The sequence below is a fragment of the Variovorax sp. V35 genome (assembly GCF_041154465.1).
In the GTDB taxonomy this organism is placed as follows: Bacteria; Pseudomonadota; Gammaproteobacteria; order Burkholderiales; family Burkholderiaceae_C; genus Variovorax; species Variovorax boronicumulans.
The window spans coordinates 5744250-5798024 of record NZ_AP028666.1; the positions used below are offsets into that span (position 1 = coordinate 5744250).

Annotated in this window: 54 protein-coding genes and 2 pseudogenes (2 of these 56 running past the window's edge); 19 read left to right on the forward strand and 37 right to left on the reverse strand. The window is 70.0% G+C overall.

The genetic code is table 11. From position 1 onward, the window contains the following. Both ACAM42_RS26390 and ACAM42_RS26395 read left to right on the forward strand, forming a co-directional pair. Positions 1 to 75, forward strand: partial view of an ATP-binding protein gene (locus tag ACAM42_RS26390; protein ID WP_369629903.1) — the 3' portion only. The gene continues 1509 nt to the left of window position 1, outside the view; 75 of the gene's 1584 nt are visible here — the last part of the coding sequence; its start codon lies off the left edge, out of view; its stop codon occupies positions 73 to 75. Continuing rightward, entirely contained in the window at positions 72 to 770 is a 699-nt protein-coding gene (locus ACAM42_RS26395; protein ID WP_095948738.1) for a response regulator, read from the forward strand. The genes ACAM42_RS26390 and ACAM42_RS26395 overlap by 4 nt, the downstream gene beginning before the upstream one ends. A 9-nt stretch (positions 771 to 779) precedes the next feature. On the opposite strand, the gene ACAM42_RS26400 is transcribed toward ACAM42_RS26395, so the two are convergent. Beyond that, positions 780 to 1610, reverse strand: coding sequence for a helix-turn-helix domain-containing protein (locus tag ACAM42_RS26400; protein ID WP_185993656.1), 831 nt, complete (start codon positions 1608 to 1610; stop codon positions 780 to 782). Between the two features lie 102 nt (positions 1611 to 1712). Here ACAM42_RS26400 and ACAM42_RS26405 point away from each other — a divergent pair, with 102 nt between their 5' ends. Further along, a complete protein-coding gene (locus tag ACAM42_RS26405) occupies positions 1713 to 2699 on the forward strand; it encodes a Bug family tripartite tricarboxylate transporter substrate binding protein (protein WP_369629904.1) in 987 nt (328 codons plus the stop codon). Between the two features lie 2 nt (positions 2700 to 2701). Continuing rightward, complete coding sequence (locus tag ACAM42_RS26410) at positions 2702 to 4027, forward strand: PhzF family phenazine biosynthesis isomerase (RefSeq protein WP_369629905.1); 1326 nt, start codon at positions 2702 to 2704, stop codon at positions 4025 to 4027. Here the strand turns inward: ACAM42_RS26410 and ACAM42_RS26415 are convergent. Then, complete coding sequence (locus ACAM42_RS26415; protein WP_139702566.1) at positions 4024 to 4761, reverse strand: TetR family transcriptional regulator C-terminal domain-containing protein; 738 nt, start codon at positions 4759 to 4761, stop codon at positions 4024 to 4026. The genes ACAM42_RS26410 and ACAM42_RS26415 overlap by 4 nt on opposite strands. Continuing rightward, positions 4758 to 6209 carry a PLP-dependent aminotransferase family protein gene (locus ACAM42_RS26420; RefSeq protein ID WP_369629906.1) on the reverse strand — a complete coding sequence of 484 codons (1452 nt, stop codon included), beginning with the start codon at positions 6207 to 6209 and terminating at the stop codon, positions 4758 to 4760. The genes ACAM42_RS26415 and ACAM42_RS26420 overlap by 4 nt, the downstream gene beginning before the upstream one ends. Before the next feature lie 265 nt (positions 6210 to 6474). On the opposite strand from ACAM42_RS26420, the gene ACAM42_RS26425 reads away from it, so the two are divergent. The 5 genes from ACAM42_RS26425 to ACAM42_RS26445 all read left to right on the forward strand — a co-directional run bounded on the left by ACAM42_RS26425 (position 6475) and on the right by ACAM42_RS26445 (position 13589). Further along, positions 6475 to 7833 carry an NAD(P)-dependent oxidoreductase gene (locus ACAM42_RS26425; RefSeq protein WP_369632804.1) on the forward strand — a complete coding sequence of 453 codons (1359 nt, stop codon included), beginning with the start codon at positions 6475 to 6477 and terminating at the stop codon, positions 7831 to 7833. Between the two features lie 70 nt (positions 7834 to 7903). Further along, positions 7904 to 9214, forward strand: coding sequence for an NAD-dependent dihydropyrimidine dehydrogenase subunit PreA (gene preA, locus ACAM42_RS26430; RefSeq protein WP_369629907.1), 1311 nt, complete (start codon positions 7904 to 7906; stop codon positions 9212 to 9214). Between the two features lie 128 nt (positions 9215 to 9342). Further along, positions 9343 to 10848, forward strand: a complete 1506-nt coding sequence (locus ACAM42_RS26435) for an NCS1 family nucleobase:cation symporter-1 (RefSeq protein WP_369629908.1) — start codon at positions 9343 to 9345, stop codon at positions 10846 to 10848. A 26-nt stretch (positions 10849 to 10874) separates the two neighbouring features. After that, complete coding sequence (hydA, locus tag ACAM42_RS26440; RefSeq protein ID WP_369629909.1) at positions 10875 to 12314, forward strand: dihydropyrimidinase; 1440 nt, start codon at positions 10875 to 10877, stop codon at positions 12312 to 12314. Positions 12315 to 12332: 18 nt separating this feature from the next. Beyond that, the gene (locus tag ACAM42_RS26445) at positions 12333 to 13589 is read left to right on the forward strand and encodes a Zn-dependent hydrolase (RefSeq protein WP_369629910.1); all 1257 of its coding nucleotides are present in this window, start codon (positions 12333 to 12335) and stop codon (positions 13587 to 13589) included. Positions 13590 to 13623: 34 nt separating this feature from the next. Here ACAM42_RS26445 and ACAM42_RS26450 read toward each other — a convergent pair whose 3' ends face one another. The 4 genes and pseudogenes from ACAM42_RS26450 to ycaC form a co-directional block, all read right to left on the reverse strand. Beyond that, positions 13624 to 14841 carry an acyl-CoA dehydrogenase family protein gene (locus ACAM42_RS26450; RefSeq protein ID WP_070062107.1) on the reverse strand — a complete coding sequence of 406 codons (1218 nt, stop codon included), beginning with the start codon at positions 14839 to 14841 and terminating at the stop codon, positions 13624 to 13626. Positions 14842 to 15109: 268 nt separating this feature from the next. Then, positions 15110 to 15535 (reverse strand): annotated as a pseudogene (locus ACAM42_RS26455) (NADPH-dependent FMN reductase); the annotation flags it as partial. Positions 15536 to 15630: 95 nt separating this feature from the next. Continuing rightward, complete coding sequence (locus ACAM42_RS26460; RefSeq protein WP_369629911.1) at positions 15631 to 16320, reverse strand: isochorismatase family protein; 690 nt, start codon at positions 16318 to 16320, stop codon at positions 15631 to 15633. A 7-nt stretch (positions 16321 to 16327) separates the two neighbouring features. Continuing rightward, the gene (gene ycaC / locus ACAM42_RS26465) at positions 16328 to 16954 is read right to left on the reverse strand and encodes an isochorismate family cysteine hydrolase YcaC (protein ID WP_062479957.1); all 627 of its coding nucleotides are present in this window, start codon (positions 16952 to 16954) and stop codon (positions 16328 to 16330) included. Positions 16955 to 17198: 244 nt separating this feature from the next. On the opposite strand from ycaC, the gene ACAM42_RS26470 reads away from it, so the two are divergent. The 4 genes from ACAM42_RS26470 (at position 17199) to ACAM42_RS26485 (ending at position 19545) form a co-directional block, all read left to right on the forward strand. Next, positions 17199 to 17534: a hypothetical protein gene (locus ACAM42_RS26470; protein WP_062479977.1), complete on the forward strand. Its 336-nt coding sequence runs from the start codon at positions 17199 to 17201 to the stop codon at positions 17532 to 17534. A gap of 181 nt (positions 17535 to 17715) precedes the next feature. Next, the gene (locus tag ACAM42_RS26475) at positions 17716 to 18414 is read left to right on the forward strand and encodes a Bax inhibitor-1/YccA family protein (protein WP_062479959.1); all 699 of its coding nucleotides are present in this window, start codon (positions 17716 to 17718) and stop codon (positions 18412 to 18414) included. Positions 18415 to 18449: 35 nt separating this feature from the next. Continuing rightward, complete coding sequence (locus tag ACAM42_RS26480; protein ID WP_062479961.1) at positions 18450 to 18995, forward strand: Rrf2 family transcriptional regulator; 546 nt, start codon at positions 18450 to 18452, stop codon at positions 18993 to 18995. 103 nt (positions 18996 to 19098) lie between these two features. Continuing rightward, entirely contained in the window at positions 19099 to 19545 is a 447-nt protein-coding gene (locus tag ACAM42_RS26485) for a universal stress protein (RefSeq protein ID WP_062479963.1), read from the forward strand. 38 nt (positions 19546 to 19583) lie between these two features. Here the strand turns inward: ACAM42_RS26485 and ACAM42_RS26490 are convergent, their stop codons facing one another. From ACAM42_RS26490 to ACAM42_RS26505, 4 genes and pseudogenes are all read right to left on the reverse strand, one after another. Continuing rightward, the gene (locus tag ACAM42_RS26490; RefSeq protein ID WP_062479965.1) at positions 19584 to 20012 is read right to left on the reverse strand and encodes a hypothetical protein; all 429 of its coding nucleotides are present in this window, start codon (positions 20010 to 20012) and stop codon (positions 19584 to 19586) included. 42 nt (positions 20013 to 20054) lie between these two features. Beyond that, on the reverse strand, positions 20055 to 20552 hold the full coding sequence (locus tag ACAM42_RS26495) for a GNAT family N-acetyltransferase (protein ID WP_369632805.1): 498 nt from the start codon (positions 20550 to 20552) through the stop codon (positions 20055 to 20057). A 24-nt stretch (positions 20553 to 20576) separates the two neighbouring features. After that, positions 20577 to 21140: pseudogene (locus ACAM42_RS26500) on the reverse strand (HD family hydrolase); the annotation flags it as partial. 64 nt (positions 21141 to 21204) lie between these two features. Beyond that, complete coding sequence (locus ACAM42_RS26505; protein ID WP_369629912.1) at positions 21205 to 21792, reverse strand: hemerythrin domain-containing protein; 588 nt, start codon at positions 21790 to 21792, stop codon at positions 21205 to 21207. 146 nt (positions 21793 to 21938) lie between these two features. Here ACAM42_RS26505 and ACAM42_RS26510 point away from each other — a divergent pair, with 146 nt between their 5' ends. Continuing rightward, the gene (locus ACAM42_RS26510; protein WP_307587113.1) at positions 21939 to 22451 is read left to right on the forward strand and encodes a universal stress protein; all 513 of its coding nucleotides are present in this window, start codon (positions 21939 to 21941) and stop codon (positions 22449 to 22451) included. A gap of 119 nt (positions 22452 to 22570) precedes the next feature. Continuing rightward, on the forward strand, positions 22571 to 23095 hold the full coding sequence (locus ACAM42_RS26515; RefSeq protein ID WP_369629913.1) for an OsmC family protein: 525 nt from the start codon (positions 22571 to 22573) through the stop codon (positions 23093 to 23095). Positions 23096 to 23116: 21 nt separating this feature from the next. Here ACAM42_RS26515 and ACAM42_RS26520 read toward each other — a convergent pair whose 3' ends face one another. After that, positions 23117 to 24301, reverse strand: coding sequence for a fatty acid desaturase (locus tag ACAM42_RS26520; RefSeq protein WP_369629914.1), 1185 nt, complete (start codon positions 24299 to 24301; stop codon positions 23117 to 23119). A gap of 181 nt (positions 24302 to 24482) precedes the next feature. On the opposite strand from ACAM42_RS26520, the gene ACAM42_RS26525 reads away from it, so the two are divergent. Together ACAM42_RS26525 and ACAM42_RS26530 are read left to right on the forward strand one after the other, a co-directional pair. Further along, complete coding sequence (locus ACAM42_RS26525) at positions 24483 to 25208, forward strand: winged helix-turn-helix domain-containing protein (RefSeq protein WP_070062099.1); 726 nt, start codon at positions 24483 to 24485, stop codon at positions 25206 to 25208. Further along, the gene (locus ACAM42_RS26530) at positions 25201 to 27315 is read left to right on the forward strand and encodes a PAS domain S-box protein (RefSeq protein ID WP_369629915.1); all 2115 of its coding nucleotides are present in this window, start codon (positions 25201 to 25203) and stop codon (positions 27313 to 27315) included. Before ACAM42_RS26525 ends, ACAM42_RS26530 begins: the two co-directional genes overlap by 8 nt. Here the strand turns inward: ACAM42_RS26530 and ACAM42_RS26535 are convergent. After that, positions 27309 to 28070, reverse strand: a complete 762-nt coding sequence (locus tag ACAM42_RS26535) for a Crp/Fnr family transcriptional regulator (protein WP_369629916.1) — start codon at positions 28068 to 28070, stop codon at positions 27309 to 27311. The two genes, ACAM42_RS26530 and ACAM42_RS26535, sit on opposite strands and share 7 nt — an antisense overlap. Before the next feature lie 226 nt (positions 28071 to 28296). Here ACAM42_RS26535 and ACAM42_RS26540 point away from each other — a divergent pair, with 226 nt between their 5' ends. After that, positions 28297 to 28779 (forward strand): ornithine carbamoyltransferase, encoded by a 483-nt coding sequence (locus ACAM42_RS26540; RefSeq protein WP_369629917.1) that lies wholly within the window; start codon positions 28297 to 28299, stop codon positions 28777 to 28779. 12 nt (positions 28780 to 28791) lie between these two features. Here ACAM42_RS26540 and ACAM42_RS26545 read toward each other — a convergent pair whose 3' ends face one another. The 13 genes from ACAM42_RS26545 to ACAM42_RS26605 form a co-directional block, all read right to left on the reverse strand. Continuing rightward, positions 28792 to 29493, reverse strand: coding sequence for a sulfite exporter TauE/SafE family protein (locus ACAM42_RS26545; RefSeq protein WP_369629918.1), 702 nt, complete (start codon positions 29491 to 29493; stop codon positions 28792 to 28794). Positions 29494 to 29497: 4 nt separating this feature from the next. Next, positions 29498 to 30904, reverse strand: coding sequence for an oxygen-independent coproporphyrinogen III oxidase (hemN, locus tag ACAM42_RS26550; RefSeq protein ID WP_369629919.1), 1407 nt, complete (start codon positions 30902 to 30904; stop codon positions 29498 to 29500). Then, positions 30901 to 31143, reverse strand: coding sequence for a hypothetical protein (locus ACAM42_RS26555; RefSeq protein WP_062481687.1), 243 nt, complete (start codon positions 31141 to 31143; stop codon positions 30901 to 30903). The genes hemN and ACAM42_RS26555 overlap by 4 nt, the downstream gene beginning before the upstream one ends. Then, positions 31140 to 31430 (reverse strand): FixH family protein, encoded by a 291-nt coding sequence (locus ACAM42_RS26560; RefSeq protein ID WP_159273073.1) that lies wholly within the window; start codon positions 31428 to 31430, stop codon positions 31140 to 31142. Before ACAM42_RS26560 ends, ACAM42_RS26555 begins: the two co-directional genes overlap by 4 nt. An 11-nt stretch (positions 31431 to 31441) precedes the next feature. After that, positions 31442 to 32869: a cytochrome c oxidase accessory protein CcoG gene (gene ccoG / locus ACAM42_RS26565; RefSeq protein ID WP_369629920.1), complete on the reverse strand. Its 1428-nt coding sequence runs from the start codon at positions 32867 to 32869 to the stop codon at positions 31442 to 31444. Then, a complete protein-coding gene (gene ccoP / locus ACAM42_RS26570) occupies positions 32866 to 33780 on the reverse strand; it encodes a cytochrome-c oxidase, cbb3-type subunit III (RefSeq protein WP_369629921.1) in 915 nt (304 codons plus the stop codon). The genes ccoG and ccoP overlap by 4 nt, the downstream gene beginning before the upstream one ends. 14 nt (positions 33781 to 33794) lie before the next feature. Next, positions 33795 to 33935 carry a cbb3-type cytochrome c oxidase subunit 3 gene (locus tag ACAM42_RS26575; protein WP_062481697.1) on the reverse strand — a complete coding sequence of 47 codons (141 nt, stop codon included), beginning with the start codon at positions 33933 to 33935 and terminating at the stop codon, positions 33795 to 33797. 23 nt (positions 33936 to 33958) lie between these two features. After that, positions 33959 to 34603 carry a cytochrome-c oxidase, cbb3-type subunit II gene (gene ccoO, locus ACAM42_RS26580; protein ID WP_070062091.1) on the reverse strand — a complete coding sequence of 215 codons (645 nt, stop codon included), beginning with the start codon at positions 34601 to 34603 and terminating at the stop codon, positions 33959 to 33961. A gap of 18 nt (positions 34604 to 34621) precedes the next feature. Then, entirely contained in the window at positions 34622 to 36064 is a 1443-nt protein-coding gene (gene ccoN, locus ACAM42_RS26585; RefSeq protein ID WP_095746592.1) for a cytochrome-c oxidase, cbb3-type subunit I, read from the reverse strand. A gap of 87 nt (positions 36065 to 36151) precedes the next feature. Beyond that, a complete protein-coding gene (gene ccoS / locus ACAM42_RS26590) occupies positions 36152 to 36289 on the reverse strand; it encodes a cbb3-type cytochrome oxidase assembly protein CcoS (protein ID WP_062481719.1) in 138 nt (45 codons plus the stop codon). Further along, positions 36289 to 38619 (reverse strand): heavy metal translocating P-type ATPase, encoded by a 2331-nt coding sequence (locus tag ACAM42_RS26595; RefSeq protein WP_369629922.1) that lies wholly within the window; start codon positions 38617 to 38619, stop codon positions 36289 to 36291. The genes ccoS and ACAM42_RS26595 overlap by 1 nt, the downstream gene beginning before the upstream one ends. An 88-nt stretch (positions 38620 to 38707) precedes the next feature. Beyond that, positions 38708 to 38929 carry a DUF1059 domain-containing protein gene (locus tag ACAM42_RS26600; protein ID WP_369629923.1) on the reverse strand — a complete coding sequence of 74 codons (222 nt, stop codon included), beginning with the start codon at positions 38927 to 38929 and terminating at the stop codon, positions 38708 to 38710. Positions 38930 to 38945: 16 nt separating this feature from the next. Beyond that, positions 38946 to 40007: a class I SAM-dependent methyltransferase gene (locus tag ACAM42_RS26605; protein ID WP_369629924.1), complete on the reverse strand. Its 1062-nt coding sequence runs from the start codon at positions 40005 to 40007 to the stop codon at positions 38946 to 38948. A gap of 144 nt (positions 40008 to 40151) precedes the next feature. On the opposite strand from ACAM42_RS26605, the gene ACAM42_RS26610 reads away from it, so the two are divergent. Continuing rightward, the gene (locus tag ACAM42_RS26610) at positions 40152 to 40619 is read left to right on the forward strand and encodes a response regulator transcription factor (RefSeq protein ID WP_369629925.1); all 468 of its coding nucleotides are present in this window, start codon (positions 40152 to 40154) and stop codon (positions 40617 to 40619) included. 24 nt (positions 40620 to 40643) lie between these two features. Here the strand turns inward: ACAM42_RS26610 and ACAM42_RS26615 are convergent, their stop codons facing one another. From ACAM42_RS26615 to ACAM42_RS26665, 11 genes are all read right to left on the reverse strand, one after another. After that, positions 40644 to 41300, reverse strand: coding sequence for an energy transducer TonB (locus ACAM42_RS26615; RefSeq protein ID WP_369629926.1), 657 nt, complete (start codon positions 41298 to 41300; stop codon positions 40644 to 40646). Then, positions 41297 to 41734 (reverse strand): biopolymer transporter ExbD, encoded by a 438-nt coding sequence (locus ACAM42_RS26620; protein ID WP_070062085.1) that lies wholly within the window; start codon positions 41732 to 41734, stop codon positions 41297 to 41299. Before ACAM42_RS26620 ends, ACAM42_RS26615 begins: the two co-directional genes overlap by 4 nt. 28 nt (positions 41735 to 41762) lie before the next feature. After that, a complete protein-coding gene (locus tag ACAM42_RS26625; RefSeq protein WP_139702541.1) occupies positions 41763 to 42191 on the reverse strand; it encodes a biopolymer transporter ExbD in 429 nt (142 codons plus the stop codon). 22 nt (positions 42192 to 42213) lie between these two features. Beyond that, on the reverse strand, positions 42214 to 43080 hold the full coding sequence (locus tag ACAM42_RS26630) for a MotA/TolQ/ExbB proton channel family protein (RefSeq protein ID WP_369629927.1): 867 nt from the start codon (positions 43078 to 43080) through the stop codon (positions 42214 to 42216). 30 nt (positions 43081 to 43110) lie between these two features. Continuing rightward, a complete protein-coding gene (locus tag ACAM42_RS26635; RefSeq protein ID WP_369629928.1) occupies positions 43111 to 44274 on the reverse strand; it encodes an alanine racemase in 1164 nt (387 codons plus the stop codon). After that, positions 44271 to 46637, reverse strand: coding sequence for an alpha/beta fold hydrolase (locus ACAM42_RS26640; protein WP_369629929.1), 2367 nt, complete (start codon positions 46635 to 46637; stop codon positions 44271 to 44273). The genes ACAM42_RS26635 and ACAM42_RS26640 overlap by 4 nt, the downstream gene beginning before the upstream one ends. Next, positions 46634 to 48307 carry a serine hydrolase domain-containing protein gene (locus ACAM42_RS26645; RefSeq protein WP_369629930.1) on the reverse strand — a complete coding sequence of 558 codons (1674 nt, stop codon included), beginning with the start codon at positions 48305 to 48307 and terminating at the stop codon, positions 46634 to 46636. Before ACAM42_RS26645 ends, ACAM42_RS26640 begins: the two co-directional genes overlap by 4 nt. Before the next feature lie 51 nt (positions 48308 to 48358). Continuing rightward, positions 48359 to 49750, reverse strand: coding sequence for an MFS transporter (locus ACAM42_RS26650; protein WP_369629931.1), 1392 nt, complete (start codon positions 49748 to 49750; stop codon positions 48359 to 48361). A gap of 1 nt (position 49751) precedes the next feature. Continuing rightward, a complete protein-coding gene (locus ACAM42_RS26655) occupies positions 49752 to 52250 on the reverse strand; it encodes a TonB-dependent receptor (RefSeq protein WP_369629932.1) in 2499 nt (832 codons plus the stop codon). Between the two features lie 71 nt (positions 52251 to 52321). Then, on the reverse strand, positions 52322 to 53326 hold the full coding sequence (locus ACAM42_RS26660; protein WP_095746602.1) for a FecR domain-containing protein: 1005 nt from the start codon (positions 53324 to 53326) through the stop codon (positions 52322 to 52324). After that, positions 53323 to 53775: the 3' portion of an RNA polymerase sigma factor gene (locus ACAM42_RS26665; RefSeq protein ID WP_223301388.1), read on the reverse strand. The gene runs 120 nt beyond the window's last position; 453 of the gene's 573 nt are visible here — the last part of the coding sequence; its start codon lies off the right edge, out of view — the gene reads right to left on this strand; it ends in the stop codon at positions 53323 to 53325. Before ACAM42_RS26665 ends, ACAM42_RS26660 begins: the two co-directional genes overlap by 4 nt.

The window sequence follows — 53775 nt, forward strand, 5'->3', positions numbered from 1 at the left end:
AGCATCGAGGCGGCGCCCTCGCCGCTGGGCGGCCTGCGCATGACGATCACCCTTCCCCTGGCGGCCTCCGCATGACACGCATCGTGATCGTCGAGGACGAACTCGACATCGCCTCCGTGGTGCAGGACTACCTGCGCCACGCCGGCTACGACACCGAGCACTTCGCCGATGGGCAGAGCGCGCTCGAACGCATCGTCGCTGCGCCGCCCGACCTCACGCTGCTCGACATCATGCTGCCGCGCCTCGATGGCATCGAGGTGCTGCGCCGCGCGCGGGAGCACACCGCCCATCCGATCATCATGCTCACCGCGCGCATCGAGGAGGTCGACCGCCTGCTCGGACTGGAGCTGGGCGCCGACGACTACGTGTGCAAGCCCTTCTCGCCGCGCGAGCTGGTGGCGCGCGTGCGCGCCGTGCTGCGCCGCACCGCGCCGGCACCGGCCGTGGCCGCGCAGGGCGCGCCTGGCGATGCACCGGGGCTCGTGCTCGACGACGTGCACTGGCGCGCCTCGCTCGACGGCACGCCGCTGAACCTCACGCGCCGCGAGTTCGGGCTGCTGCAGGTGCTGTCGCGGCACCCGGGCCGCATCTTCTCGCGCGCCCGGCTGCTGGAGCTGGCCTACGACGACACGGTGGACGTGACCGAGCGCGCCATCGACAGCCACGTGAAGAACCTGCGCCGCAAGCTCGGCGCGGTGACGCCCGCGCACGACTGGATTCGGTCGGTGTATGGCGTGGGCTTCGCGTGGGAAGCGCCGCCGCCGGCCTGAACGGCCAGGCTAGTTCTGTCGAGGGGCTGCCGCGCGAATTTGCGTCGCCGTCTTCGCCCAGGTCTTCTCCAGCATCCGCGAAAGATAGGACGCCGACTCCCAGCCGACCTGCAGCGCGATGGACAGCACCGAGTCCCGCGTGGTCTGCAGCAGGTACACGGCCCGCTCGATGCGCTGGCGCTGCAGGAACTCCAGCGGCGAGATGCCGTGCTTCGCGCGAAAGATCCGCTCCACCTGCCGGCGCGACAGCCGGTGCTGCTGGGCAAAGGCGTCGAGCGACAGGGGTTGCGCCAGATCGCGCAGCATCGTTTCGGCCAGCAGCTCGGCCACCCACAACGCCGGCGAGGCGTCGCCCTCCGACAACAGGTTGGCGCTCAGGCGCGCGGCCTCCATCACGAGCGCGCCGCACAGCACGTAGTTCTCGCTGTCGCCGGCACGGGTCGATTCGAACATCCGCTGCGACAAGGCGCCCAGCGCGGCGCTGCCCGCGCGCATGCCTTGCGGGGGCCGCACGACGCCCTGCGCCTGCAAGGCCGTGGCCCACAGCGCCGGATCGACGTAGACCGCGACATGGCTCTGGCCGGCGGTGAGCGTGGTCGTCGAATGCGCGCTGCCCGCCGCGAACCAGACGAAGTGGCCGGGCCCGAGGCGCTGCGCCTCGCCCTGCGCATCGCCCACGCTGAAGCGGCCTGCGATGGGCACGAACAGCATGTCGCAATCGTGCACGTGCGCGTCGGTGGCGTAGTGGTCGCGGGTGTTGGCGACCATCGTCGCCTGGTGAGACAGCCGTTCGACGAACAGCGATTGGCGGGGCGGCGGATGGCTGGAAGTCAGTGGCATGGCCGTTCCTTGTCGCATTCGAAGCCGCGCATGTCGCAATCGGGCGCACGCGTTGGCGCGCGCTCCACAGAATCGGAAGGACCACTCCTGCAAGAAGACCCCATGACTACTCAACCTCTGCGCCGCGCGCTCCTGGGCCTGGCCGCCGCCGGTGCCCTGTACGGGCCGACCGCCTCGTGGCCGGCCTCCGATCCGGCCTACCCGGTGAAGCCGATCACCATCATCGTACCCTTCCCCGCCGGCGGCGGAACGGACGTGATCTTCCGTTCGGTGCAGCTGCGGCTGCAGGCTGCGCTCGGTGTGTCGGTCATCATCGACAACCGCTCGGGCGCGGGCGGCACCGTGGGCACCGGCTTCGGCGCGAAGGCGAACCCCGACGGCTACACGCTGGTGGCCAGCACCACGACCACCATCGCCTCGGCCGATGCGGTGTACCCCAAGCTCCCGTACGACCCCCTCAAGGACCTGGTGCCGATCGGCACCATCGGCACCACGCCTTTCGTGCTGGTGGTCACGCCCGCGCTGGCGGCGCGCACGGTGAAGGACTTCGTCGGCTACGCCAAGGCCAACCCGCAGGCGCTCAACTACGGCAGCATCGGCAACGGCAGCCTGAGCCACCTGGCGGGCGAACTGTTCAAGCAGCGCACCGGCATCGAGATGACGCACGTGCCCTACCGCGGTGCCGCGCCCGCGCAGGCCGACCTGATGGCAGGCCAGATCCAGGCGCTGTTCGACAACCCGCCCGCGCTGCTCGCGCAGGTGCGCGGCGGCCGCATGCGGGCGCTGGCCATCAGTGAACCGTCGGCGGGTTTCGCCGACCTACCGACTTTCGAGGCAGCCGGCATCAAGGACTTCAAGCCGCAGCTCTGGTACGGCCTGATGGCACCGGCCGCCACGCCGCAGCCGGTGGTGCAGCGCCTGCGCGCCGCACTCGACACCGCGATGAAAGACCCGGCCCTGCGCGCCGACATGCTGGCCAAGGGCGTGACGCCGTGGAACGTGCGGCCCGAGGTGTTCGAGGAGCACATCCGCGGCGACATCAAGCTCTGGGGCGGTATTGCGCGCTCGGTCAACGCGAGGGCTGATTGACGATGACTGCGATTTTTTCTGCGCCCGGTTGCCGGAACATCCGCGTGTTCGTCGGCCCCGATCCATCCGTCGGCGGCAACCCCGCGCCCGTCTGGCTCGATGCCGACGCGCTCTCCACCGCACAGATGCAGGAGCACACCCGGCTCAGCGGCCATGAGTCCGTCTTCGTGCTGAAGCCGACCACACCGGCGCACCGGCTGCGCATGCGCTACTTCGTGCCCAAGCACGAGATGGAAATGTGCGGCCACGCCACGGTCGGCGCGCTGTGGCTGCTGCACCGGCGCGGCGAATGGGACGGTGCGCCCGTCGCGATCGAAACGCTCAGCGGCACCGTCACGGGCCGGCGCGTCGATGGCACGGTGCAGGTCAGCCAGCCGCGCGCCACGGTGGAAGAGGTGACGCAACAGCGGCTGGTCGAAGACATCGCGCAGTGCCTGGGCATCGAGGTCGGGCAGATCGTGGGGCCGGTGCTCAACGCCGCCACCAGCCGGGTCAAGACGCTGGTTCGCCTGGCCGACACCGCGCAGCTGCACGCCTTGCGCGTCGACTTCGCACGCGTCGAATCGCTGTGCGAACGTCTCGGGTCCACCGGGCTGTATCCCTATGCCATGTCACGGGACGAAACCGACACGGTCAGCGCACGGCAATTTCCGAAATCTTCCGGCTACCCGGAAGACGCCGCCACGGGCATCGCCGCCGCCGCGCTGGCCTGGGGCCTGCGCCACCTCGGGCTGGTCGGCCACGAGGCGCTGTCGGTGACCGTGCGGCAGGGAGAAGCAATGGGTTCACCTTCCGCGATCCACGTGGGATTGCCATGGGATGCGAACACGCAGGAAGGTTGCTGGGTCGGCGGCGAGGCCTGCGATGCGCAACCCGAAGATTTCTTGCTCGACCGGCTGTGCCCACCTGAAGTGGCGCGGGCCAAGCCATCGGGTACTTACGCCACATTCGCGAGGGCCGGCAGTCTGCTGCACACGAGCGGCGTGGTGGCGCGCGAGAACGGCCAGGTGATCACAGGCCGGCTCGAAGGCCCCGACGATGTGGCACGCGGCCAGCGGGCCGCAGTGGCGGCTGTCGGCGCCCTGCTGCGCGCGGCACAAGACGAGCTCGGCAGCCTCTCGCGCGTCGTTCGCGTCGTGGCACTGAACGGCTACCTCCAGACTTGCGGCGACTTCAAGGACCACGCCCAGGTGATGGACGCGGCCTCGGCGGCCCTGCAACAGATCTTCCCCGATGCCGCCCTACCGGTTCGCACCACGGTGGGCATCGCCTCGCTGCCTCGCGGCGGCGTGGTCGAGGTGTCGATGGTGCTCGAGACGCGCGACTAGGCCCGCTCCTTCCCGGCTTTTTCCACGGGAGGCAGCGCAGCGTGCCCGCTCGTCACCACCGCCGAGGTGGCGGGCCGCTTCAGCCCCAGCGCGCCTTCGAGCATCCGCAGAATGGTCTCGCGGGCCAGGTCGAAATCCGCCGGCTCCAGCGCCTGCTTGCCGAGCAGCATGCGCATCTGCCAGGCGAAGTCGGCGTAGGTCTGCGTCATGGCCCACAGCGTGAACAGCAGGTGCGGCACGGGCAGCGGCGCCACGTCGCCATTGGCCATCCAGCGGTTCAGCACGGCCGCTTCGGCGCGGAAGGCCGGCACCAGCTTGGCCTCGATGTCGTCGGCGCATTGCGGCGCCTGCGAAATGATTTCCTGCGCGAACAGCCGCGAGCCCGAAGGGTGGTCGTACGAGAACTGCAGCTTCTGCGTGACGTAGCGCTCCAGCGCGGCATGCGGGTCGAGGTCGGCGTCGGCCAGGCTGTTGAGGTTCGACAGCCACGAGTCGAGCACGTCGTTGAACACGCGGCTGTACAGCGCCTTCTTCGAGGGGAAGTAGTACAGCAGGCTCTGCTTGGAGATGCCCGCGTCGGCCGCGATGTCGTCGACCGACACGCCGCCGTAGCCGTGCAGCGCGAATCGCTCCTGCGCCACCGCGAGGATGGCGCTCTCGAGGTTCTGGCGGCGGGCCTGGCGCTTCACGGCGGGAGGACGCGCCGCAGTTCGCAGGGGTGGCGCAGCGCTCATGGGTTCTTCATCCGCGCCAGGAAGCGCACCAGTCGCTCGTCGCCGCAGTGCGCGACGTTGAAGCGGTACCAGGCAAAGGGCTGCGGCATGTCGCCGAAATCGGTCGCGGCCGCGAGCGGCAAGCCCTGCTTGCGCGCCTCCTGCAGCACCGCATCGCTCGATGGACGAGGCTCACAGCCGGGCGGCCAACCCGCGCAGAGAAAGGGGCCGCCGTCGGGCACGCACAGCGCCTGCAGGCCCGCGCCGGTCAGCAGCGACAGCGTGCGCTCACCGGCGATCTTCAGCGCGGTGTTGAGCTTCTGCAGGAAGCGCGGATAGCCGGCATCGGCCAGCACCTCGCAGGCCACGCGCTCCTCGAACTCGCTCGGGCCGAGCGTGGTGTGCAGGCAGCGCAAGGCCGCATCCTCGACCCAATGCTGCGGCAGCAGCACATGTGCAAGCCGCAGCTTGGCCGAGAGCGTGGTCGACACGCCACCGACCTGCGCCACGCGCTGCAGCCCGTCCATCGCGGCAAGGCTGGGTGCCTGCAGCGGCGACAGCCCGCGCCAGGTGTCGAGCTCGATCACGCGCAGGTCGTGCCGCTCGGCCGCCTGCAGCGCCTGGTGCGCGCCCTGCGGGCTCATGCACACGCCCAGCGGATTGGAAACTGCCGTCGACAGGAACAGCAGGCGCTGGCGGCTTGCCGCAGGCAACATCGCGGCATGGCTGTCGAGCGCGGCGATGTCGAGGCAGCCGCCGCGCCGTGGCACTTCGAGCATGCGACGGCCCAGCGTGCGGATCAGGCTGCGCAGCTGGCGCGGTGCGGGCGACTCGACCAGCACCGCGTCGCCGGGTTCGGTCCAGGCCTGCAGCAAACACATCGTGGCGCCCAGGCTGCCCGCTGCCGTCATGACCTGCTGCGGGCCCAGCGCGGGCAATTCGGCGCGATGGCGCGCGGCGATCAGTTCGCGCAGGCGCGGCAGGCCGAAACCATGTCGCGTGCCGCTGTCCCATTCGGGGGCCGAGCGGGCCACGCGGCGCATGGCTTCGCGCACCAGGTCATCGCCCCGGTATTCGGCGGGTGGCGGGCGGTCGTGGGCCGTGGCGGTGTCGGTCATGCGCGGCACCGCATCGGCGTCGTCGGATGCAATGCGAGAAGGCCGGTGCAGCACGTAGTAACCGCTGCCCGGCCGCGAGGCCAGCACCGAGCGCGCGCGCAACGCGCTGTACGACTCGGTGACGGTGAAGGTGCTGATGCCCAGCTTGCCGGCCAGCGCGCGCACCGAAGGCATCTTGGTGCCTGGCGCCAGGCGCCCGTCGATGACGCGCAGCTCAACACCCACCACGAGGCGCTGCGCCAGCCCGAGGCCGGGCGCGGCCTCGTCCATGTCGCCCATCAGGCCCTGCATCCAACCGGCACCGGCGGGCGCCGGCTGGCGCAGCGCCGACGCGTTGCTTGAACTCTGCATCACCGGGTCTCCTTGAGAAACGCATGCGGCCTGTCTGGACAGGGTTTGCCCTGGGCAACTGTGCTGGGGAGTGCACCAAACAGCATGGTCGACAGCGGCAAACACTTTCTCGTGCGCCGCGCCAACTGTGTATGGGCGGCACCCCTCGTTTGCTGAATCATCGCGACATTCGACCACTTGGTCAAACTTCATGAGGGCTCGATCTCTCATGTCGCACACGGTTACCCCACCACGACCTGGAGCTTGAAAGCCCATGAGCAGCACGATGAATCCCGTCGCGCCCAGCGCGCACATTGCCTCCGATGTGCGCGCCGGCCGTCTCGACCCCGCGCAGTACGCCAAGAACTTCTGCGACGCCCACCCGCCGCTGAACGTGGTGCAGGCCAACATCGAGGCCGAGCGCTGCTACTACTGCTTCGACGCGCCCTGCCAGACGGCCTGCCCCACGGGCATCGACATCCCGACCTTCATCCGCCGCATCGCCGACGGCAACCTGCGCGGCGCGGCACGCACCATCCTCGAAGAGAACCCGCTGGGCGGCATGTGCGCCCGCGTCTGCCCGACCGAGGTGCTGTGCGAGCAGGCCTGCGTGCGCAACAGCAACGAGAGCAAGCCGGTCGAAATCGGACTGCTGCAGCGCCACGCCACCGATGCCTTCTTCGACGCGCCCGGCGCGCCGCTGTTCGTGCGCGCGGCCGACACGGGCAAGCGCATTGCCGTCGTCGGCGCGGGCCCGGCCGGCCTGGCCTGCGCCCACCGCCTCGCGGTGCTGGGCCATCAGGTGACGCTGTTCGACGCGCGCCCCAAGCTCGGCGGCCTGAACGAATACGGCCTGGCCAGCTACAAGACGGTGAACGACTTCGCCCAACGCGAGATCGAGTGGCTGCTGTCGGTCGGCGGCATCGAGGTACGCAACAACCAGGCACTGGGCCGCGACCTGCACCTGAATGCACTCGCCGCCGACTACGACGCGGTGTTCCTGGGCCTGGGCCTGGCGGGCGTGAACACGCTGGGCCTGGGCGAGCAGACCGGTGTGCGCGATGCGGTGGACTTCATCGCCGAACTGCGCCAGGCGGCCTCACCGGCCGACGTGGCCATCGGCCGCCATGTGGTGGTGATCGGCGGCGGCATGACGGCCGTGGATGCGGCCGTGCAGTCGCGCAAGCTCGGCGCGGAAGACGTGAGCATCGTCTACCGGCGCGGCGCGGAAGCCATGGGCGCTTCGGTCGACGAACAGAGCTGGGCCAAGGAGAACGGCGTGCGCATCATCCACTGGGCCGCGCCCAAGGCCCTGCGCGCCAAGGGCGGCGTGCTGCGCGGCATCGACTTCGCGCGCACCGCGCTGGTCGACGGCAAGCTGGTCGAAACGGGTGAAGCCCTCGCGCTGCAGGCCGACATGGTGCTGTGCGCCATCGGCCAGAGCTTTGTCGCGACCGCGCTGGAAGACAGCGGCGTGCAGCTGCAGGGCGGGCGCATCAGCACCGATGCGGAATGCCGCAGCTCGCTCCCGAAGGTCTGGGCCGGCGGCGACGCGCGCTTCGGCGGGCGCGACCTCACGGTCGAGGCGGTGGAAGACGGCAAGCAGGCCGCACTGTCCATCGACCGCCACCTGCGCGCCGCCTGACGCGACAGCGCCCGCTCTTCCTTTCTCACCTCTCATCCGAGCGCGCCGTGGCGCGACAGGAGCAATTCACATGGCAGACCTGAGCATCGACTTCGTGGGCATCCGCAGCCCCAACCCCTTCTGGCTGGCCTCGGCGCCACCGACCGACAAGGAGATCAACGTGGTCCGCGCCTTCGAGGCCGGCTGGGGCGGCGTGGTCTGGAAGACCGTGGGCGAAGACCCGAACGTCGTCAACGTGCACGGCCCGCGCTACGCCGTGTCGTATGCGGCCGACCGCCGCGTGACGGGCTTCAACAACATCGAGCTGATTTCCGACCGGCCGCTACGCACCAATCTCGAAGAGATGACGCGCGTCAAGCGCAACTGGCCCGACCGCGCGCTGGTGGCGTCGATCATGGTGCCGTGCACCGAAGAGGCGTGGAAGAACATCCTGCCGATGGTCGAAGACACCGGCTGCGACGGCATCGAGCTGAACTTCGGCTGCCCGCACGGCATGAGCGAACGCGGCATGGGCGCGGCCGTAGGCCAGGTGCCCGAGTACATCCAGATGGTGGCCGAATGGTGCAAGCACTATTCCAAGCTGCCGGTGATCGTGAAGCTCACGCCCAACGTGGCCGACATCCGGCCCGCCGCGCGCGCCGCGAAGAAAGGCGGCGCCGACGCGGTGAGCCTCATCAACACCATCAACTCGATCATGGGCGTCGACCTGGACGCGATGGCGATGTTTCCGCACACCGACGGCAAGGGCTCGCACGGCGGCTACTGCGGCCCCGGCGCCAAGCCCATCGCGCTGCACATGGTGGCCGAGATCGCGCGCGACCCGCAGACCGCCGGCCTGCCGATCTCGGGCATCGGCGGCGTCTCGACCTGGCGCGATGCGGCCGAGTTCATCGCGCTGGGCAGCGGCTCGGTGCAGGTGTGCACTGCTGCCATGGTCTACGGCTTCAAGATCGTGCAGGACCTGTGCGACGGCCTCTCCAACTTCATGGACCAGAAGGGCTACGCCAACCTCGAGCAGATGCGCGGCCGTGCGGTCGGCAGCATCACCGACTGGCAGCAGCTCAACCTGAACCACGTCGACAAGGCCGTGATTCACCAGGACCTGTGCATCCAGTGTGGGCGCTGCCACGTGGTGTGCGAAGACACCTCGCACCAGGCCATCAGCGCCACGAAGGACGGCATGCGCTTCTTCGAAGTGAAGGAAGAAGAGTGCGTGGGCTGCAACCTGTGCGTGTCGATCTGCCCGGTGCCCGGCGCGCTGTCGATGCGCACGCTGAAGGCCGGCGAGACGGACGCGCGCACCGGCCACCCGGTGGTCGGCCACTACGCCAACTGGACCACGCACCCCAACAACCCGATGCGCACCGGCAGCCCCGCCTGAACGGGATATCGAACAAGCGAGTGAGTGAGTGAGCAAGTGAATGACCAAGCCCGGCGCAGACCGGGCGGCGGCGGGAGGGGAACGACCACACGGCCAGAAGCACGACACACGTGCAGGAGAAAACCCACATGACGACCCCACAGCACGGCGGCGCACCCGCCGCAAACCTCTGGAACGAGGACCTGGCGCCCACCACGCTGGCGCAGCGAACGTGGCGCTGGTACCACTTCGCCGCGCTCTGGGTGGGCATGGTGATGTGCATCCCCGCCTACATGCTGGCGGCCAGCCTCATCGAAGGCGGCATGTCGTGGGGGCAGGCGGTGCTGACCGTGTTCCTCGGCAACGCCATCGTGCTGGTGCCGATGCTGCTCATCGGCCACGCCGGCGCGAAGTACGGCATTCCGTATGCGGTGATGGCGCGCGCCTCGTTCGGCACGCGCGGGGCGCGGCTGCCTGCCCTGCTGCGCGCCATCGTGGCCTGCGGCTGGTACGGCATCCAGACCTGGTTCGGCGGCCAGATGATCTACACGCTGGTCGGCGTACTCATGGGCCAGCCGCTGGGCGGCGACAAGCTGCCGATGCTCGGCATCAACGGCGCGCAGCTCGTGTGCTTCCTGATCTTCTGGGCCATTCAGCTGTACTTCGTGGTGCACGGCATCGAGTCGATCCGCCGGCTCGAGACCTACACCGCGCCGCTGAAGATCATCGTGTGCGTCGCGCTGCTCTACTGGGCCGTGCAACGTGCCGGCGGCCTGGGCCCGATCTTCGACCAGCCTTCGCAGTTCGAGGCCGGCGGCAAGAAGGCCGGCATGTTCTGGGCCGTGTTCTGGCCGTCGCTCACGGCCATGGTCGGCTTCTGGGCCACGCTGGCGCTGAACATCCCCGACTTCACACGCTTCTCGCGCTCGCAGCGCGACCAGGTGGTGGGCCAGGTGATCGGCCTGCCCGCGCCCATGGGCCTGCTCGCGATGATGGCCGTGATGGTCACCTCGGCCACCGTGGTCATCTACGGCAAGGCACTGTGGGACCCGGTCGACCTGGCCAGCCGCATGACCGGCGCCGCGGTGCTGCTCGCGCTCATCATCCTGCTGATCGACACGGTGAGCGTGAACCTGGCGGCCAACCTCGTGGGCCCGGCCTACGACTTCTCTGCCCTCAACCCGAAGAAGATCTCGTACCGCACGGGCGGCTACATCACGGCCGGCATCGCCATCGTGATGATGCCGTGGAAGGTGTTGGAGACCACGCAGGGCTACATCTTCACCTGGCTCATCGGCTACTCGGCGCTGCTGGGGCCGGTGGCCGGCATCCTGATTGCCGACTACTACCTCATCCGCCGCAAGGAGCTGGACGTCGATGCGCTCTACCGCGAGAACGGCGCGTACAGCTACGGCAACGGCTGGAACATGGCGGCCATCGTCGCTTTCATCGTCGGCGTGCTGCCGAACATCCCCGGCTTCCTCAACGCCGCCTTTCCGTCGGCCGTGCCGTCGATGCCCGAGTTCTTCAAGACGATCTACACCTACGCCTGGTTCGTCGGCGTGGTGCTGTCGGCCGTGGTCTACATGGGGCTGATGAAGGCGCGCGCACCGCAGCTTCAGGGCCTGGTCCCGCCCCTCAAGAACCCCAGCTGACGCAAGAAAGAAAAGGAACCCACGCCATGACCGTTCTCATTCGCGGTGGCACGGTGGTCAACGCCGATGCCGAGCACCGTGCCGACGTGCTCTGCCAGGGGGACAAGATCCTCCAGGTCGGCACCGACCTGCAGGTGCCGGCGGGCGCCGAAGTCGTCGACGCCGGCGGCGCCTACGTGATGCCCGGCGGCATCGACCCGCACACCCACATGCAGTTGCCCTTCATGGGCACGGTGGCGGCCGACGACTTCTTCAGCGGCACGGCGGCCGGCCTGGCCGGCGGCACCACCAGCATCATCGACTTCGTGATTCCCGACCCGCAGCAGTCGCTGATGGACGCCTTCCGCATGTGGCGGGGCTGGGCCGAAAAATCCGCCGGCGACTACAGCTTTCACGTGGCCGTGACCTGGTGGAACGACAGCGTGCACAAGGACATGGGCACGCTGGTGCATGAGCATGGCGTGAACAGCTTCAAGCACTTCATGGCCTACAAGAACGCGATCATGGCCGACGACGAGATCCTGGTGAAGAGCTTCCAGCGTTCGCTGGAACTCGGCGCCATGCCCACGGTGCATGCGGAAAACGGCGAGCTGGTCGCGATGCTTCAACAGCAGTTGCTGGCGCAGGGCATTCGCGGGCCTGAAGGCCATCCGCTGTCGCGCCCGCCGATGGTCGAGGCCGAGGCGGCCAACCGCGCCATCGCCATCGCCGACGTGCTGGGCGTGCCGATCTACGTGGTGCACGTCTCGTGCGGCGAAGCGCTCGACGCCATCACCCGCGCCCGCGCGCGCGGCCAGCGCGTGTACGGCGAAGTGCTGGCCGGCCACCTCGTGGTCGACGAGAGCGCCTACCGCGACCCCGACTTCGCGCGCGCCGCCGCCCACGTGATGAGCCCGCCCTTCCGCTCGCGCGAGAACCAGGCCATGCTGTGGCGCGGTCTGCAGGGCGGCAACCTGCACACCACGGCGACCGACCACTGCACCTTCTGCGCCGAGCAGAAGGCCGCCGGCCGCGACGACTTCACGAAGATTCCCAACGGCTGCGGCGGCGTCGAAGAACGCATGGCCGTGCTGTGGGACGCGGGCGTCAACGCCGGCCGGCTCACGCCCTCGGAGTTCGTGCGTGTCACCTCGACCAACGCGGCTCAGCTGTTCAACCTGTACCCGCGCAAGGGCGTGATCCAGCCCGGTGCCGACGCCGACATCGTGGTCTGGGACCCGAAGGCCACCAAGACGCTGTCGGTGAAGACGCAGCACTCGAAGAGCGACTTCAACATCTTCGAAGGCCGCCAGGTGACGGGCGTGCCCAGGCACACGGTCAGCGCCGGCCGCTGGGTCTGGCGCGACGGCGACCTGCGCGCCGAGCCGGGCACCGGCCGCTACCTCAAGCGCCCGCCCTTCGCGCCGATGTTCACCGCGCTCGAACGTTTCAAGCAGCAGCACGCGCCCACGGCCGTGGCGCGCTGAACCCCCAAGGAGTCATACATGAATGCAGCAGTGGACACGCAGGTGCTGACGATCAACGGCGAGCGCCTGTGGAACTCGCTGATGGAACTGGCACGCATCGGCGCCACCCCCAAGGGCGGCGTCAAGCGGCTGGCGCTGACCGACCTCGACAAGCAGGGCCGCGACCTCGTGGTGTCGTGGGGCAAGGCGGCCGGCCTGAGCATCACCGTCGACAAGATCGGCAACGTCTTCATGCGCCGCGAAGGCAGCAACCCCGCGCTACCGCCCATCGTGTCGGGCAGCCACATCGACACGCAGCCCACCGGCGGCAAGTTCGACGGCAACTACGGCGTGCTGTCGGCGCTGGAAGTGGTGCGCACGCTGAACGACCAGGGTATTCGCACCGAGGCGCCCATCGAAGTCGCGTTCTGGACGAATGAGGAAGGCTCGCGCTTCGTGCCGGTGATGATGGGCTCGGGCGTGTTCTGCGGCGCCTTCAGCCTGGAACACGCCTATGCGGCCAAGGACACCGAAGGCAAGACGGTGCAAGAGGAGCTGGCGCACATCGGCTACATCGGCGACCAGACGCCGGGCGACCACCCCATCGGCGCCTACTTCGAGGCGCACATCGAGCAGGGGCCGGTGCTGGAAGATGCGGACAAGGTCATCGGCGTGGTGCCGGCGGTGCTCGGCCTCTCCTGGTACGACTGCGTCGTCACCGGCATGGAGGCGCATGCGGGCCCCACGCCGATGCATCTGCGCCGCGATGCGCTGCAGGTGGCGACGCGGATCATGCAGGAGGTCGTGGCCATCGGGCTGCGCTACCCACCCTACGGGCGCGGCACGGTCGGCATGGTGCAGGTGCACCCGAACAGCCGCAACGTGATTCCGGGCGAGGTGAAGTTCTCGGTCGACCTGCGCAACGTGAGCGGCGAACTGCTCGACCGCATGCACGGCGAGATCCTCGCCTTCGTCGAGCGCACGGGGCGCGAGACCGGGTTGGGCGTGACGATCGAGCGCGTGTCGTACTTTCCGCCCTGCCCGTTTCATCCCGATTGCGTGGACGCGGTGCGCCGCGCGACTGAAAGGCTCGGCTACTCGACCATGGACGTGGTGTCGGGCGCGGGCCACGACGCGATCTATGCGGCGCGGCTGGCACCGGCCGGCATGATCTTCGTGCCCTGCAAGGACGGCATCAGCCACAACGAGATCGAGGACGCGCAGCCCGACCACCTGACGGCCGGCTGCAACGTCCTGCTGCACGCGATGCTCGAACGCGCGAAGCGCGTGGACTGACGCCCATACGCTCGCGGTGGCGGCGGCGCTGCCGTTACTGGTACGCCGCCAGCTCCTGCTTCGCGATCGCGTTGCGGTGCACCTCGTCGGGGCCGTCGGCCACGCGCAGGTGGCGTTCGTAGGCGTAGAAGTGCGTGAGCAGCGTGTCCTGGCTCAGGCCCATCGCGCCGAAGGCCTGCATGGCCCAGTCGATCACCTTCACGCAGTTGTTGGGCGTGAGCACCTTGATCATCGCGATCTCTTTCGCGGCGACCTTGTTGCCCACGGTGTCCATGCGGTAGGCGGCGTTCAGCACCATCCAGCGCGACTGCTCGATGAGCATGCGCGACTCGGCAATGCGCTCGCGCCACACGCCCTGCTCCGACAGCGGCTTGTGGAAGGCCACGCGCGACACGAGGCGCTGGCACATCATCTCCAGCGCGGCTTCGGCCATGCCGATGGCGCGCATGCAGTGGTGGATGCGGCCGGGGCCGAGGCGGCCCTGCGCGATCTCGAAGCCGCGACCCTCGCCCAGCAGGATGTTCTCGACCGGCACGCGCACGTTGTCGAACACGATCTCGGGATGGCCGAAGGGCGGGTCGTACATGCCCAGCAGCTGCATGTCGCGCACGATGGTGATGCCGGGCGTGTTCTTGGGCACGAGCACCATCGACTGCTGCTTGTGGCGGTCGGCGTTGTCGGGGTCGGTCTTGCCCATCAGCACGAAGATCTCGCAGCGCTCGTTCATGGCGCCGGTGATGTACCACTTGCGCCCGTTGATGACGTACTCGTCGCCCTCGCGGCGGATGCTGCAGCGGATGTTGGTGGCGTCGCTCGAAGCCACCTCGGGCTCGGTCATGGCGAACGACGAGCGGATCTCGCCGGCCAGCAGCGGCGTGAGCCAGCGTTCCTGCTGTGCCTTCGTGCCGTAGCGCGCCAGCACTTCCATGTTGCCGGTGTCGGGTGCGGAGCAGTTGAAGATTTCCGCGCACCAGTAGCGCCGACCCATGATCTCGCACAGCGGCGCGTACTCGACATTGCTCAGGCCCGGGCCGTGTTCCGACTCGGGCAGGAACAGGTTCCACAGGCCGCGCTCGCGCGCCTTGGCCTTGAGGCCGGCCATCATCGGCAGCTCGGCGTAGGGCCGGCCGGCACGGGCGTTGGCGGCCAGCTCTTCCTCGCGGCGCTTCTCGTTCGGGTAGACGTGCTCGTCCATGAACTTGAGCAGCTCGGCGCGCAGCGCGAGCACCCGGGGCGTGAATTCGAATTGCATGTCGTCTCGTCCTTCTTCCAATGTGCGGTCGAAGATACGTCGCGATGCGGATCGGGACGGTCGTTCGCGCGACAGCACGAACGCCGCCCTGCGCGGGCCAGCGTGGCGTGGGCAACGCCGTCGCGAGCGCGGCCAGCGCCGCCACCACCTTCTGCACCGACTGCGCAGCGCGCGCGTCCTTCAACGCGCCGTCGGCATCGAAGGCCTCGTTCGCGCGCCCGAGCGCGAACTGCTGCGGCGCCACCAGCATGGCGAAGGCCATCTGCAGGTACTGGCGCAGGAAGTTCATCGAGCGCAGTGCGCCCAGCGGCCCGGGCGAGGCCGACAACAGCGCGGCCGGCTTGTTGGCCGTGGCGGCCAGGCCGCCCGCGTGGCCCTCGCCGGGCGGAATGCGCGAGAGCCAGCTGAAGGCGTTGATGACCAACGGCGTGGGAAAGCCGTTGTACTCGGGCGTGACGATCAGCACACCGTCGCTCGCCGAGATGGCGCTGCGCAGTTCGTGCGCGCCGGCCGGCACGCCCGAGGCGGCCTCGAGGTCGCCGTCGTACACGGGCAGCGCCAGCGCGCGCAGGTCCATCTCCGTCACCTGCAGGCCCGCCGCGCGCGCGGTGGCCGCGGCCACGGCCGCCAGCCGGCGGTTGAGCGAGCCGTCGCGGGCGCTGCCGGGAATGATCAGGATGCGGGGACTGTCCATGCGGGGCTCCTTGCCGTGCGTTGAAAGAAGAAGGAAAGCCGCGCCGCACGCGAAGGGCGTGCGGCGCGGCGGTCGTCAGTGTCGCATCGAGAGGGTCAGGCGCGCTGCGAATCCAGCTGCTCGCTGTTCGTCACGACGTCCTGCGCCTTCATGTAGCTCTCGATCAGCAGCTGGTAGGGCGGGAACACGGCGCTGTAGGCCTCGGCCCATTGCGCGGCGTCGTCGCGGTGCCAGGTCTTCTGCACTTCGGAGCACACGCCCGCGGTGTCGATCGGCACCACGCCGGCCTGCACCACGCGCGCCAGCGTGATCTCCTGCGCCATCTTCGAGTAGGTGCCCGAGGCGTCGATCACCGCGAACACGCGGTAGCCCTCGTGCACCGCCGCGATGCTCGGGAAGGCCATGCACACGCTGGTGATGGTGCCCGCGATGATCAGCGTGCCGCGCCCGGTGGCCTTCACGGCGGCCACGAACTCGGGGTTGTCCCAGGCGTTGATCTCGCCCTTGCGCGCCACGTACTGCGCATGCGGCGCGTACTTGTGCACTTCGGGAATCAGCGGCCCGTTCGGCCCCTGCGGCACCGAGGCGGTGGTGATGACGGGAATCTTCGCCAGCGTCGCGACCTTGGCCAGCGTGGTGACGTTGGAACGCAGCTCGGTCATCGGCATGTCCTTCACGGTCTGGAACAGCCCGCTCTGGTGGTCGATGAGCAGCATCACGGCGTCGTCGGGGTCGATGACGGGCTTGGCGCCGTTGAAGTTGGCGACGGTGTTCGGTGTGGTCATGGGGTGCTCACTTTCCTTGGGTCAGCTGGGTGTAGCTGGTGATGAGGTTGCGGTAGTCGGGGATGTGGTTGGAGAACAGCGTGCCCAGCCCCTCGATGTCGTTGCGCCAGTCGCGGTGCAGCTCGCAGGCCACGCCGAACCACGACATCAGCTGCGCGCCGGCGGCCGACATGCGGTCCCATGCGGCCTGGCGCGTCACGTCGTTGAAGGTGCCCGACGCATCGGTGACGACGAACACGTCGAAGCCCTCGGCCAGCGCCGACAGCGCCGGAAAGGCCACGCAGACCTCGGTGACCACGCCGGCGATCAGGAGCTGCTTCTTGCCCGTGGCCTTCACGGCCTTGACGAAGTCCTCGTTGTCCCAGGCGTTGATCTGGCCGGGGCGCGGAATGTAGGGCGCGTCGGGAAACTGGGCCTTCAGCTCGGGCACCAGCGGGCCGTTGGGGCCGTTCTCGAAGCTGGTGGTCAGCACCGTGGGCAGCTTGAAGTAGCTGGCGATGTCGGCCAGGGCCAGCACGTTGTTCTTGAACTTGTCGGGGTCGATGTCGCGCACCAGCGAGAGCAGGCCGGTCTGGTGGTCGACCAGCAGCACGGCGACATCGTTCTTGTCGAGACGGGTGTAAGGCTTGGACATGAGAGGCTTCCTTTGCGAGGTTGAATGCCGGGGAAAAATGGCCCCCGATGCATGTCCGTCAGCGTAAAAGCGCACCCGAAAGTCCGGTAGTCGGCGAAATTTGCCTGCAGCGTTCCACCCGATGGACGATGGCAACACCCGTGCGCCGTGGTCGGATGAATTCGCGCCTGCCGGAGCCGATCCGTGGCGGCGGGTAAAATACCCCTACATGTCCCGCTGGTTTGCCGCTACCGTCCTCGCTTTCATGCTGTCCTGCTACGGCTTCGCCGTGCTCGCGCACGGGCTGGTCGGCGGCCACCATGTGACGTCGTCGTCCGGCGAACGCCAGACCGTCGCGACGCTCGCCGCCTCGCTGGCCGATGGCGGTGACAAGGACATCGGCAAGACGTCGTCCGAAGACCCGTCCGCCATGGACGAAGCCGGCTCCGAGCACGCCGAACTGGTCGACGCCCGTCCCCACGCGCGCAACCTGCTGGTGCTCTCCGCGCAACCGCCGCGGCTGGGCTCCACCTCGGTGCTCTCGCCGCTGCTCGACCGGCCCAAGCGGCCACCCCGGCCCCACGCCCTCCTCGCCGCCTGAGGCCGCGCGGCGGCGAGCGAACGCCTGAGGACTGTTGCAGTCCGGGCGTTTGCGCTCATCCGATCCGGCCCGTCGCCCTTTTCGCGCGACGCCCCTGCCCCTTCTTTTTCAGCCGTCTGACGGCCCCGCCGCACGTGTCATGCGACCCGTCCGGCCCTCTCTCTTTTTTCAGGATTTTTCGATGAACTCCAGCCAATCGGCCTACCCCTCCAGCTTCGGCGCACCGTTGGCCTCGGTCCAGGAACGCAACCGCGTTCTGCGCAACACCTACTGGCTGCTCGCGCTGTCGATGGTGCCCACCGTGCTGGGTGCCTGGCTCGGCGTGGCCACCGGCCTCACGCGTGCCATGTCGCCGGGCATCGGCATCATGGTGTTCCTCGGCGGCGCCTTCGGCTTCATGTACGCCATCGAGAAGACCAAGAACTCCGCCGCCGGCGTGCCCGTGCTGCTGGCCTTCACCTTCTTCATGGGTCTGATGCTGTCACGCCTGGTCGGCAGCGTGCTCGGCCTGTCCAACGGCGCCAGCCTGGTCATGACCGCCTTCGCCGGCACCGGCGGCATCTTCCTGGGCATGGCCATGCTCTCGACGGTCATCAAGCGCGACATCTCGGCCATGGGCAAATGGCTCTTCGTGGGCGCCATCGGCCTGCTGGTGGTGGGCATTGCCAACGTCTTCATCCAGTCGAGCGCGCTGATGATGACGCTGTCGGTCGCCGCCATCGGCATCTTCTCGGCCTTCATCCTGCACGACCTGAAGCGCGTGAAGGACGGCCTCGAGACCAACTACATCTCGGCCACGCTGGGCGTGTACCTGAGCCTCTACAACGTGTTCCAGTCGCTGCTGGCCCTGCTGGGCATCGCCGGCGGCCGCGACGAGTAAGCGCACACAGAACGACAAGCAAGGAAGGAAGCACCATGCGCCTCACCACCAAGGGCCGCTTCGCGGTCACCGCGATGATCGACATCGCCCTGCACGGCCGCTCGGGCCCCGTCACGCTGGCCTCGATCAGCCTGCGCCAGCAGGTCTCGCTCTCGTACCTGGAACTGCTGTTCGCCAAGCTGCGCCGCAACGGGCTGGTCGAATCCACCCGCGGCCCCGGCGGCGGCTACTCGCTCAGCCGCAAGGCCGCGGAGATCACGGTGGCCGACATCGTGCTCACCATCGAAGACCTGGGCGCCAGCAAGATCCGCCCGCGCGCCGCCGGCTCGGCCGACGAACCCGGCCGCTGCGAGATCGACGACCTGTGGGCCTCCGTGAACCTGCGCGCCGTCGAGTTCCTGCGCTCGATCTCGCTGCAGAGCCTGGTCGACGAACAGAAGGCCAAGGGCGTGCAGCCCGCCACCAGCGCGGCCGCCCGCCGCACCACGGCCGTCGTTGGCTCGCCGGTGCGCAAGCCCTTCGTGGTCGACGCGCCGAACTCGGTGTTCGCACTGGGACGGCGCCACAGCACGAGCAGCTGACGGCGATCGGCGCGGCCGCTGCGCCGCGCCTTGAAAGACCGGGCCGCGCGACCTAGACTGGGCAGTGAGGGCACCCGCGGTGCCGGGGGCCAAGGAGCCTGCCATGTACAAGCGTGTTCTCGTCGCAACCGACGGCTCTTCGCTGTCGGACAAGGCGGTGGCCGCGGCCATCGATCTCGCGTTGCTGACCGGCGCCGAGCTGGTGAGCGTCAACGTCGCGCACATCCAGCCCTATGGCTATTTCGAAGGCTCGATGCTGCTGAACCAGACGGACTTCGAAGCCAACCAGAAACACGTCGAGCAGGCGGCCCAGCGCGTGGCCGATGCGGTGCGCGACACCGCCCTGGCCAAGGGCGTGCGCCGCGCCGACGCGGTGGTCATGAAGTCGAACCAGGTGGCCGAAGCCATCATCCACGCTGCCAAGAACCAGGACTGCGACCTGATCGTGATGGCCTCGCACGGGCGCCGCAGCCTGGCCCGGCTGCTGCTCGGCAGCGAGACGCTGCACGTGCTGACGCACTCGCACATTCCGGTGCTGGTGCTGCGCTGAACTGAACGAATGAGGCACCGCGCACGCGGTGCGCGGGGTTATCTCGTCGCTGCGGACTCGACGGTCTCGACGACCGTGCGACCGGCCGGCGGGCACGACGGCCCGGCATCGCGGCCGAAGCAGCGCGCGGCCTGCGTGCGCGCCTGGGCTTCCTGCGCGTGGCGCGCCTGCGCGGCATCGACCTGGTAGTCGAGCAGCCACTTCATGAGCAACAGCATCGCGATCACCAGCCCGAGCGCCACACCCAGCAGGGTCGTGCGCCAGTTGCGCGGTCGCGCCGCAGACGGCGCGCGGGCCGGTGCGCTGCTCTCCATCGCGGTGAAGCCCGCAAGGCTGCGGGACGCACCACCGTCATGGATGCGGCGGCGGGGTGGTTCGGGGGTCGCGGAACGCGCGGACACCGAGGTCTGCGCGCGCTTCACGCGCGGCGCATGGGCAGTGTCCGAAGGCAGGTGGCGGGCAGGCATGACGGGGGCGATTATGAACGCCTTGCGCCCCCGGTCCGTGCGTCAGGCACCGACGCCGAACGCTGCGTGGTACTGCACCTCGCCAACCGGCCACGCGCCGTGGAACGACACGGCCTGAAAGTATTCCGGCGGCACGCCCGGCAGCACCAGCCCGGGCCGCACGACGAAGCCGAAGCGGCCATAGAAGGCCGGGTCGCCCAGCAGCACGCAGCCCTGCGCGCCGGCGTCGCGCAGGCCCGCCAGCGCCGCGTCCATCAGCAGCCGGCCGATGCCCTGCCCCTGGCGCGCAGGCGCCACCGAGATCGGCCCCAGGCCATGCCAGCCGGCCGTGCCGTCGGAAACTGCCACCGGCGACACCGCGACGTGGCCGACGATCTCGCCACCGTCTTCGACCACGAGCGACAGCGTGAGCTGGCCGGCCGCGCGCAGGGCGTCGACGATGAGGTGCTCGGTCCCGTCGGCATGCGCCGCGCCGGCAAAGGCCGCCACCGTCAGTTGCCGGATCGCGGCCTCGTCGCCCGGTTGCTCGGGGCGAACCACCGGCCCCGACTCCGCCCGTCGCGCAGCCTCCACCTTCTTCTGCGTGTCGGCATCCACCAACGCCCGCATGGCGCGGAACAGCGGCCGGCTGCCGGTGTGCTTCTGGCCGTAGCCGAGATTGAATTCGTAGTCGAAGTCCGGCGGGTTCGCGCCCTGGTTGTGCTGCAGCAGCGTCTCGAGCTTGTCGAGCGCCTTGACCGCCTGCGCTTCGGGCGTCTCGGCTTTCTCGTACTCGTCCCACAGTGCCAGGATGCCCGCGCGCAGCGGCGCGTCGAGCGTGCGCGTGAGCAGCTGCAGGTCTTCGCGCTCCTGCGCGCTCTTGTCGGGGTGCGCGGCCTGTTCGATGGCGGGAATGTCGCCATGGATCGCCTCGCCCAGGTCGTGCACCACGCACATCTTCAGCACCTTGAGCAGGTCGAGGTCGGCCAGCTCGTCCTCGAAGGCCATGGCCATGAGGCACAGGCGCCAGCTGTGCTCGGCCGTGCTCTCGGTGCGGCCCGAAGCGGTGTGCGCGCTGCGCAGCACGCTCTTGAGGCGCTCGGCCTCGCGAAGGAAGTCCAGCCTTCCCTTGATCTGATCGATGTCCATCTCGCGGTCTCGTTCGTCCTGAATGTGTCAGGCCGAGCCTAAGCGATCCGCAGGCACACCGTTGTTACAGCGCTGGCCCCAGCCCGATCGGTGCGGGCACCACGTTGACGATGCGCGTGAAGAGCGACGCATACACCTCGTCGGGCGCGGGGTGGCTGGAGAACAGGTCGCGGTTCTCGCCGAAGGCCGCGTCGAGCTCGCGCCAGTCGTCGGCGCTGAGCACGCGCTCGGCCAGCGGCAGGATCTCGCGCTCCTCGTGCGCCATGTGGTCCAGGTAGAAGCTCACGTACTCGTTCATCGCCTGCTCGAAGGCCAGGCGGCGCGGCTCGCCGAGCATCTCGAAGGCGAGCAGCGCGTGCTCGACGTGGCGGATCTTGCGCTCGCCCCAGGCATGGTCGTTGTCGAGCTTGTCCATCAGGTCGCGCGAGATCGGCGTGCAGGCGCGCAGCCGGGGAAAGAGCAGCTCGGTCTCCTTCGGGTGGTGGCGCTTCTCGGGAAACTCGTCCACGTAGAACAGCATCGCGCGCAGCGTCGCGAAGTCGGGCATCGTGCCCTTGCGGCGGTGCTGGTCGAGCAGCATCACGATGGAACGCAGCATGGCCGCCAGCGCGGCGTGCTCCTGGCGAATGATCCGGACGGCGGCATGGGTCATGAGGGTCTCCTTCTTTCGAAGGCCCCAAGGGTCGCAAGTCCGACGCGGCCCAGGCTTGTTCCAGATCAAGGCCCGTGCATGCAGCCAGGCACAGACTGGCACGGCATCTCCTCTTTCTCATCACCGCACCCTGGAGGTTCCACACCATGTACCAACGCATCCTGGTTCCCGTCGACGGCAGTTCCACCTCCGCCGAAGGCCTGGCCGAAGCCATCCGCCTGGCAAAGCTCACCGGTGGCCGCCTGCGCATCGTCCACATCCTCGATGAGCTCTCGTTCGCGCTCGGCATGGACGTCTACGTCGGCCATTCGGGCGACTGGCTCGGGGCGCTGCGCGCCAACGCCGTGACGCTGCTCGAGAAGGCCCGCGCCCAGGCGCAGGAAGCGGGCGTCGAGGCCGAGGTCGTGCTGCGCGACGGCTTCAAGGCCGGCGCGGTCCACGACCAGGTGGTGACCGAAGCCGTCGATTCGAAGGCCGACCTGATCGTGCTCGGCACGCACGGGCGGCGCGGCCTGAGCCGCTGGGCCATGGGCAGCAGCGCGGAACACATCCTGCGGGTGGCGCCCGTGCCGGTGCTGCTGATCCGCGCGCCCGAAGCCGCGGCGAAGGTGGAGTCCGAGCGCTTCAGCCTGCCGGACGGGCAGGTCGCGAACCAGTAGGCCGGCCACCCGTCGCCGGTTTGACGGGGCCCGGCACCGCGCCCAGAATGGCCTGCTCCGCTCGCGGCTTCTTTCGCGCAAGAGCCGCCCGCCCGTTCCCCGTTTCAAGGAGCAGCGCCATGAGCTCACCCCAGCACATCCGGCAGTCCATGGACACCCTCGCGAGCCACTTCGCGGCGCATCCCCAGGACGCCCTGACCCAGGACAAGCCGGCCACGGCCACGCTGGTGTCGGGCCTGCACTTTCGCGTGACCGGGCCCACCGGGGAATCCATCGCGACCGACATGCCGAAGGCCATCGGAGGCAAGGCTGAAGCGCCATCGCCCGGCTGGTTCATGCGCGCCGCCCTGGCCAGTTGCGAGACGACTGTGATCGCCATGCGGGCCGCGCAGCTCGGCATCGCATTGACGACCCTCGAAGTGGTCGTCGGCAGCCAGTCGGACAGCCGCGGCCTGCTCGGCGAGCCGGCCTCCGTGCCCGCCGGCCCCAGCCGCATGCACGTCGCGGTGCGGATCGCCGCGGAGGGCGTGCCGGAACAGGCGTTGCGCGACCTGGTGCACTGGGCCGAGGCCCACTCCCCGGTGGGCAGCGCGCTGCGCCGGGCCGTGCCGCTCGAGGTGACGGTGCAGGTCGGTCCGGCCTGACGGCACCGCCGAAGACCGTCCTCAGGCGTAGGAACGCAGCCGCACCGCAAAGGCCGCCAGCGGCGCGATGCCACTGGCTTCGGCGCGCTCGCACCAGTCCTGCAGCCGCTTCACGAGCTGTTCGCCCGTGGCGCCCGAGCGGCTCCACAGCGCCGTCAGTTCGCGCCGCATCGCGTACATCGTTTCCAGTGCCTGCGAAGCCACCAGCGCTTGCGTGAGCTGCGCATGGCGCGTGGCGTCGAGTGCCTTCTCTTCCTTGCCGAGCCAGGGCCGCGCGGCGCGCAAGGCACGGGCCTTGTTCGGCGCGAGCGCATGCACCCGCGCCAGCTCCTCGGTGCAGGCCTGCTTCAGCGAGCGCGAGTAGTTCGACAGCACGTCGTAGTGGTGCCGGATCACCGCCTGCACCGTGAGCAGGTCGACGGTGGCGCGCGGCGTGGTGAGGCGCGGCTTCGGCGCCAGGTGCTTCACCTTCGCCAGCCCCAGCGCCTGCAACGCGCGGATGTAGACCCAGCCGATGTCGAACTCGAACCACTTGTTCGACAGCTTGGCCGAGGTCGGGAACGCGTGGTGGTTGTTGTGCAGCTCCTCGCCGCCGATCAGCAGGCCGATGGGAAAGATGTTCGTGCTCGCGTCCGCCGCGGGCCAGTTGCGGTAGCCCCAGAAGTGGCCGATGCCGTTGACCACGCCGGCGGCCCAGAACGGAATCCACGCGATCTGCACGAGCAGCACCAGCGCGCCCGGCAGCACGCCGAACAACGCCATGTCGATCAGGCCCATGCAGGTGATGCCCAGCGTCTGGTAGCGCGTGTACAGCCGGCGCTCGAGCCAGTCGTCGGGCGTGCCGTGGCCGTAGCGGCTGAGCGTCTCGGGGTTGCGCGCCTCGGCCACGTACAGCAGCACGCCGCCCCAGAGCACGCGCTTCAGGCCCACCACCTGCGGGCTGTGCGGGTCGTCGGGCGTGTCGCACTTGGCGTGGTGCTTGCGGTGCACCGCGGCCCACTGCTTGGTGACCATGCCCGTGGTCATCCAGAGCCAGAAGCGGAAGAAGTGGCTGGCAATGGGATGCAGGTCGAGCGCGCGGTGCGCCTGGTGGCGATGCAGGAAGATGGTGACCGAGGCGATGGTGACGTGCGTCAGCGCCAGTGCGGCCAGCAGCACGCCCCACCATGGGAGGTCGAGCGCGCCCGAGAAAAAAAAAGATGCCATTCGTTCGTACCTTCTGGACCCTGTGGACAACGGGCGCGATTCTCGGAAGCGCTCCGCCCGCGGGCCTTGCGCCAGATCAACGGCGGGCGCTGCGGCTGCCAGCGCCGCGCCTTGCGTGCTACGCTTCCCGGCTCCCAGCGCCCTTCCCCGTGGCGCCGGCGTTTTTTCTCCCAGCCCCCGCATGACTTCTGCCCCCCACATCGCGGTGCTCGACGACGAGGTCGACATCACGCTGCTGCTGGCCAACTACCTCCAGGGCCACGGCTATCGCGTCACCCAGATCCACGACGGCGCGGCGCTGCGCTCGCTCATGGCCGCCGACCCGGCCGACCTCGTGCTGCTGGACCTGGGCCTGCCCGGCGAAGACGGCTTTTCCATCGCCCGCCACATGCGCGAGAACTGGCGCTGCGGCCTCGTGATCGTCACCGGCCGCGGCGACCCGGTGGACAAGGTGGTGGGCCTCGAAGTGGGCGCCGACGACTACGTGACCAAGCCCTTCGACCTGCGCGAGCTGGCGGCGCGCGTCAAGGCCGTGCTGCGGCGCCTGACGCCCGACGCGTCGGCGGCCGCCGCCGCGCCCACGCCGCCCGAGCGCCTGCGCTTCGCCGGCTGGCGCCTGGACACCGCCGCGCGCAGCCTCAGCAACGCGCAGGGCGAGGCCGTGGCGCTGACCACCGGCGAGTTCGACCTGCTGTGCGCCTTCGCGCGGCACCCGGGCCGCGTGCTCTCGCGCGACTTCCTGCTCGAGCAGACGCGCGGTCGCGAAGCCGCGCCCTTCGACCGCACGATCGACGTGCAGGTCGGCCGGCTGCGCAAGAAGATCGAGGCCAACGCCGACGATCCGCAGCTCATCAAGTCGGTGCGCGGCGCGGGCTACATCCTGGTGCCGCCGGTCACCCATGGCTGACGGCAACGCACCCTCGATTCCCGGCCTGCCCTCGGGCGTCGAGGAAGGCAGCGTGTTCCGCTCGCTGTTCGCCGCGTATCCCGATTCGCTGCTGGTGGTCGACCAGTCCGGCCGCATCGTGCTGGCCAACCCCTCGGCCGCCGCCATGCTCGGCTACGCGGCCGACGAGCTCGTGGGCCTGAGCGTGGAAGCGCTGGTGCCCGACAGCATCCGCCCGCGCCACGCGGCGTTCCGCGAAGCCTACGGCCGCGCGCCGCGCCCGCGCCCGATGGGCACCGACATGGAGCTCGTCGCCAAGCGCAAGGACGGCAGCGAGGTGATGGTCGAGATCGCGCTGAGCCCGCTGCAGAACCAGGGCCTGCCCTTCGTGGTGGCCGCGATCCGCGACATCGGCGCCTACCCGCGCGTGAAGCAGGCGCTGCAGCGCGCGCGCTACAGCGAGCACCTGGCCCAACTGGGCCGGCTGGCCGTCGACACGCGCGACCTGCAGGTGGTGCTGGCGCAGGTGCCCGAGATCGTTGCGACCGCACTGCAGGTCGATGTGGCGATGGTGTGGCTGCTCGACGGCAGCCAGCGCGAGTTCCGCCTGGCCAGCGGCGTGGGCTTGGTCGCCGACGAGAGCGTGGGCCTGCGCATCGCCAACCGGCCCGACACGCAGCCCGGCTACGTGCTCTCGCAGGGCTGCCCGGTCGTGGTCACCGACTACCGCGAAGAGCGCCGCTTCACCGTGCCGCCCGCCTACCTCGAGGCCGGGCTGGTCAGCGCGCTGGCCGTGCCGCTGTCCGACCGGGGCCGCGTGACCGGCATGCTGTCGGTGCGCGCCACGGCCGCACGGCGCTTCGGCGACGAGGAGATCCGCTTTCTCGAATCGGTGGCCAGCCTGCTGGCCACCAGCCTGCAGCGCGTGCAGACCGAAGAGGCGCTGAACCACGCGCAGCGCCTGGAGAGCGTGGGCCAGCTCACCGGCGGCATCGCGCACGACTTCAACAACCTGCTCACCATCATCCAGGGCAACCTGCAGGTGCTCGAGGAGCTGCCGCAGCTCGCGGCCGACGGCTACGCGCAGCAGCTCGTGGCCGCCGCCGCGCGCGCCAGCCGGCGCGGCGCCGAACTCACGGGCAAGCTGCTGGCCTTCTCGCGGCGCCAGATGCTGCAGCCCGACGCGGTCGACGTGCGGCAGATGCTGCACTCGCTCACCGACATGCTGCGCCGCACGCTCGACCAGCGCATCCAGATCGAGATCGACGCCGACGACCCCTGCCCCGCCGTGCGCGCCGACCCGGGCCAGCTCGAATCAGCGCTGCTGAACATCGCCATCAACGCGCGCGACGCCATGCCCGAGGGCGGGCGCCTGCACTTTCGCGCCGAGGCCTGCGACGCCCTGCCCGCCACCGTGCGCCAGGAACTGAGCGACGCCGACGCCGGCCGCCGCTTCGTCGCGCTGTCCATCGCCGACAGCGGCACCGGCATGACCGACGCGGTCATGGAACACCTCTTCGAGCCCTTCTTCACCACCAAGGAGGCCGGTCGCGGCACCGGCCTGGGCCTGAGCACGGTGTACGGTTTCGTGAAGCAGTCGCGCGGCGCCATCGCCATCGACAGCAAGCTCAACGCCGGCACCACCGTCACGCTCTACCTGCCGCAGGTCGAGGCCGACGCGGCGAGCACTGCGGCACCTGCCGACGAAGAGCCCATGGAGATCGAAGCCGAAGCCACGCTGGCCCCGGGCCTGCGCGTGATGCTGGTCGAAGACGACGCCGAGGTGCGCCAGGTGGTCCACACCTTCCTGACCACGCTGGGCTGCGAGGTCGCGACCGCCGCCAATGCCGAACAAGCGTTGCCCGCCATGGCGGCCGAGGCCACGCCCTTCGACCTGCTGCTGAGCGACATCGCGCTCGGCCCCGGCATGCGCGGCACGCGGCTGGCCGCCGAGGCGGTGCAACGCCAACCGCGGCTGGCGGTGCTGCTGATGTCGGGGTTCTCGGCCGAGCTGCTCGACGCCGACCGCGAAGCGCCCCCGGGCTGGGAGCTGCTGCGCAAGCCCTATTCACGCAGCGAACTCGCGCGGGCGATGGCGCGGGCGCTGCTCAACGTCGCTTCTTACTGAAGCATCGCAGGCGCCGGCGCCAGACAGCGCTGCACGAAGGCCGAGAGCGCGCCCACGTCGGGAATCTGCACCTCGCGCCGGCCCTTGGTGGCAAAGCCGATGACCTTGTCGCGCGCCAGCCGCGAGAGTGCGCGGCTCACGCTTTCGAGCGTCATGCCCAGGTAGTTGCCGATCTCGGCGCGCGTCATGCGCAGCGTGATCTCGTCGGTGCGCATGCCGCGGTCGGCCAACGACTCGGCCCAGTAGCGCAGGAAGTCGGCCACGCGCGCGTCGGCCGGCAAGGTGCACACCGACATCAGCGAATCGCGGTCGTGCGCGATCTCGCGGCTCATCGCGGCATGCAGCATCTGCAGCAGCGCGGGGTGCGTGGCGCAGGCGGCCAGCAGCGATTCGTAGGGCACGACCCAGACCTCGCCGGTGTCCATCGCCACCGCGTCGCACACGTAGCGCTGGCCCGCGATGCCGTCGAAGCCCAGCCAGTCGCCGCGGAACTTCAGGCCCACCACCTGCTCGCGGCCATCGGCCGAGAGGTTCACGATCTTGAAGAAGCCCGAGTTCAGGATGTAGAGGTTGCCGAAGCGTTCACCGGCCTGGTAGATCACGTCGCCCGTGTGCACCATGCGGCGCTGCGGTTGCAGCTGCTCGGCCAGCAGGCGCAGGCGCTCGGCCGTGCGGCGACCCGCGTCTTCCTTGTGCACCGCTGCCGGCAGCGGCCGAAGCGGGAGGATGGGGTTGGGGCGGGCACTCGTGAGCATGGGGATTCCTCGGCGTTCTGTCTGTCTTGTGTGGCGTTGCCTGCGATCAGGCGATATCTCGATGCTAGGAAGCGCGAGGCCCCGCAGTGACAACGGCCCGCATCGGTGCGTAACGTCGGGTGAACGCTCTGTGTCCGGCGTGTAACAGCGGGGCGCTCCTTGATGTGCGTCAAGGCCGGCGCGGCCTGGGTGGCTAGCCTCCGCGAGACACATGTCGAACCTTGCCATGCACCCTTCCACCGCCGCGCTGTCGCCCCAGAGAGAGGCCAGCCTGCTGGGCCGCGCCCGGCTGCTCCAGCGCGCCGCGCTCGACGGCACCGCTCCGCCGCGGCTGCTGCGCGGCAAGAACCTCGGCCTGCTCAGCGAGACCAGCGACAGCGCCGCGCTCGCCCTGTTGCGCCAGGCCGCCGAGGAACTGGGCGCGCAGGTCGCGACCATGCGCTCCAGCCTGTCGACCGACACGCCGGTGCAGGAGCTGCAGCACACGGCGCGCATGCTCGGGCGGCTCTACGACGCCGTGGCCTGCGAGGGCATCGACGCCGCGCTGGTGCGCCAGATCGGCCAGCACGCGGGCATTCCGGTGCACGACGGTGCGGCGGCCGACAGCCACCCCACGGCCGCGCTCGCGGGCCTGCTCGGCGAGCGCACGGCGGCGGCGGACAACCGGCGCTTCGTGCTGCAGGCGTTGCTGATCGAGAGCATCGCCTGACGAGATAGCGCGTCAGCCGCACCAGTCGGCGATGCGGTGGCTCAGGTCCATCCACAGCGCCTGCAGTGCCACCGCTGCCAGCAACACCCCCGCCAGCCGCGCGCCCCAGGCCTGGCGCGTACTGCTGTCGCCCCACCCGCGCAAGCGCTGCCACAGCCACGGCGCGGCGAGCAGCGAGACGCTGCTGCCCAGCGCGAACAGCGCCATCGTCGATGCGCCCCGCAGCGGCCCGTTGCCCAGCGCGGCCAGCATGAGCGCCGAATAGAGCAGGCCGCAGGGCATCGCGACCCAGAGCGTGCCCGTGGCGAGCACGCCCAGCAGCGAGCCGCCGGCCATCGGCCGCAGGCGTGCCTCGAGGGCGCGCCCGGCGCGCTGCGCCCACAGCGGCTGGCGGCCCGCGACGGCGAGCACCACGCCCCAGGCGAGCACGAACACATGCAGCATCACCCACAGCGGACGCCAGGCCGCGACCTGCGCGCTGGCTGCGCCCAGGCCGTGCAGGCTCGCGGCGGCGATGGCGCCGGCGGCGGCGTAGCTCGCCATGCGGCCGAGATGGAAGGCGACCGGTGCGACGGGATGCACCGCCTGCGCGGGCCCGCCCACCGGCACGATGCGGATCACCGCAGACGACACCGCGCCGCACATCGCCACACAATGCGGCCCGCCCGCGAGCCCCATCAACAGTGCGGCGCCGGCGAGTGCGGGGGACTCCATCGAATCAAACCACGCGCGAGAAGCGCGTGCGCGTCGCGGCGCAGTAGCGGTCGAACACCATCGCCACCGCACGCACGAGGAACCAGCCGGCCTCGGTGACCTCGATGGCGCGTGGCGACAGGCGCACCAACCCCTGCTCAGCCATCGGTGCCAACGCGGCGCGCTCGGGGGCGAAGTAGTCCGCAAAGGCGATGCCGTGCGCGGCCTCGACGGCGTCGAAGTCCACGCGGCCCCGGCACATCAGCGCCATGATGACCTCGCGGCGCAGCACATCGTCGTCCGACAGCGCGAGCCCCTTGACCACGGGCAGGCGACCCTGGTCGAGCAACGCGTAGTAGTCCTCCAGCGTCTTCGCGTTCTGGCTGTAGGTCGCGCCCACGCGGCCGATCGCCGACACGCCGAGCGCGACGAGGTCGCCGTCGGGTTGCGTGCTGTAGCCCTGGAAGTCGCGGTGCAACCGCCCCTCTCGCTTGGCCACGGCCAGCGGATCGTCGGGCAGCGCGAAGTGGTCCATGCCGATGTAGACGTAGCCGGCCTCGGTGAGCGCCGCAATCGCGCGCCCGAGCATGCGCACCCGCGTGGGCGCGTCGGGCAGTTCGTCGGCCGCGATACGCCGCTGCGGCTTGAAGCGCTCCGGCAGGTGGGCGTAGGCATACAGCGCGATGCGGTCGGGCCGCAGTTCGCGGATCTGCGCGAGCGTGCGCTCGAACGAGGCGTCGTTCTGGCGCGGCAGGCCGTAGATCAAATCGACGTTGATCGATTTGAAACCCAGCGCGCGCGCCGTGTCCATCAGCGCGAAGACCTGCGCCGCCGGCTGGATGCGGTGCACGGCCTGCTGCACGGCGGGGTCGAAGTCCTGCACGCCGAAGCTCAGGCGGTTGAAGCCGAGCGCAGCCAGCGCCGCGAGGCGCCGTGCATCGACGGTGCGCGGATCGATCTCGATCGACTGCTCGCCGCCCGGCACGAAGGCGAACGCGCGGCGCAGCAGGGCCACCAGCTCGCCCAGTTCTTCGTCGTCCAGAAAGGTCGGCGTGCCGCCGCCCAGGTGCAGCTGGCCGACGGGCGCACCGGGCCCGAGCTGCGCGACCTGCAGCGCCACTTCGCGTGCCAGGTAGTCGAGGTACTGCCGCCCGCGCTCGCGGTGCTTCGTCACGACCTTGTTGCAGGCGCAGTAGTAGCACAGCGATTCGCAGAACGGGATGTGCACGTACAACGACAACGGCTCGCCGGCCGTGTCCGCATCGCGCCGCAGGTGCAGCGCCTGCGTGTAGTCGTCGGCGCCGAAGGTCTCGACGAAGCGGTCGGCCGTGGGGTACGAGGTGTAGCGCGGGCCGGGCACGTCGAAGCGGCGCAGCAGCTCGACGGGCAGCACGGACGGGGTCTCGGGAACGCAGGCCAGGGGCAGGCTCATGACGCAGTCTCTTTCTCGGACGGCAACGCCAGCAGCGTGGTGCACGCGCTCGAGGCCGCCGCCATCAGCCAGAACACGAAGAAGGACACGGTGTAGATGCCCTGGCGCGACATGCGCAGCGCATCGGCGCCGCAGTACGAATGGATCGGGTCGATCATCGCGAACACCAGCACTTCCATGCCGCAGGCCACGAGGAACGACGGCCACAGGATGCCGGCGATGCGGCGCATGGCACTCATGGGGCCGCCCTCTTGGGTACCGGCACATCGTCCTCGGGCGTCGCCGCATGGTTGCGCCCGGCCTGCGCCGGCATGCGCTTCTTGTCGGCCAGCGTGCGGTTGATCTCGATGCCTTCGCGGTAGTAGTCCTCGGACACCAGCACCTCGGGCGTGCGCAACGCCAGCCACACGGTCGCGATGCTCGCGAGCACCACGGCGGCGGGCCCGGCGATCACCAGCCAGACCAGCGGGTAACGCCACCAGGGGCCGGAGGTCGCGGGCGCGTTCATCGGCAGGGCATCGTTCATGGGAAGACCTTTCAGCGCGGCACCAGGAAGACCGCTTTTTCGGAAACCTGCGCCGCGCCATCCGCCTGCCGGATGTCGAAGTGCACCGTGTGCGAACCGGTCGGTGCGGCGCCGTAGGGCACCTGCAGCCGCACCGCCACCCAGCGCGCCTGCGCGGGCTCGACCTCGATGGCCTCGTCGGGCGAGGCCACGCTCAACCCCTCGATGCCGCGCGCGGCGATGCGGTAGTGCTGCGTGCGCTCGGTCGCGTTCATGATCTGCAGCCGGTAGACGTTCTCCAGCCGACCGCCCTCGACGATGCGCGCCAGCGAGGCACGGTCGCGCACCACGTCGACCTTCAGCGGCGTGCGCACGACCAGGCTGGCGAGCAGGCCCGCCACCAGCAGCGCGAGCAATGCGGTGTAGACCAGCACGCGCGGGCGCAGCACACGGCGCCACAGCTGGCGGCGCGACCAACCGGCCTCCATGCCGTTCTGCGTGTCGTAGCGGATGAGGCGCGGCGCGTAGCCCATCTTGTCCATCACGCTGTCGCAGGCGTCCACGCACAGGCCGCAGCCGATGCACTCGTACTGCAGGCCCTGGCGGATGTCGATGCCGGTGGGGCACACCTGCACGCACAGGCTGCAGTCGATGCAGTCGCCCAAGGCGGCGCTGCGCGGATCGACGTTCTTGCGGCGCGGCGCGCGCGGCTCGCCGCGCCGCGGGTCGTAGCTGACGATGAGCGTGTCGCGGTCGAACATCGCGCTCTGGAAGCGCGCGTAGGGGCACATGTACTTGCACACCTGCTCGCGCATGAAGCCGGCGTTGCCGTACGTGGCAAAGCCGTAGAAGAACACCCAGAACACCTCCCACGAGCCCATCTGCGTCTGCAGGAAGGCCATGCCCAGCTCGCGGATGGGCGTGAAGTAGCCCACGAAGGTGAAGCCGGTCCACAGCGCGATGCCGATCCAGACGACGTGCTTGAAGGCCTTCTTCACCAGCTTCTCGAGCGAGAACGCGCCGGCGTCGAGGCGGATGCGCGCGCTGCGGTTGCCTTCGATGCGCTGCTCCACCCACAGGAACATCTCGGTGTAGACGGTCTGCGGGCAGGCATACCCGCACCACAGGCGCCCGGCCACGGCCGTGAAGAGAAAGAGGGAGAGCGCGCTGATCACCAGCAGCCCCGACAGGTAGATCAGGTCCTGCGGGTACAGCACCAGCCCGAAGATGTAGAAGCGCCGCGCGGCCAGGTCGAACAGCACCATCTGCCGCTCGCCCCATTCCACCCAGGGCATGCCGTAGAACACCAGCTGGGTGAGAAAGACCATGGCCCAGCGCCAGCGCGCGAACAGGCCCTGCACGCTGCGCGGGTAGATCTTCTTCGTCGCCTCGTACAGGCCGACCTCCGGCGCGGCGGCGGGCGGCGCGCTCGCGATCGGGATGACGGTCTTTCGCGTCATGGCGTCCCGGTCGCAGGGTTGGACATGCCCCACACGTAGGAGGCCAGCAGCTTGATCTGCGCCTCGGTCAGGCGGCCTTCCTGCGCGGGCATGGCGCTGTGCTTGCCCTCGTTGATGATCTGCACGATGGCGGCCTCGCCGTAGCCGTGCAGCCAGATGCGGTCGTTCAGGCGCGGGGCGCCCAGCGCCGGGTTGCCCACGCCGCCGATGCCGTGGCAGGCCGCGCAGGCGGCGAACTTGGGCTTGCCCAGGCCGGCGCGCAGAGAGTCGTGCGGCTCGCCCGACAGGCTCAGCACGTAATTGGCGACGTTCTTCACGTCGTCGGGCGTGCCGACCATCGCGGCGGCCGGCGGCATGGTGCCGATGCGGCCCTTGGTGATCGACTCGACGATCTTGTCGGGCGTGCCGCCGTGCAGCCAGTCGGCATCGGTGAGGTTGGGAAAGCCCTTGCTGCCGCGTGCGTCGGAGCCGTGGCACTGCGCGCAGTTGTTCATGAAAAGGCGCTCGCCGATGGCGCGGGCCTGCGGGTCGCGGGCGACCTCTTCCAGGGGCATGGGCGCGTAGCGCGCGTACACCGGTTCCAGCGCCTGCGTGGCCTTGGCCACGTCCTGCTGGTACTCGGCGCGCGAGCTCCAGTCGTTCGTGCCGCGAAAGCTGCCCAGGCCCGGGAACACGGCCAGGTAGCCCAGCGAGAAGACGATGGTCAGCACGAACAGGCCCACCCACCACAGCGGCAGCGGGTTGTTGGCTTCGCGCAGGTCTTCGTCCCACACGTGGCCGGTGGTGTTGTCGGCGTCGGAGGGCACGCGCTTGCGCGCCGTGAGCCACAGGAGCAGCACGCAGCCCAGGATGCTCAGCAGCGAGGCCACGGCCACGTAGCTGGACCAGAAGTTACTAATGAAGTCGCTCATCGGGGGGCTCCGCGTCAGTCTTGCTCGAAGGGCAGGCGCGCCGCTTCGGCGAAGCGCTGCGTGTTGCGGCGCGAACAGGCCCAGGCCACGATGCCGATGAAGACGACGAAGCAGGCGATGGTGGCGGCGATGCGCAGGGTGGTGATGTCGGTCATGGGGCGTTGCCTGTTCTTTCTTCTTACTTGAGCGCCAGGCCCAGCGACTGCAGGTAGGCCACGGTGGCGTCCATGTCGGTCTTGCCGGCGACCTCGTCGGCGGCCTTGGCAATCTCTTCGTCGGTGTAGGGCACGCCCACCGTGCGCAGCGCGCGCATGCGGGTGGCGATGCTGCCGGCGTCGACCAGCCCCTTCTCCAGCCACGGGTAGGCCGGCATGTTCGACTCGGGCACGAGGTCGCGCGGGTTGTTCAGGTGGATGCGGTGCCACTCGTCGCTGTACTTGCCGCCCACGCGGTGCAGGTCGGGGCCGGTGCGCTTGCTGCCCCACTGGAAGGGGTGGTCGTACACGAACTCGCCGGCCACCGAGTAGTGGCCGTAGCGCAGCGTCTCCGAGCGGAAGGGGCGGATCATCTGCGAGTGGCAGTTGTAGCAACCCTCGCGCAGGTACACGTCGCGGCCGGCCAGTTGCAGCGGCGTGAGCGGCTTCACGCCCTCCACGGCCTCGGTGGTCGACTTCTGGAAGAACAGCGGCACGATCTCCACGAGGCCGCCGATGGCCACCACCAGCAGGATCAGCACGATCATCAGCAGGTTGTTGGTCTCGACCTTCTCGTGCGTGAAGCCGGTGGCGGCGGGCGCGGAGTTCTTGTTGTCTGGTGCGTTCATCGTGCGTCCTCAAAGGCTTCAGGCGTGGGCGGCGGCAACGGCCGGGATCTCGGCGCGCACCGAGCGCCCGGTGATCACGGTCATCCAGACGTTCCAGGCCATGACCAACATGCCGCCCAGGTAGAGCACGCCGCCGATCACGCGCACCAGGTAGTAGGGGAAGGTGGCCTTCACGCTTTCGACGAAGGTGTAGGTCAGCGTGCCGTCGGCATTGATCTCGCGCCACATGAGGCCCTGCATCACGCCGGCGATCCACATCGCGGCGATGTACAGCACGATGCCGATGGTGGCCATCCAGAAGTGCACGTCGATGGCGCGCACGCTGTACATGGCGAGGCGGCCGTACATGCGCGGGATCAGGTAGTACAGCGACCCCATGGTGATGAAGCCCACCCAGCCCAGCGCGCCGGAGTGCACGTGGCCCACGGTCCAGTCGGTGTAGTGGCTCAGGGCGTTGACAGTCTTGATGGACATCATCGGACCCTCGAAGGTCGACATGCCGTAGAACGACAGCGCGACGATCAGAAAGCGCAGGATCGGGTCGGTGCGCAGCTTGTGCCAGGCGCCCGAGAGCGTCATCACGCCGTTGATCATGCCGCCCCAGCTGGGCGCGAGAAGGATCAGCGAGAACACCATGCCCAGCGACTGCGTCCAGTCGGGCAGCGCGGTGTAGTGCAGGTGGTGCGGGCCGGCCCACATGTAGGTGAAGATCAGCGCCCAGAAGTGCACGATCGACAGCCGGTACGAATACACCGGGCGCCCCGCCTGCTTGGGGATGTAGTAGTACATCATTCCCAGGAAGCCGGCCGTGAGGAAGAAGCCCACGGCGTTGTGGCCGTACCACCACTGCACCATCGCGTCCTGCACGCCGGCGTAGGCCGAGTAGCTCTTCATCCAGCCGGCCGGAATGGCCGCGCTGTTGACGATGTGCAGCAGCGCCACCGCGATGATGAAGGCGCCGTAGAACCAGTTGGCCACGTAGATGTGGCGCACCTTGCGCAGCCCGATGGTGCCGAAGAACACGATGGCGTAGGCCACCCAGACCACGGCGATCAGGATGTCGATGGGCCATTCGAGCTCGGCGTATTCCTTGCCGCTGGTGTAGCCCAGCGGCAGGCTGATGGCGGCGGCGACGATCACCAGCTGCCAGCCCCAGAACACGAACGAGGCCAGCGCCGGCGCGAACAGCCGCACCTGGCAGGTGCGCTGCACGACGTGGAAGCTCGTGGCCATGAGCGCGCAGCCGCCGAAGGCGAAGATCACCGCGTTGGTGTGCAGCGGACGCAGGCGGCCGTAGCTGAGCCAGGGAATGCCGAGGTTGAGTTCGGGCCAGGTCAGCTGCGAGGCGATGATCACGCCGACCAGCATGCCGACCACCCCCCAGACCACCGACATGAGTGCGAACTGCCGCACGACGGTGTCGTCGTAGATGGCCGCGGGAGGGTGCGTGGTCTGCTGCATCGTGGTGCCCGTGAATGTGATTTGCGGGCAGTGTCTGCCCGCGTCGCCCGGGCAGGCTTGATGCAGATCAAGCCATCAATCGCTGTGTCAGTCGTTGTTCAGGATGCGGTCGCCTTCGACCTCGATGTCTTCGAACTGGCCGCGTTCGATGGCCCACCAGAGCCCGCCCAGGATCGCGAGCACGAGCACCACCGACAGCGGCACGAGCAGGAACAGCACGTCCATCAGGCCACCGCCGCCTTGCCGGGCACAGCGAGCCGCGCCGCGTTGAGCACCACCAGCAGCGAGCTCGCCGCCATGCCCAGCCCCGCGAGCCAGGGCGGCAGCCAGCCGGCCACGGCCAGCGGCACGCACACGGCGTTGTAGGCCGCGGCCCAGAACAGGTTCTGGCGCACCACGCGCAGCGTGCGGCGCGCCTGCGCCACGGCCGCGGGAATGGCCTGCAGCGCATCGCCGAGCACCACGAAGTCGGCCCGCGCGCGCGACAGCGGCACGGCGTGGCCGAAGGCGAACGAGGCGTTGGCGCGCGCCAGGCTCGGGCCGTCGTTCAGGCCGTCGCCGACCATCGCCACCTCGCGCCCGGCCGCCTGCAGCTGCCACAGCACCTCGAGCTTGTCTTCGGGTGCGCAGTCGCCCTGCACCGCCGCGATGCCGGCCTGCGCGCCGATGGCACGCGCCGCGTTCTCGCGGTCGCCCGAGAGCAGGCGCACCGACAGCCCCTGCGCCTGCAGCGCGGCCACGGCCTGCGTGGCGTCGGGGCGCAGTTCTTCGGCGAGCACGAAGCTGGCGAGCCAACCCTCGTCGTCGCTCAGGTGGATCTGCGCCGCATCGACCTGCAGCGGCGGCACCTCGCAGAAGGCCGCCGAGCCCAGGCGCACGGGGCGCGCGCCGTGGTCGTCCACCGCATCGCGCCGGTGCAGCGAGGCCGCCACGCCCTGCCCCACCGTCTCGCGCAGCTGCGTCGCCGACCAGGCCGGCGGCGCACGGAACTGCGCCTGCCAGGCGTTCACGAGCGCGCGCGCCGCCGGGTGCAGCGACAGCGCGGCGAGCGCCGCGCCGATCTCCAGCGCGTCGCCCGGGCGCAGGCCCTGGCGGCAGTACACGCGCTCCAGGCGTGGCGTGTCGCCCGTGAGCGTGCCGGTCTTGTCGAACACCACGGTGTCGACGCCGGCCAGCGCTTCGAGCGCCTGCAGGTTCGACGTGAGCACACCGCCACGCGCCAGCGCGCCCGCACTCGCGAGCATCGCGGCCGGCGTGGCGAGCGACAACGCGCACGGGCAGGTGACGATCAGCACCGCCACCGCGACCATCAGCGCCTTGCCGGGATCGACCGCCCACCACAGCGCGCCCGCGCCGAACGCGCAGGCCAGCACCGCGATGAGAAAGGGCCGCGCCACGCGATCGGCGAGCCGGGCCAGGCGCGGCTTGTCGAGCGCGGCGTTTTCCATGAGGCGCACGATCTGCGCGAAGCGCGTGCCCTCGCCCACCGACGCGATGCGCACCTGCACCACGGCCGAGAGGTTGTGGCTGCCTGCGAGCACGCGGTCGCCGCAGGGGCGCGGCACGGGGCGCGACTCGCCGGTGAGCAGCGCCTCGTCGGCGGTGGTGTCGCCGTCGATCACCGTGCCGTCGGCCGGAAAGGCCTCGCCGGGGCGCACGCGCACCACGTCGCCCGCGCCGAGCCGGCGCACCGCCACGCGCGTCCATGCGCCATCGGGCCCGCGGCGTTCGACGCTGTCGGGCAGCCGGTGCATCAGCGCCTCGAGCGCGCCGGCCGTGCGGTCGCGCAGCCGCGCCTCGAGCCAGCGGCCGGTGAGCAGGAAGAAGACGAACATCGTCAGCGAGTCGAAGTAGACCTCGTGCCCCAGCGGCCCCGTGGGGTCGAAGGTGGCGGCCGTGCTCACCACGAAGGTGATGAGCACGCCGAAGGTCACGGGCAGGTCCATGCCGACGCGGCCGATGCGCAGGTCGCGCCAGGCGCTGCGAAAGAAGGGCCCGCACGAGAACAGCACCACGGGCAGGCTGAGCACCCACGAGGCCCAGCGCAGCAGCTGCGCCGCATCGGCCGTCATGTCGCCGGGGCGCGCGACGTAGGCCGGGTAGGCGTACATCATCACCTGCATCATGCAAAAGCCTGCGACCAGCCAGCGCCACAGCGCCATGCGCAACTCGCGCGTGCGCGTCTCGCGCGCGCTGCGGCTGCCGGCCGGCAGCAGGGGGTAGCCCGCGCGCGCGCTGGCTTCGAACCAGCGCGAAGGCCGCGTGGCCGTGGCCGACCACACGACGCGCGCGCGCCGGCTCGCGGCATTCACCTGCACCTCGGCCACGCCGGGCACCTGCGCCAGTGCGGCCTCGACGGTGAAGGCGCAGCCCGCGCAGTGCATGCCCTCGACCGCCACCTGCGATTCCCAGCGGCCCGAGCCGGCCTCCAGCGGGCGGCCGAACGCGGCCCACTCGGCGGGATCGTCGAGCAGCTGCCAGGCGTCGGCGCGGGCGTCACTCCCGGCGGACGATGGAACGGACGGAAACGGCGCGAGCGCGGCGGAAGCTTGCATCGGGGCAGGCTAAATGCCGGGCCGATGCAAGCGTTTGATCTGCATCAAGGTTCGTTGCGACGGCCGGGGCCGCGCACAACCATCACCGTCAGGCAGGTGTCTTCGCGGACTCCAGCTGTACCGGCGGCGTGCCGGCCTTGAACATGCTCGCCAGCTGCTTGCGCAGCTCGGGCGTGTCGGTGTGGCCGTGCACGGCCACGGCGTGCTGGACGGCGGCATCGAGCAGTTCGCCTTCGGAGTCGGCGCAGAGCGCGACACTGCAGTTCATCGTGCTCGGATACTCGCGGCAGTCGATGTATTGGCGGGACATGGCGCCTCCTTTGTCCTTACGGACGTGCTTCGAAGATCAGGTTGAAGGGCGTTTCGCTGGCGCGGCGGAAGTGCGAGAAGCCGCCCTGCGAGACGACGTCGCGCAGGCGCGCTTCGCCGGCCTGCGCCCCCAGGCACAGGCCCACTTCCTGCGAACGCGAGGCCGGCGTGCAGATGAAGCTGGAGGCCGAATAGAACACGCGCCCCACCGGGTTGATGTTGTCTTCCAGCCGGTCGTTGGCAAAGGGCTCGACGATCATCCACGTGCCCTGCGGTTTGAGGGTGCGCCGCACGTGCGCCGCCGCACCGACGGGGTCGCCCATGTCGTGCAGGCAGTCGAAGACGGCCACGAGGTCGTAGTCCTCACCGGGGAAATCCTTGGCGCTCGCGACCTCGAAGCGCAGGCGCTTTTCATCGTCGACGCCGGCCTTGCGCGCGGTTTCGCGCGCACGCTCGATCGACGGCGCGTGGTAGTCGAAGCCGACGAAGCTGGACTCGGGGTAGGCCTGCGCCATCAGCAGCGTCGAGGCCCCGTGTCCGCAGCCCACGTCGGCCACGCGCGCGCCGCTTTTCAGCAAGGGCTCGATGCCTTCGAGCGCCGGAATCCACTGGCTCACCAGGTTGGCCGCGTAGCCGGGCCGGAAGAAGCGCTCGGTGCCATGGAACAGGGCCACGTCGTGCTCGTGCCAGCCGATGCCCAGGCCCGTGCGCATGGCCTGGACCATCTTGGGAATGATCTTGAACTGCGCCACGGCGATCTGGAACGCGCCGGGCACGAAGGCCGGGCTGCCTTCCTCGGCCAGCGCGAAGGCCTGTTCCTCGGTCAGCGAGAACAGCTCGCCTTTGGGGTCGTACTCGACGTAGCCGCTGGCGGCCTGGGCCGAGAGCCATTCGCGCAGGTAGCGCGCGTCGGTCTCGGTGCGGCGGGCGAGCTGCTCCGCGGTGGCGGGGCCTTCGGCCAGCGCCTTGTACAGGCCGAGCTGGTCGCCGACGACGATGGTGGCCGCATGCATCACGGCCCCGATGTCGTGGACGAAGTTACCCATGAACGCGTTAAGCCGTGTTTCGTCGATGGCCATGTGTATCCCCTTCGTCGACAAGCGACTGGCGCGCCCGCTGCCTGCCTATACTGAATTCGAGGCAAAGGGCCTGCGAGCATCCTGTCTCTCGATGCGTGCGGGCACCATACGCAGCAATGCGTATGCACCGTGAAAGGGCATGCCATGACGCACCTGTCGCGCAACGATTGGGCGAGCGCACTTCGCCTGCTGGACAAACTGGAGTCCGGCCATGTGCCCGTGCGGCATCGCAGCGCCGACGCGCATCCCACGCGCACCACCCGCCGCATCGCCAAGGCGCCGGGCCGGCGCGAATTGCGCCGCGCCGCGCAGCAGGCCGACTACTGCCGGCGCGTGGGGCTGGAACATGCGATGGCGGTGGCCTTCCTGTACCGGCTGGCCTGCCGCACACCGGCGCCGTTGCCGGATGCGCAGACCGCCGGCCTCACGCCGCGCGAGGGCGATGTCATGCACTGGCTCTCGCAGGGCAAGACCGATGCCGAGATCGCCGCGCTGCTGACGATCAGCCCCCGCACCGTGCACAAGCACCTGGAGCATGTCTACGTGAAGCTGGGCGTAGAGACGCGCACGGCCGCCGTGATGCGCGCGCTCGCCATGGGCCGATCTGTCTGAAGAAGAGGGATCGGTGCCTTCCCCCTACTCGATGCGGAAGACGAACTCCTGCGTCGCCAGCACTTCGGCGTCGCCCGTGGTCTGGCATTCGTAGCGCATCACCGCGGCGCGCACGGCCGAGTGGTACACGCGCGGCCCCGACAGGAAGCGCACTTCCTGCACATGGCCGCCCTTGATGCGGACCTCGGCCTTGACCACGCCGCCGATGCCTTCGTCCAGCGCCTTGCGCGGCATCTCGGGCTTGACCTGCCGCGGGCAGGCCACCGCGATGTCGGTGGAGGTCGCCTTCGGCGGGGCCGGTGGTGCGGGAGGCGCTGGCGGTGCAGCCGGGGGCGGTGGCGTGGGCTCGGTGTTCTGCACGGCGGTGATCGCAGGCGCCGAGGTGACGGGCGGTGTCACGGCCGGCGGCGGCACGTAGGCCGGGCGTGGCGGCGGCGGGGCCTTGGGCGTTTCCTGGCGCACGATCTTCTTCGGCGGCGGGGGCGGCGGTGGCGGGGGTGGCGGCGGCTTGATCTCGCTGATGATGGTCGCGTCCATCGGCTTCTTGATCAGCTCGACCGTCTGCCGCGCCAGCCCCGACACGAGCGCATAGCCCACGCCGACGTGGAACAGCACCATCACGGCGATGCCCACGGGCCCGAAGCGTGATTTCGGGTTGAAGTCCTTGCGGGAGCGCTTCATGGGATGAACTGCTCCGCGCCCACGATGCCCAGCTTGCTCACGCCCGTGCGCTGCGCCGAGGCCATCACGCCGGCCACCACTTCGTACTTGGCGCGGCGGTCGGGGCGCAGGTGCACCTCGGGCTGCACGGCCTGCGCGGCGACCTGCTCGAAGCGCCGCTCCATCTCCGTGCGGTCGGCCAGCGGTTCGCCGTTCCACTGCACGACGCTGAGCGCGTCGATGTCGATGCGCAGCACCTCGGGCTTGAGCTCGCTGGGCGGCGGGTTGCCCGTGGGCATGTTCAGGTTCACCGAATGCAGCTGGATCGGGATGGTGATGATCAGCATGATCAGCAGCACCAGCATCACGTCGATGAGCGGCGTGGTGTTGATGTCCATCATCGGCTCGTCGGAAGGCGTGCTGCTGCGCCGCCCCTGCTTCTGTTTTCTTGGCATGGCTTGCTTGTCTCGCTGTCTGCTCGTCTCAGTTGCGCGCGGGCGGCTCGGTGATGAAGCCCACCTTGGCGATCCCGGCCGCCTGGCAGGCGTAGATGATCCGGCCCACCGGCTCGTAGTCGGAATGCCAGTCGCCGCGGATGTGCACCTCGGGCTGCGGGTTCAGGGCCGCCACCTTGGTGAGCCGCGCCACCAGCGCGGGCGTGCCCTGCACCGGCGTGTCGTACCAGTAGGTGCGGCCGGCGGCGTCCACCGAGATCACGACGGTCTCGGGCTTGCTCTCGCGCACCTCGTTGCGCTCCTTCGGCACCGCGACGGGCACCGAGTAATTGACCACCGGGATGGTGATGAGGAAGATGATCAGCAGCACCAGCATCACGTCGACCAGCGGCGTGGTGTTGATGGCCGCGATGGCCTGTTCCTCGTCTCCCCCGGAGGCCGGGATGTTCATCGCCATGGCGCAGTCCGCTGGGCGCGCATCAGGCCGCGGCGCTGCCGGCCAGGATCACGGAGTGCAGCTCGCCGCTGAACTCGCGCACGTCGTCCATCACGGTGATGTTGCGGCGCAGGAGCCAGTTGTAGCCCAGCACCGCGGGCACGGCCACGGCCAGGCCGATGGCGGTCATGATGAGCGCCTCGCCCACCGGGCCCGCCACCTTGTCGATCGACGCCTGCCCCGCCACGCCGATGGCGGTGAGCGCGTGGTAGATGCCCCAGACGGTGCCGAACAGGCCGACGAAGGGCGCGGTGGAGCCCACGGTGGCCAGCAGCGACATGCCGTTGCCCAGGCGCCGCTGCACGCGCTCGGTGGCGCGGTGGATGCACAGGTCGACGAAGTCGGCGAAGTCGACCTTGCCGCGCAGGCCGTCGTGCTTCTGCGTGGCCTGCATGCCGGCGTCGGCGATGAAGCGGAACGGGCTGCCCTCGGCCAACCGCGCGGTGCCGGCCTGCACGGTGCCCGCGTTCCAGAACTCGTTGTCGACCGCGCGCGCCTGGCGGCCCATGCGCATCTGCTCGAGCAGCTTGGTGACGATCACGTACCAGCTGCCCATCGACATGATCGCCAGGATGGCGAGCACGGCCTTGGCGACGGCATCGCTCTGCGACCAGAGCGCGCCCACGCCGTAGGGGTTGTCGACCTTGGCTGTGGCGGTCGGTGCGGCAACCGGGGCGGCAGGCTTTTCGGGCACCGCCACGGGCGCCGGCGCGGCAGCAGCCGCGCTGGCCGCGGCTTGCGGCGCCGGCGGCGTCTGGGCGCCTGCGAGTTGCGGCGCGCTGCCCAGGCCGAGGGCCAGAACAAAGGGCGCGGCCACGGCCGTCAGCCGTGCAAGGAATGTCTTCGTCATCGTTGTCTTCTCCAGAAAAATTGATTGGCTTCAGGCGCCGGTCTGCCAGCCGTGCGCCTTGTCCCAGACCGCCTGCACGCCGCTGCCCGCGCCGTCCACCACGTGGTAGCGGTCGTAGGGCGCGGCCGTCATGCAGGCGTGGTGCGGCAGCACGCGCACGCGGGCGCCCAGGGGCAGCGCGCGGAACATGGCCTGTGCGTCGTCGTCGCCTTCACAGGCGATCAGCCCGTGCTCCTGATGCAGTTCGGCCACGCACAGGCCGGGCAGCGGCACCGTGCCGTCGGCCCGGCACACCAGCCCGAAGCCCAGGCCGGCGCGGAACTCGGCCGCCGACTGGTCCTTCGACAGCGCGAGCGCGCCGGCATCGATCAGCACGCGGCGCGAGCGCGGGTTGTGGCCGATCACGGTGGCCAGCACCGACAGCGCGATCTCGTCCACGCCGCAGATGCCGCGCGCCGCCTGGTCCAGGTCGAAGAAGGTGTAGACGCCGGGGCGCATCTCGGTGACGCCTTCGAGCGACTGCGCGCACACGGCCGTGGGCGTGGAGCCCACGCTCACCACCTCGACCGGGATGCCGACCGCGCGCAGCCGCTCGGCCGCATGCACGGCGCCGGCGCGTTCGGCCTCGGCGATGGCGCGGATCGCCGTGCCGCCCTGCACGTGGTAGCTGTGGCCCGCATGTGTGAGCACGCCGGCCAGCGCCAGCGACTCGCTGCGCTGCACCTCGCGCGCGAGCGAGAGCAGGCCGTCGTCGCGCGGGCCGACCCCGCCGCGGCCGCCGCCCGTGTCGATCTCCAGCAGCACGCGAAAGCTCGCACCCAGCGCCCGCGCGCGGGCACCGGCCGCCTGCACCGCCTCGACCGAATCGGCCAGCAGCGTCACGCGCGCGCCGTGCGTGCGCTGGATGTCGTGCAGCGCCTCGATCTTGTTCGCGTCGATGCCCACGGCGTAGGTCAGGTCGGTGAAGCCGTGGCGCGCGAAGTAGGCGGCCTCGGCCACGGTCGACACCGTGAGCCCGCCGGCCTGCCCGCGCGTGGCGCGCCGCGCCACTTCGGCCGACTTGGCGGTCTTCAGGTGCGGGCGCAGCGCCACGCCGTGGCGCGCCGCGCGCTGCGCCATCGCCTCGCAGTTGCGTTCGAGCACGCCGACATCGAGCAGCAGCGCGGGCGTGGTGAGTTCGGCCAGGGGCGTCATCGGCCGGTTCCGGAGGCGACCTGCGCCATCACGGCGTCGATTTCCTCGGCCACGCGCTGAACCAGCGGCGCCAGCAGCACCAGCGTCATGTGCGCGGCGCCTTCGATGCAGGCCAGGCGGCGTTGCGTCGACAGCGCCGCATGCGCTTCCTGGAACTCGGGCCAGCGCTGCTGCACCGCGGCGATCGCGGGGTCGGCACCGGCCGGCAGCGGCTGCTGCTTCGCCCACAGCACGGCCAGCGGACGCGAGCCGAAGTCGGGCGACGCGGCCGCCTGGCGCGCGACGTGCGGCAGGCCGCGCACCTCGGCCACCATGGTGTCGAGCGCTTCGGGCGTGTAGGTCGCCTTCATCTGGCGCAGCACCTGCGGCATGTCGGCGAACAGGGCCTCGATGGGCGCCTGCTCCGGCGGCGGCGGGCCGCCGGCCTGGAAGTCCGCGCGCTTGACGCGCTCGGCCGCGAACTGCGATTCGGGCGGATGCTCGTACATCGCGAACTGGTCGGGGTGGCTGGCGTCGAGCATCACCACGCCTGCGACCTGTTGCGGGTACAGGCCCGCGTAGACGCGGTTCAGCAGGCCGCCGAGCGAATGGCCGACGAGCACGATCGGTCCCGTCACGCCGGCCGCTGCGAGCAACGCATGCAGGCGGTGCGCGGTGCGCTCGCCGTCGAAGGGTGCGTCGTCGGCTTCGCTCCAGCCCATGCCGGCGCGGTCGTAGCTGATCACCGGGTGCTTGGCCGCCAGCGCCTGCTGCAGGCGCGCGTAGGTCGGCGAGGCGCAGCCGCCGCCGGCTTCGATCACGAGCGTGGGCTGCGCGGCGCTGGCCGGCACGGGGCCGCTGCGCTGCAGGTGCATGGCGCGGCCGTCGATGGTGTACAGCTCGCCGGGCGCGGCCATGTGGTACGGGCGACCGGGTTGCTCCACGCGCGGCCAGTAGTCCAGGTCGCGCACGCGGTACGGCAGGTTGGCGAAGTCGGTGCTCAGCGAGGCCGGCGTCGACACGTACAGCACCGACTTGGCCAGGGGCCCGAACTCCGCGTGGAAGTGCTGCGCCGACTTCACGATGACCAGCTTCTTGGCCGTGAGGTCGATGCCCAGGCCCGTGAAGAGGTCGGCGCCGATGACCTGGTTGCGCTTGCTGATGAGCACGATGTCCACGCCGTCGGCGGCCTGCACCCACACGCACGGGCCCATGGGCGTGCGCACGCCCGACAGGCCGCCCTGCGAATGCGCCTCCACCACGTTCATCACGGTCACGTGCAGGTCGATCGGGTCGCCCGAGGCCGGGCCGCACTTGCCGCCCAGGCGCAGCTCGAAGCTCGCGCCCACGCCCGCGTCGCGGCACAGCTGCACCGCGCCCAGGTCCCACACGCCGCCGAAGGCCACGTCGCCGATGCCGCGCTCGACCACGGCGCGCAGCATGAAGGTGCTGTCGCTGGTGGCGCCGCCGCCAGGGTTGTCGGCGGTGTCGGCGATGACGACGGGGCCGCCCTGCACGGCCATGGCCTTGGCGAGCGTCTCCTCGATCGAGAGCGAGGGCACGCCGGTCTCGTGGCGCAGGTCCCAGAAGCCGCGGCCGAGTTCTTCGGCGAGCTTCGCGGCCAGCGCGGGGTCGTTGTCGGTCACCACCCAGAGCTTGGCGCCCGACTCGGGCACGTCGGCCCAGGGGAAGCCATGGCCCAGCGACACCGAGAGCACGCCCGGCAGCTTTTCGGCGTCCTGCATGCGGCGCACGAAGCCAGCCATCGGCTCGCGCGTGGTGTGCCACTTGCCGACCATGCGGCAGTCGTGCACGGCCGTCACGGGCTTCACGCGGCCCTGCGCGGTGTCGACCACGATGCGGATCAGCTCGGTCAGGCGCTCGAACGCATCGGTGTGCGGATATTCCTTGTAGCAAATGATCGCGTCGGCCGTGTTCAGCATCTTCTGCGTGAAGTGGCAGTGCAGGTCGAGCGAGACGCCGATGGGCACGTTCGGCCCGACGATCTCGCGCACGCGCGTGATCACGTCGCCTTCGCAGTCGTCGTAGCCGTCGGCCACCATCGCGCCGTGCAGCACGAGGATCACGCCGTCGACCGGGCCGGCCTTGCGCAGGTCGTCCAGGATCTCGTCGCGCAGGCGCTCGTACACGCTGCGCACGGTGCGCCCCAGCGGCTGCGCGAAGGCCAGCAGGCTCTCGACCGTTTCATGGCCTTCGGCGGCGAGCTGCCGGCGCACTTCCACCGCGTACAGGCCGTAGCCGGTCGCGTCGCGCGTGCTGGCGTCGCCGCGGAAGATGCCGTATTCCTCGTAGCTGCCCAGGCCGGTGGGGGCCGAGACGAAGGTGTTGGTTTCGGTGGCGAACAGGGTGGTGAAGAACTTCATGCGCGGGGCTCCTGGCGGGCAAGGTGGATGTTTCGCGAGCGCGTCGTGGCAAACAGCAGTCCCACGACCCGGCCGCCCTTGCGCTCCACGTTGAGAACCGATTTGCCCAGCTGGGCCAGCACCGGGTCAACCGAGGCGAGCGTGGCCACATCGGCCGACAGCGGCGTCAGCACGCACGCGTGCTGGCCGTGGCGGCCCTGCACCGTGAGCTGCAACCGGCCGTCCACCAACACCATCCGCGCGGTGGCGTCGAGGTCGGGGCTGATGTAGTCGCCGCACAGTTCGTCGGCGAGCGAGGCGGCATCGGGCGCGGTCTCGGGCAGGCGCTCGAAGCGGCGCGGCTGGCCGCCTTCGTGCAGCACGAAGGCATCGGGTGCGCGTTGCGGGTCGATGTCGGCGGTGTCGATCACGAGGTCGTTCGTCGGCAGGTCCTGCAGGCCCAGCCACAGCGTGCCGTCGCCCTGGTTCAGGGGCCTGGCCTCGCCGGCCTGCCACGACAGCGCCAGCTTGCCGGCCACGTCCGCAAAGCCCAGCAGGCCGCCCGTGGAGGGGGCGTGGTAGCGCTGGCCGGGCAGCGCGGGGAAGGCGCTGGCCAGCGGGCGCACCTCGGGCGGCGCGAGCGCGTCGCCCAGCAGCAGCTCGATCACCTTGAGGGCCAACGCCGACGGCGACACGGGCGCGCCGTTCACCATGGCGATGATGTCCAGCCCGTGGCTGGGCACGCTGATCATCTGCGACTGCGCGCCGAGCACGGCGCCCGCGTGGTGCACGATCTCGACGCCGCGGTACGGGTGGCGCGCCAGGCCGAAGCCGTAGTTCACCTGGGAGCCCGACGACAGCGTGGTCGGCGCCGACAGCAGCGCCCAGCTCTTCGCGCTGCCCACGATCTTCTCGCTGCCGTGCATGTGGGCGAGCCAGCGCAGCATGTCGTCCGCCGTCGACACCAGCGAGCCGCCGCCGTCGAGTTCGCACGGGTACAGGCCGCGGCGCCAGCCGCCGCCGGGCGCGGGCATGTACAGGCCGGCCATGCCGGGGACCACGTCCAGGTCGGTCACCACCGACGAGGTGTCGGCCATGCCCAGCGGGTCGAACAGGCGCGCCTTCAGGAAGTCGTTGAAGCTCTTGCCGCTCACGCGCTCGACGATCTTGGCCAGCAGGAAGTAGCCGCCGTTGCTGTAGACCATGTGCGTGCCGGGCTCGAAGTTCAGCTCGCTCTGGCGCGCCATGGCGGGCAGGCCCGGGCCGGGCAGCGTGAACGTGAGGCCGTGCGCGATGGCCCACAGCTCGTCGTGGCCGCGCCAGCCGCTGGTGTGCGTGAGCAGGTGGCGCAGCGTGGGGCCGTTGGCGCTGAGCTGCGGCAGCTCGGGCAGGTATTTCTGCACCGGGTCTTCCACGTCGAGCAGGCCGTCTTCGGCCAGCAGCAGCACGGCCATCGCCGTGAAGTGCTTGCTGGTGGAGGCGATGCGCATGCGCGTGGTCGGCGTGAGGGCCACGCCCATCTCCAGGCTGGCCATGCCGACGGCGCGGCGGTACAGCAGGCGGCCATGCTGTGCGACGGCCAGCACCAGGCCGGGCGCATCGCTGCGGTTCAGGGGCGCCACCAGCGCGTCGATGGCGGCCAGTGCGGAGGCGGTGTCAGGAAGAGAGGCTGAAGGGTGTGGTTGTGACATGGAGGAACAACGAACGATGAAAGGGGGGAGCGGGATCTCGACGCGGCAGGCTCAGTTCGGCTTCGCTTCGCGCATCAGGCGAACGAACGGGCCTTCGGCGGCGCGCAGCACCATGGCGCCCAGGCTGCCGCCGACCAGCGTGGTCACGACGATGGACACCGCCAGCCCGTTGGGCATCGACTTGAGGGCGTCCGACAACATGCCCACCACCAGCGGACCCACCACGCCGAAGGGCAGGCTGGCCAGCGTGAGCATGGCGATGGTGCGGGCGCGCAGGTGCGGCGGCGCCGCGTCCTGCAGCACGTTGGGCAGCAGCACCGCGCTGCCGATGAGCGGCACCACCAAGAGGCCCAGCAGCGCGAAGTTGTGGTTGGCCGAACTCGTGAACAGCAGCAGCGTCGACATCAGCGCCGCCGAGAGATTGCCCAGCATGATCAGGCGCAGCGCCGCGGCCGGCCCCATGCGCGGCTGCACGTAGCGCATCGACAGCACGCCCAGCAGGCCGCCGGCCACCGTGCCGCACAGGAAGGCCAGGCCCATGCCCTGCCCCATCTGCACCGGCGTGACGCCGTAGGTGCGCGCCGTGAGGATCGGCAGCCAGGTGCCCAGCGAGCTCAGGCCCACGCTGGTCAGGCCCACGCCGACCACCAGGCCCACGAAGGTGCGCCAGTGCCGGCGCAGGTGCTGGCGCAGGGTCGTGGCGCCCGGCGCGTCGGCGGCCGGTGCCCCGGGCTTGGCCTTGACTTCCTGTACGCCGCCGCGCGGCGTGCGCCGGATCGACAACACCAGCAGCGTCACCGGAATGCCGGCGCTGGCCAGCACGAAGAAGGTCAGGCGCCAGGCTTCGAGCTGCTGCATCGCGACCGGCAGCCAGGGCCGCAGGTCGTCGGTGAGGTGCACGATGGTGCCGCCCAGCAGCGCGCCCAGCGCACTGCCGAAGATGGCCGACAGCGCGAACACCGCATTCGCCAGCACCCGCTGCGCCCGCGGGAACAGGTCGGGGATCATGCTGTTGGTGATGGGCGTGAGGCCCGCCTCGCCCACGCCCAGGCCGACCGAGGCGACGAACAGCACGCCGTAGTCCATGGCCGTGCCGCGCATGGCGGTGGCGGCGCTCCACAGCACCACGCAGGCCGCGAGCACCACGCGCCGGTCGTAGCGGTCGCTGAGCCAGCCCAGCGGCAAGGTGGCGATGCCGGTGAACAGCACGATGCCCGCGCCCTGCAGCAGCCCGAGCTGCGTGTCAGAGAGCGACAGCGTCTGGCGGATCGGCTCCGTCAGCAGCGTGAGGATGACCTTGTCGATCGAGCCCAGCACCGTCGCGATGATGAGCACCGCCAGCGCATACCAGGCGCTGGTGGGCGCCTTGCGGGTCGTTTCCAGGGCCGCAGGGGCGGCCGCATCCAGCGGCATCGGTGCCGCGAACGGTGGGAGGCCCGACATGTCAGAACGGAACGTTGACGTTCACGCCGATGGTGCGCGCGGGCACGAGCGCCGCGGTCACCAGGTTCGGGTTCGCGTTGAGTCCGGTTTCGATCGACACGATGCCGCGCTTGTTCGTCAGGTTGCGCACGTAGGCCGAGACGCTGAAGCGCTTGAAGTCGATGCCCGCCTGCAGGTCGACCAGCGTGTAGGCCGGCATGTTGATGCTCGGAATGACCGTGCTGCCGCGGTAGCCCGCATCGCGCTTTCCGGTGTAGCGCGCGCTGATGCCGACGTAGGCCGGGTGGTCGGCCAGGCTGAAGTTGCGCGTCACGCCCAGCGTGGCGGCAAAGCGCGGCGTGTGCGGCAGGCGCGCGCCGGCCTTGGCGCCCAGGCCCTTGGCATCCTCGGTCAGGCGCGCATCGACGGCCGCGGCATTGGCGGTGAAGCGCCATTCCTTGCTGGGCTTCCAGTTGAGCGTGACCTCGCTGCCCTTGATGCGGGCCGCGCCCGCGTTGGTGACGAACACGAAGGCGCCGCTGCGCGTGGGCTGCTGCACGCCGGTCCACTCGATGTCGTACAGCGCCGCCTCCAGCGACAGCGTGCGGTCCAGCAGGTCGGCCTTGTAGCCCAGCTCGTAGCTCCACAGCGAGTCGGAGTTGTACATCGGCTGCACCACGTTGCGGTCGGTGTCGGCCTTGAGCACATTGGGACCGCCGGGGCGGTAGCCGCTGGCCGCGCGGAAGTACATGGTGCTCGTGTCCGACAGCGTGTACTTGGCCGCAGCCAGGTAGGTGGTCGGGCTTTCCGACGAGGTGCCGGCGGCACTGGCGGCGACCGACCCGACGAGCTGGCCGGTCTGGCGGCTGGCGTACTTCTGGTTGTTGCGCGCCAGGCGCACGCCGCCGGTGAGCGAGAACTTGGGCGTCACGTTCCAGGTGACGTCGCCGTAGGCCGCCTCCTCGCGGTAGCGCGAGGACTGCGTCGAGGTCAGCAGGCCGAGGCTGCGGCCCCCGATCAGGTTGGCGTCCATGACGCCGTTGTTGCTGCCGCGTTCGCGGTTCAGGTACAGGCCCGCCAGCCACTCGATGGTGGTGCCCGAGCGCGAGGTCAGGCGGAACTCCTGGCTGACGCGGTGCTGCTCCACGGCGCTGTTCACCGGCACCGAGGCCACCGGCAGGCGCAGCGCGCTCAGCAGCGGCCCGTAGCGGCCGGTGACGTCGACGGTGTTGTTGATCTTCACGTCCTGCGCGGAGGTGATCGAATTCAGGCGGGCCCAGCCGAAGTCGTATTCCACGTCCAGCCCGAACAGCTGCGTGAGGTTGCTGTACGACTCGTTGGCCGACAGCTGGCGCGTGCGCTCCCGCGTCCAGGGGCGCAGCGTGCGCTGGTCCATGTCCTCGAAGCCCAGGCCCTTGCGATGCACGTCCTGCACGGTGCCCGTGAGGCGCACCGTGAGTTCGCGCGTGGGCGTGAGCAGCAGCGAGACCCGGCCGCCGTCGGTGTGGCCGCGGTCGATGTTGCGCCCGCGCGCCAGGCCCGTGGCGTCGTAGCTGCCGCCGAACTGGTCGGTGAAGGCAGCGAAGCGCACGGCCGCCACGTCTTCCTTGAGCGGCACGTTGAGCACCGCGCCGGTCGTGAAGCCCGGACCGCCGCCCTGCGTCCACGAGGTGCCCAGCTTCACCGAGCCCGCGAACTCCATGGTGTCGGGCTGGTTGGTCACGTACTTGAGCACGCCGCTCATGGCGCCCGCGCCGTACAGCGTGCCCTGCGGGCCGCGCAGCACCTCGATGTGGCTCAGGTCGAGCATGCCCATGTCCAGCGGCGTGTTGCCACCGCTCGCGCCGGCCGAGCTCATGCCGGTGGCCACGTCGTCCACGTACACGCCCACGGTCGCGATGCCCTGCACCGGGCCGGTGGTCAGCCCGCGCATGGTGAGCGTGCCGCCCACGCTGCCGCTGCTGGTGAGGTTCACGCCCGGCTGCTCGGCCACGTAGTCGGCCAGGTTCTTGGCGCCCGCGCGCTCCAGCGCCTGCGCCTTCATCACGTTGACCTGCATCGGGATCTCGCGCACCGGCTCGCGGCGGCGCGTGGCGGTGATGGTGACGCTGTCGAGCGACTGCGGTGCCTCGTCGGCCTGCGGCTTGGCAGCAGCGGCGGCCGTGTAGATCACGATGGCGCCGTCGTCACCGCGGCGCGTCTGCAGCGGCGTGCCTTCGAGCAGCCGCGCCAGCGCGTCCTGCGGCGACAGCGCGCCCTTCACGCCGCGCGTGGCCACGCCCTTCACGTCGTCGACCTTGTAGAGCAGCTGCACGCCACCCTGCGCGATGTAGGCGTCGAGCGCGGTCTTGAGATCGCCGCCGCTCACGTCGAAGCCCTGCGGCGGGGTCTGCGTCTGTGCGTGCGCGGCCATGCCGCTGGCCAGCGCCCACGCGCCGCCGATGACCCAGGGGCGCAGCGCGCCGTACGTTCGCTTCTTCTTCTGGGGCGGCAGGCCGGTGCGGGGCGCGGTGCGATTCATTGTGTGTGTCTCCAGCGTGGTTATTTGTTTGGGTACCCACTGAGACGAATGCCCCGTCACATTCCGGTAATTTACGGATTCGAAATTCTGATTTCGTTGCCGCTCTCATGCGCGGCAAGGCCGAAGCCCTGCTTGAGAAGCCCCACGAAGCCGCTCATGTTGTTCGCATCGAAGCTGCCGCCGATGCGCACCTGCGCGATGACCGGGTCGGCGATCACCAGCTTGCGCAGGTTGTAGCGGTTGAACTGCGCGGCCGCGTCGCCCAGCGTGGTCTGGTCGAACACGAGCTTTCCTTCGCGCCAGCTGAGTTCGTCGTCGACCTGCTTGGGTGCCTTGGACATCACGAGCACGTTGTCGGCATGCGTGACCGCGGCCTGGTTGCGCGTGAGCACGGTGGGCTCTGCGCTTCGGGCATCGGGCTTGGCCGCGGCGATCTGCACGCGCCCTTCCTCCACCGTCACGTTCACCTGCTCGCCCTGGCGCCGCACGAGAAAGCGCGTGCCCAGCACGGTGATGCGGCGGTCGCCGGCGATGACCACGAAGGGATGGTTCTTGTCGTGCGCGATGTCGAAGTAGGCCTCGCCCGCGTCCAGCCACACCTTGCGCCCGCTGTCGTTCACGGCCGTGCGCACCTGCGTGGCGGTGTTCAGCGTGAGTTTCGAGCCGTCGGACAACGCGACCGACTGGCGCGCACCCACGGCTGTGGCGTAGTGCTGGCCGCGTTCTTCCTGCGTGTACTGCCAGCCGAGCCAGGCTGTGCCGGCGGCGGCCACGAGCACGCCGGCGGCGATGCGTTGCAGCGAGAAGCGCGACAGACGTTGAGCGGGCCGTGCGGCCTGCGGTGCAGGTGCCGGAGCCGGCGTGGGCAGGGGAATGGGAACCGCCGGCGTGCGCAGCGCGCCCAGCCGGTCGCCGCGCTCCCACGCGCTGGACAGCCGCAGCCACGCCACGCGGTGGGCGATGGAGGCGGCGATCCAGGCGTCCAGCTGCTGCTGGTCGGTGTCGGTCCAGTCGCCGCTGTCGCGGCGGGCCAGCCAGTCGGCGGCCAACGATTCGATGCGCTGCGCTTCGCTCATGGTGAGAGCCTCCGCTCGTTCTGCGCTCGCCCGAAGGCCTTGGTGTCCAGCTGCACGCCGCCCGACAGCAGGGCGTCGGCCAGGGCGCGCACGCCGCGCGAGACCTGCCGCTCGACCGTGTCCTCGGTGATGCCCAGTTGCGTGGCGACCTCGCGCTGCGAGAGCCCGTCGATCTTGCGCATCTCGACCACGCGGCGGCACTTGGAGGGCAGCGCGTCGAGCGCCGTCTGCAGCAGCCGCAGCTCGCCGCGGCCGGCGGCATGGCGTTCGGGCGTGAGCTCGTCGGCCGAGAAATCGAGCGCGTCGAGGTCGGCAATGATCTCGATGGAAACGATCTGCGCGCGCCGGGCGCGGTCGATCAGCAGGTTGCGCGCGGTGGCAAAAACGAAAGGCTTGACCTGGTCGGGCATGGATCTGGAGGCGGACTCGTAAATGCGCACGTAGACGTC

What these genes read in the sequence shown, in the direction of transcription:
- ACAM42_RS26435 (WP_369629908.1), top strand. Translation starts at nt 9,343, where the DNA reads ATGACGACCCCACAGCACGGCGGCGCACCCGCCGCAAACCTCTGGAAC.
- ACAM42_RS26485 (WP_062479963.1), top strand. Translation starts at nt 19,099, where the DNA reads ATGTACAAGCGTGTTCTCGTCGCAACCGACGGCTCTTCGCTGTCGGAC.
- ACAM42_RS26415 (WP_139702566.1), bottom strand. Translation starts at nt 4,761, where the DNA reads ATGAGCGCTGCGCCACCCCTGCGAACTGCGGCGCGTCCTCCCGCCGTG.
- ACAM42_RS26605 (WP_369629924.1), bottom strand. Translation starts at nt 40,007, where the DNA reads ATGGCCATCGACGAAACACGGCTTAACGCGTTCATGGGTAACTTCGTC.
- ACAM42_RS26530 (WP_369629915.1), top strand. Translation starts at nt 25,201, where the DNA reads ATGGCTGACGGCAACGCACCCTCGATTCCCGGCCTGCCCTCGGGCGTC.
- ACAM42_RS26660 (WP_095746602.1), bottom strand. Translation starts at nt 53,326, where the DNA reads ATGAGCGAAGCGCAGCGCATCGAATCGTTGGCCGCCGACTGGCTGGCC.
- ACAM42_RS26545 (WP_369629918.1), bottom strand. Translation starts at nt 29,493, where the DNA reads ATGGAGTCCCCCGCACTCGCCGGCGCCGCACTGTTGATGGGGCTCGCG.
- ACAM42_RS26645 (WP_369629930.1), bottom strand. Translation starts at nt 48,307, where the DNA reads ATGTCACAACCACACCCTTCAGCCTCTCTTCCTGACACCGCCTCCGCA.
- ccoO (WP_070062091.1), bottom strand. Translation starts at nt 34,603, where the DNA reads ATGAACGCACCAGACAACAAGAACTCCGCGCCCGCCGCCACCGGCTTC.
- ACAM42_RS26470 (WP_062479977.1), top strand. Translation starts at nt 17,199, where the DNA reads ATGCTGTCCTGCTACGGCTTCGCCGTGCTCGCGCACGGGCTGGTCGGC.
- preA (WP_369629907.1), top strand. Translation starts at nt 7,904, where the DNA reads ATGGCAGACCTGAGCATCGACTTCGTGGGCATCCGCAGCCCCAACCCC.
- ACAM42_RS26395 (WP_095948738.1), top strand. Translation starts at nt 72, where the DNA reads ATGACACGCATCGTGATCGTCGAGGACGAACTCGACATCGCCTCCGTG.
- ycaC (WP_062479957.1), bottom strand. Translation starts at nt 16,954, where the DNA reads ATGTCCAAGCCTTACACCCGTCTCGACAAGAACGATGTCGCCGTGCTG.
- ACAM42_RS26520 (WP_369629914.1), bottom strand. Translation starts at nt 24,301, where the DNA reads ATGGCATCTTTTTTTTTCTCGGGCGCGCTCGACCTCCCATGGTGGGGC.
- ACAM42_RS26595 (WP_369629922.1), bottom strand. Translation starts at nt 38,619, where the DNA reads ATGCAAGCTTCCGCCGCGCTCGCGCCGTTTCCGTCCGTTCCATCGTCC.
- ACAM42_RS26475 (WP_062479959.1), top strand. Translation starts at nt 17,716, where the DNA reads ATGAACTCCAGCCAATCGGCCTACCCCTCCAGCTTCGGCGCACCGTTG.
- ACAM42_RS26610 (WP_369629925.1), top strand. Translation starts at nt 40,152, where the DNA reads ATGACGCACCTGTCGCGCAACGATTGGGCGAGCGCACTTCGCCTGCTG.
- ACAM42_RS26425 (WP_369632804.1), top strand. Translation starts at nt 6,475, where the DNA reads ATGAATCCCGTCGCGCCCAGCGCGCACATTGCCTCCGATGTGCGCGCC.
- ACAM42_RS26480 (WP_062479961.1), top strand. Translation starts at nt 18,450, where the DNA reads ATGCGCCTCACCACCAAGGGCCGCTTCGCGGTCACCGCGATGATCGAC.
- hydA (WP_369629909.1), top strand. Translation starts at nt 10,875, where the DNA reads ATGACCGTTCTCATTCGCGGTGGCACGGTGGTCAACGCCGATGCCGAG.
- ACAM42_RS26540 (WP_369629917.1), top strand. Translation starts at nt 28,297, where the DNA reads ATGCACCCTTCCACCGCCGCGCTGTCGCCCCAGAGAGAGGCCAGCCTG.
- ACAM42_RS26460 (WP_369629911.1), bottom strand. Translation starts at nt 16,320, where the DNA reads ATGACCACACCGAACACCGTCGCCAACTTCAACGGCGCCAAGCCCGTC.
- ccoS (WP_062481719.1), bottom strand. Translation starts at nt 36,289, where the DNA reads ATGGACGTGCTGTTCCTGCTCGTGCCGCTGTCGGTGGTGCTCGTGCTC.
- ACAM42_RS26445 (WP_369629910.1), top strand. Translation starts at nt 12,333, where the DNA reads ATGAATGCAGCAGTGGACACGCAGGTGCTGACGATCAACGGCGAGCGC.
- ACAM42_RS26450 (WP_070062107.1), bottom strand. Translation starts at nt 14,841, where the DNA reads ATGCAATTCGAATTCACGCCCCGGGTGCTCGCGCTGCGCGCCGAGCTG.
- ACAM42_RS26535 (WP_369629916.1), bottom strand. Translation starts at nt 28,070, where the DNA reads ATGCTCACGAGTGCCCGCCCCAACCCCATCCTCCCGCTTCGGCCGCTG.
- hemN (WP_369629919.1), bottom strand. Translation starts at nt 30,904, where the DNA reads ATGAGCCTGCCCCTGGCCTGCGTTCCCGAGACCCCGTCCGTGCTGCCC.
- ACAM42_RS26510 (WP_307587113.1), top strand. Translation starts at nt 21,939, where the DNA reads ATGTACCAACGCATCCTGGTTCCCGTCGACGGCAGTTCCACCTCCGCC.
- ACAM42_RS26490 (WP_062479965.1), bottom strand. Translation starts at nt 20,012, where the DNA reads ATGCCTGCCCGCCACCTGCCTTCGGACACTGCCCATGCGCCGCGCGTG.
- ACAM42_RS26620 (WP_070062085.1), bottom strand. Translation starts at nt 41,734, where the DNA reads ATGCCAAGAAAACAGAAGCAGGGGCGGCGCAGCAGCACGCCTTCCGAC.
- ACAM42_RS26420 (WP_369629906.1), bottom strand. Translation starts at nt 6,209, where the DNA reads ATGCAGAGTTCAAGCAACGCGTCGGCGCTGCGCCAGCCGGCGCCCGCC.
- ACAM42_RS26625 (WP_139702541.1), bottom strand. Translation starts at nt 42,191, where the DNA reads ATGGCGATGAACATCCCGGCCTCCGGGGGAGACGAGGAACAGGCCATC.
- ACAM42_RS26655 (WP_369629932.1), bottom strand. Translation starts at nt 52,250, where the DNA reads ATGAATCGCACCGCGCCCCGCACCGGCCTGCCGCCCCAGAAGAAGAAG.
- ACAM42_RS26600 (WP_369629923.1), bottom strand. Translation starts at nt 38,929, where the DNA reads ATGTCCCGCCAATACATCGACTGCCGCGAGTATCCGAGCACGATGAAC.
- ACAM42_RS26410 (WP_369629905.1), top strand. Translation starts at nt 2,702, where the DNA reads ATGACTGCGATTTTTTCTGCGCCCGGTTGCCGGAACATCCGCGTGTTC.
- ACAM42_RS26515 (WP_369629913.1), top strand. Translation starts at nt 22,571, where the DNA reads ATGAGCTCACCCCAGCACATCCGGCAGTCCATGGACACCCTCGCGAGC.
- ACAM42_RS26640 (WP_369629929.1), bottom strand. Translation starts at nt 46,637, where the DNA reads ATGAAGTTCTTCACCACCCTGTTCGCCACCGAAACCAACACCTTCGTC.
- ccoG (WP_369629920.1), bottom strand. Translation starts at nt 32,869, where the DNA reads ATGACGCGAAAGACCGTCATCCCGATCGCGAGCGCGCCGCCCGCCGCC.
- ACAM42_RS26615 (WP_369629926.1), bottom strand. Translation starts at nt 41,300, where the DNA reads ATGAAGCGCTCCCGCAAGGACTTCAACCCGAAATCACGCTTCGGGCCC.
- ACAM42_RS26630 (WP_369629927.1), bottom strand. Translation starts at nt 43,080, where the DNA reads ATGACGAAGACATTCCTTGCACGGCTGACGGCCGTGGCCGCGCCCTTT.
- ACAM42_RS26560 (WP_159273073.1), bottom strand. Translation starts at nt 31,430, where the DNA reads ATGAACGATGCCCTGCCGATGAACGCGCCCGCGACCTCCGGCCCCTGG.
- ACAM42_RS26635 (WP_369629928.1), bottom strand. Translation starts at nt 44,274, where the DNA reads ATGACGCCCCTGGCCGAACTCACCACGCCCGCGCTGCTGCTCGATGTC.
- ACAM42_RS26400 (WP_185993656.1), bottom strand. Translation starts at nt 1,610, where the DNA reads ATGCCACTGACTTCCAGCCATCCGCCGCCCCGCCAATCGCTGTTCGTC.
- ACAM42_RS26575 (WP_062481697.1), bottom strand. Translation starts at nt 33,935, where the DNA reads ATGACCGACATCACCACCCTGCGCATCGCCGCCACCATCGCCTGCTTC.
- ACAM42_RS26555 (WP_062481687.1), bottom strand. Translation starts at nt 31,143, where the DNA reads ATGAGTGCCATGCGCCGCATCGCCGGCATCCTGTGGCCGTCGTTCCTC.
- ACAM42_RS26505 (WP_369629912.1), bottom strand. Translation starts at nt 21,792, where the DNA reads ATGACCCATGCCGCCGTCCGGATCATTCGCCAGGAGCACGCCGCGCTG.
- ACAM42_RS26650 (WP_369629931.1), bottom strand. Translation starts at nt 49,750, where the DNA reads ATGTCGGGCCTCCCACCGTTCGCGGCACCGATGCCGCTGGATGCGGCC.
- ACAM42_RS26405 (WP_369629904.1), top strand. Translation starts at nt 1,713, where the DNA reads ATGACTACTCAACCTCTGCGCCGCGCGCTCCTGGGCCTGGCCGCCGCC.
- ACAM42_RS26525 (WP_070062099.1), top strand. Translation starts at nt 24,483, where the DNA reads ATGACTTCTGCCCCCCACATCGCGGTGCTCGACGACGAGGTCGACATC.
- ccoP (WP_369629921.1), bottom strand. Translation starts at nt 33,780, where the DNA reads ATGAGCGACTTCATTAGTAACTTCTGGTCCAGCTACGTGGCCGTGGCC.
- ccoN (WP_095746592.1), bottom strand. Translation starts at nt 36,064, where the DNA reads ATGCAGCAGACCACGCACCCTCCCGCGGCCATCTACGACGACACCGTC.